Raw genomic sequence first — 57671 nt, 5'->3', positions numbered from 1 at the left:
CCGCCGTCGCCGCCGCTCCAGCGCCCGCGCCGTCACGTACGTCGTGCTCATCCTGGCCGTCGTCGCCACGCTGATCCCGTTCGTGTGGATGTTGCTGGGGTCGGTGAAGACCGAACGGGAACTGCTCCAGCGTCCGCCGACGTGGTGGCCCGAGACGTTCACCTGGGGGAACTTCGACGCGTGGTTCGGGCGCCTGCAGATCCAGACGTTCTTCGTCAACAGCGTGGTCGTCGCGCTCTTCACCGTCCTGGGCACGTTGCTGTTCTGCTCGATGGTCGGCTACGCCCTGGCCAAGTTGGACTTCCCCGGCAAGCGGGTGCTGTTCGTCCTCGTCCTGCTCACCCTCATGGTGCCCGGCGTGGTGACGTTCATCCCGCTGTTCGTCGTGGTGAGCAAGCTGGGGATGGTGAGCACGTACCCCGCGCTGATCCTGCCGTTCCTGGCCGGGCCGCTGGGGGTGTTCCTCATGCGGCAGTTCATCGGCGAGATCCCGGACGCGCTGATCGAGGCGGCGCGGATCGACGGTGCCGGCGAGGTCCGGATCTTCACCCGGATCGTCCTGCCGCTGTGCGGGCCGGCCCTGGCGACGTTGGCGATCCTGACGTTCCTGGGTTCGTGGAACAACTTCCTCTGGCCACTCGTCGTGGCGCAGACCGAGGACATGTACACGCTGCCCGTCGCGCTCTCGCTGTACTCCGTGGGACAGAACTCGACGAACTACGGCGTGCTGCTCGCCGGCTCGGTTCTGGTGATCACCCCGGTGCTCCTTCTGTTCGTGGCGCTCCAGCGCTACTTCATCCAGGGAATCGCGTTGACGGGAGTGAAGTGACGACTGCCGATGTCGGTCTGACCGCCGAGGACAGCGAGGGGAAGCCGGGCCTCGCGGTCCCGGCGAGCGTCCAGCCGGTGATCCCCGGCTTCCACCCGGACCCGTCGATCTGCCGCGTCGGCGGCGACTACTACCTGGCGAACTCGTCGTTCGAGTACAGCCCTGGAGTGCCGATCTGGCACAGCACCGATCTGGTGCGCTGGCGCCTGATCGGGAACATCCTGGACCGGGAGGACCAGTTCGCGCCCGGCCACGCGGCGTCGAGCAAGGGCGTCTATGCCCCGACGCTTCGGCACCACGACGGCCGGTTCTGGCTGATCACGACCGACGTGTCGGGAGCCGGCGGTCACTTGCTGGTGTCCGCCGACGATCCGAGCGGTCCCTGGAGCGCGCCCACGATCATCAGCGGTCTGCAGGGGATCGATCCGGACATCGTCTGGACCCACGACGGTGCCTGCTACGTCACCTACTGCTCGACGCAGCCGGGACTGGAGGGGATCGCCCAGGCGCGCATCGATCCCGCCACCGGCGCGACGCTCGAGCCGTCGCGATCGTTGTGGAGCGGCACCGGGCTGGCCTTCCCCGAGGCGCCGCACCTGTACGAGCGGGACGGCTGGTGGTACCTGGTCATCGCCGAGGGCGGGACCGAGCGTGGCCACAGCGTCTCCGTCGCTCGCGGGGAGAGCCCGGAGGGTCCGTTCGTGCCGGCTCCGCGCAATCCGATCTTCTCCCAGCGCAGCACCAGCCACCCGGTCCAGAACACCGGGCACGCCGACCTGGTGGAGCTGTCCGACGGCACGTGGGCGATGGTCTACCTCGGCGTGCGGCCGCGGGGCATCACCCCGATGTTCCACGTGAACGGGCGGGAGACGTTTCTCGCCGGCGTGCGGTGGACCGACGGCTGGCCGGTCGTCGACGCCGCGGCCTTCGTGGCCGAGGTGGGCGACCACACCTTCAGCGACGACTTCGCCGGCGGCGCGCGTCATCCACGGTGGATCTCGCCCGGCAGCGCGCTCGCCGACTTCACCGAGGCCGCGGCGGCGGGCGGCGTCGTCCTGCGTCCCGACGTCGCGCCCAGTGGCGTGACCAGCATGATGGGGGTGCGCGTCCGCGATCAGCGGTGGCGGTTCGAGTGCACCGTCGACGTCGCCGGCGGCGCGGGTGCTGTCCGGCTGCGGCTGGACGATCTGCACTGGTGCGAGGTCCGCGCGGACGGCGACCGGCTCGAGGCGTGGATGCGGATCGGCCCGCTCGAGGCCCGCTGTGGTGACGTCGCGCCGCTGCGGCGATCCGTCGTCACGCTGGCCGTGGAGGCGGTCGCCGCCTCGCAGGCCGGACCCGACGACATCCGGCTCGCCGCGGTCGTGGGCGGGCGAGAGCACCAGCTCGCCCGGGTCGACGGCCGCTATCTGTCCACCGAGGTCGCCGGTGGCTTCACCGGTCGCGTCGTGGGGGTCCGCGCGATCGCGGGCACGCCGCGGCTCGTCGGCGTCCGTTACGACGGCTTCGACGGCACGGACCCGACCCCTGACGTGGAGTGACTTGTGACGTTTCCCAGCACGTTCCTGTTCGGTTCGGCCACCGCGGCCTACCAGATCGAAGGAGCCGCGCGCGAGGACGGCCGCGGCCCGTCCATCTGGGACACGTTCAGCCGCACCCCGGGACGGGTCCTGAACGGCGACACCGGCGACGTGGCCGACGACCACTACCACCGGCTGGAGGAGGACCTGGACCTCATCGCCGAGCTCGGGCTCGACGCCTACCGGTTCTCGATCGCCTGGCCGCGGATCGTCCCGCAGGGCATCGGCGCGGTGAACCAGAAGGGCATCGACTTCTACTCGCGCCTGGTCGACGGTCTTCTCGCGCGCGGCGTCCAGCCCGTCGCCACGCTGTACCACTGGGACCTCCCGCAGCCGCTGCAGGACGCCGGTGGGTGGTTGTCCCGGACGACCGCGGAGGCGTTCGCCGACTACGCCGCCGTGGTGGCGGATGCCCTGGGAGATCGGGTGCACACCTGGACCACCCTGAACGAGCCGTGGTGCTCGGCGTACCTGGGCTACGGCTCCGGCGCCCATGCCCCCGGCCTGCGCGGGCGCGAGGAGCCACTGGTCGCCGTCCACCATCTCAACCTCGCCCACGGCCTGGGCATCCAGGCGATGCGGCCGCTGGTGACGAACGCCGGGCTGTTCTCGGTGACGCACAACCTGCACGTCTTCCGCCCCGACGGCGACACCGGCGACCTGGCGCGGGCAAAGGTGGAGTCGCTGGCCAACGACGCCTTCCTCGGCCCCATGCTGGACGGGCGCTACACCGACCGCCTGGTCGTCACGACCGCGAGCGTCACCGACTGGGCGTTCGTGCGCGACGGCGACCTGGACCACATCCGCCAGCCGCTGGACGTGCTCGGCGTCAACTACTACAGCACGAGCCGGGTGCGGCTCTGGGACGGCACGGGCGAGAAGGAGGCCGCCGACGGCCACCAGCCGGGATCGGGCTCGGCCTGGCCCGGCGCGGAGGACGTCGAGTTCCTCCGCCAGCCCGGCCCGTACACGGAGATGGGCTGGAACATCGAGCCGGCCGGCCTGGCCGACCTGCTGACAGGCCTCCACCAGGCGTACCCGGAGCTGCCGCTCATGGTGACCGAGAACGGGGCGGCCTTCGCCGACGAGGTGGTCGACGGTGCCGTCCACGACACCGACCGCATCGACTACGTCCACCGGCACCTGCGCGCCGTCCTGGACGCGATCGACGCCGGCGTGGACGTCAGGGGCTACTTCCTCTGGTCCCTGATGGACAACTTCGAGTGGGCCCGGGGATACTCCAAGCGGTTCGGTATCGTCCACGTCGACTACGACACGTTGCGGCGAACCCCCAAGGACAGCGCGAGGTGGTACTCGTCGGTCATCCGCAGCCGGGCACTGCCCGCATGAGCACCACGCGCACGCCGCTGGCCGGCGCTTGGACGGTCGAGGGCGGCGGGCCGCGCGTGCCCGCCGCCGTGCGAGCCGCCGGACCCGTGCCGGCGACCGTTCCCGGCACCGTCCACACCGACCTCCTGGCCGCCGGCCTGATCGACGATCCGTACCTCGACGACAACGAGCACCTGCAGGCCTGGATCGGCGTCACGGACTGGACGTACCGCCGCCGGCTGAGCTGGCACCCCGACGGCTCGGGCCGGCGCGAACTGGTCTTCGACGGGCTCGACACGGTGGCCGCGATCTCACTGAACGGCGCTCACGTCGGCGTGGCCCGCAACATGCACCGACGGCACCGCTTCGACGTGACAGAGCTGTTGCGCGACGGCGACAACGAGCTCGTCGTCGCGTTCTCGTCACCGGTCCGGGAGGCCGACGCTGCCAGCCTGGAGCTGGGCTACCGCCCGCACACGATGCACCATCCGTACAACGCGATCCGGAAGATGGCCTGCGGCTTCGGGTGGGACTGGGGCATCGACACGTCGACATCGGGGATCTGGCGGCCCGCGTACCTGGAGAGCTGGTCCGGCGCTCGCATCGACGCGACCCGGGTCGTCGCCACGGTCGACGGCGGGGTCCCGGCTGTCACCGTCGACGTGGCCGTCGCCCGCACGACACCGGCGCCGCTGAACGCCTGGGTGCGCGTCGGCGGGAGGGAGGTCAGCGCTGTCATCCCCGCCGGCGCCACCTCGTCCCGGCTGCGGCTCGAGGTCCCGGACGCGGAACTGTGGTGGCCGCGCGGGCACGGCGCGCCCGTCCTGCACGACCTGACAGTGGAGCTGTCAGCGGACGGCGAGCTCCTGGACACGCGGGCGCACCGCGTCGGCTTCCGGACCGTCGAGGTCCGCGCCGAGCCCGACGCCGACGGGGTCGGCTTCGAGCTCCGCGTCAACGGCAGCCCGGTGCTGGTCCGAGGCGCCAACTGGATCCCCGACGACGCCTTCCCGCACCGCGTCACCCGCGAACGGTACGCGCACCGGCTGGCGCAGGCCGAGTTCGCCGGCCTCAACCTCGTCCGGGTGTGGGGCGGCGGGATCTACGAGTCCGACCACTTCTACCAGGAGTGCGACGAGCGCGGGATCCTCGTCTGGCAGGACTTCCTGCTCGCGTGCGCGGCCTACGCGGAGGAGGAGCCGCTGCGGTCGGAGATCGAGGCCGAGGCCCGCGAGGCTGTCACCCGGCTCGGCGCGCATCCGTCCCTGGTCATCCTCAACGGCAACAACGAGAACCTGTGGGGCCGCCAGGACTGGAACTGGGGTCCCCGGCTCGACGGCCGGACCTGGGGCGCCGGCTACTACTACGAGCTGTTCCCCGCCATCGTCGCCGAGCTCGCGCCGCACATCGCCTACGTTCCCGGCAGCCCGTTCTCACCGGACCCCGGCGACCCGCAGAACGACCCGGCGAAGGGGACGACCCACCTCTGGGACCTGTGAACGAGAAGGACTACCCGCGGTACCGCGAGCACCGGCCCCGGTTCGTCGCCGAGTTCGGCTGGCAGGGACCGCCCACCTGGAGCACCCTCACCGGTTCGATCTCCGACGATCCGCTGACGCCCGAGTCGCCCGGCATGATCGTCCATCAGAAGGCGGCCCGGGGTAACGAGAAGCTCACCCTCGGGCTGGTGGCCCATCTGCCGCTGCCGGACGACATGGCCGACTGGCACTGGGCCATGTCGCTGAACCAGGCCGTCGCCGTGCGGACCGGCATCGAGTGGTTCCGTTCGCTGACGCCGCGGTGCACCGGGTCCATCGTCTGGCAGCTCAACGACTGCTGGCCCGTCACGTCCTGGGCGGCGGTGGACGGCAACGGCCGCGCGAAGCCGCTGCTGTTCGCCCTGCGGCACGCCCATGCCGAGCGGCTGCTCACCGTCCAACCCGAGGACGGCGGGCTGGTGCTCGTGGCCGTCAACGACACCGCCGAGCCGTGGGACGCCGACCTGCTCGTCGAGCGGCTGACCTATGCGGGGGAGGGCCGGGCGCGGCAGACCGCGCGCATGACCGTCGCGCCTCGCGACGCCCGCCGCGTCGTTCTCGACGACGCCGTCTCCGCACCGGAGTCGCCTGAGGGTGAGTTGGTCGTCGCGAGGTGCGGGACGGCGGCGGCGCACTGGTTCTTCGCCGAGTACCGCGACTCGCTGCTGGAGCACCCTGCCGTCACCGTGACGGCCGCCCGGTCCGGCGCCGGCTGGACGGTCGATGTCACCGCCGGCACGCTGATCCGAGACCTCACCCTGCTCGTCGACCGCATCGACCCCGACGCCGTCGTCGATGACGCGCTGGTCACATTGCTCCCCGGGCAGACCACGCGGTTCACCGTCACCGGTGCGCTCGACGCCGGCACGGCGGACTTCAGCTCACCGGCCGTTCTGCGGTCGGCCAACGACCTGGTCGCGCCGGCCGGGTCGCCGTGAACGGGCGCCCGGCGCGTCCGAAAGCTTCAAGACGCCCGGGTCGGCGGACGCCGACGATGGCGCCATGGCTATCGAGGGTGTGCGGCCGGGAGAGGGCCGCTACGAGGAACTGCGGGCGGGCTTCAACCTCGCCGTGACGCACCGGCCGGCGGTGATCGTCGAGGCGCGGAGTGTCGACGACGTGGCCGCCGCGGTCGCGGCGGCCGTGCGGGAGCGCCGCCCGGTGGGCGTGATGAACACCGGGCACGGCCCGTCGGTGCCGGCGGACGGTGCGGTGCTGATCCGGACCGGCCGGCTGAGCCGGGTGGACGTCGACCCGTTCCGGCGTACCGCCCGGGTCGAGGCCGGCGTGCGGTGGCGCGACGTCATCGCGGCCGCCGCGCGGCACGGGCTGGCGCCGCTCAACGGATCCAGCCCGGACGTCGGCGCCGTCGGGTACACGCTCGGCGGCGGCGTCGGGCTGCTGGCGCGGCGGTACGGGTTCGCCGCCGATCACGTGCGGTGGCTGGACGTGGTGACCGCCGACGGCCGGGTGCGGCGGGTCGACGGTGAGCACGACCCGGTGCTGTTCTGGGCGCTGCGTGGCGCCGGTGCGAACTTCGGCGTGGTCACCGCGATGGAGTTCGACCTGTTCCCCGTCGCGACGCTGTACGGCGGCGAGCTGTGCTTCGGCCCGGAGGCAGGGGAGGACGTGCTGCACGCCTACGCGGCGTGGGCGCGCACCGTCCCCGAGACCATGGCGTCGTCGGTGCTGTTGCTGCGGTACCCGGACGATCCCGCCGTGCCGCCGCAGCTGCGCGGCCGGCACGTGACCCATCTGCGGCTGGCCGACAGCGGCGCCGATCCCGCGGCCGGACGGGAGCTGGCCGACCGGTTGCGCGCCACCGGGCCGCGCCTGGTGGACACGGTGCGGCGCATGCCGTACGCCGACGTCGGCACCATCCATCACGAGCCGACCGGCACGCCGGTCGCGGCGTTCGACCGGAACGTCCTGCTGCGCGAGTACGACGACGATGCCGCGGCGGTCCTGGGCAAGCTCGCCGGGCCGGACGCGGACGCGCCGTTCCTGACCGAGGTCCGGGCCTGGGGTGGCGCGCTGTCGCGGCCGCCATCGGTGCCGAACGTCGTCGCCAGCCGGGATGCCGCGTTCTCGCTGCTGGCGATCGCCGGCCCCGAGCCGGCGGACCGCGCGGCGCGAGACCAGCTGCTGGAGGCCATGGCGCCGTGGTCGACCGGTGGCAGCTACCCGAACTTCAGCGGGGTCGAGGACGCCACCCCCGACGGCGCCCGCCCTCACTACCGGTCGGACGACCTTGCCCGGCTGCGGCAGCTGAAGGAGCAGTACGACCCGGACCGCACGTTCCGGGTCACCTTCCCACTCACCGGAGGAGGCCTGACATGAGAATCGGCATCGGACTGCCCGCGGCCGTGCCGGGTGTGGACGCGCGCGTCATCGGCCCGTGGGCGGCGGCGGCCGAGCAGGCGGGGTTCGCCTCGGTCGGCGTCATCGACCGGCTCGTCTACGACAACCTCGAACCGCTCACCGCGCTGGCCGCGGCAGCCACCACGACGTCACGGGTCGAGCTGCTCACGACGGTGCTCGACGTCGGGTGGCGAGCCAACCCCGTCCTGCTCGGCAAGCAGCTGGCCTCGGTCGACCTGCTCTCGGGCGGACGGCTCACGGCGGGGCTCGGGCTGGGCGGCTGGCCGGAGGACCACGACGTCAGCGGCGTGCCGCAGCGCGGCGGCGGTGCTCGTCTGGACGATGCGGTGGCGACCATGCGCGCCGTGTGGACCGGCCGGGTGGCCGGCCAGGGCGGGCCCATGCGCCGGCTGCCGGCCGGACGTCCGGCGCTGCTGTTCGGCGGGCTGGTCCCGGCGGCTTTCACCCGCGCCGCGACCCGCGGCGACGGCTGGGTGGCGCCGCTGTTCGGCCACGACACGCTGCTACGCGGCTCCGGCGATGTCCGGGCCGCGTGGGAGCGCGCCGCGCGGCCGGGTGAGCCGCGCATCGTCACCGGCCGCTACGTCAGCCTGGGCAGTGGCGGCGGTGAGGTCGCCGATGACTATCTGCGCCACTACTACGGTGCGGAGTACTGGACGGCGGCCCGTGCCGGCACCGCCACCACCGTCCGCGAGCTGCATGACGAGCTGGCCCGGCTCGACGACGCCGGCGTCACCGACGTGCTCCTGTACCCCTGCCATGCCGACCTCGACCAGGTCGCCCGCATCGCCGACGTCATCAACGATCGCCTGCATCACCAGGAGTCCTGGAGCCTCAACACGATTGCAGGCCTGGTGATGCTCCAGAAAACGTGGTGACGTGCCCCGGATCACGGTGATGGCCGACCCACGGCCGCGGAGCGGTAGGCTCCGAGCATATGGCCAGGTCGTCGACTCGTGCTCCGTCCATCGCGGACGTCGCGAAGCTTGCCGGGGTCTCCGTCCCGACAGTCTCGCGGGTGATCACCGGGTCGGTACCGGTGAGCCCCGAGCGCACCGACCGCGTCCTGGCGGCCGTCCGCGAGCTGGGCTACCGCCCGAACGGCGCCGCCCGCGCGCTGGTCACCGGCCGGCAGTCGGTCATCGCGGTGCTGGCCAGCAACACCACCCGGTACGGATACGCCAGCACGCTGCAGGGCATCGAGGAGGCCGCCCGGCTGGCCGGCTTCATCGTCATGATCACCGTCATCGAGACCGACGAACCCGCGGCGGTCCAGGCCGCCGTCGACCTCGCGCTGAGCCACCCCGTCGCCGGCGTCGTCGTGCTCAAGTTCGACCCTCCCGGCGCGGCCGCGCTGCACCGCCTGCCCGACGGCCTGCCAGTGGTGGCGGCCTCGGGTGGCCGCGGCGACGGTGTGCCGCACGCCGTCCTCGACGACACCGCCGGTGCCATGGCGGCCACCGACTACCTCCTCGGGCTCGGCCATCGGACGGTGCACTATGTCGCGGTCCCGACGTCGGGCCGACGGGCCGGCCGGGCCACCGGCTGGAAGCGGGCGCTGACGCGGGCCGCCGTGGAGGTGCCGCCGGTGCTGGATGCCGGCTGGGAGCCGGAGCGCGCCTACGAGATCGGCCGCGAACTGGCCGGGCGCGACGACGTCACCGCCGTGCTGTGCGGCAACGACGAGCTGGCCATGGGTCTGATGCGTGGCCTGCACGAGGCCGGCCGCCGGGTGCCTGCCGACGTGAGCGTCGTCGGCTTCGACGGCCATCCGATGGGCCGATTCTGGACGCCGGCGCTCACCACCGTCGAGCAGGATTTCGCCGATCTCGGCCGGCGCTCGTTCGCCCTGCTCGGAGGGCTGCTCGGCGCTGGTCACGCCGCCAAGACGTCGTCGGCGGCGCCCCGGCTCGTGGTCCGCGAGAGCAGCGGCCCGCCACCCGCCGCCGGCTGATCCACCGCCCCGCCGATCCGCTCAGGACCTCTTGACTCCCATTTTGAAAACGTTATCATCGGCGGAACGCCTCACCGTGTGAGCGTTAACAGCACCGAGGAAGGCCGATGCCGATGACGTCGCAGCCCGTCCGCGTCGTGTGGGGACACGACGCCCTGACCGTGGTCCTGGCGGCCGATCCCGGTGGGCCGGTCCGGCTCACCCGGATCGAGCCGGCGGGCGACTCCGAACCCGCGGGCAGCGTGGCGCCCACCCAGCCGCTCGTCGAGCTGCTGATCGCGGGCGAGGGCGCGACGTGGTCCGGGCCGCGGCAGATCGAGAGCACGGTCGGCGCGCGGCTGCGCTACGCCGGGCACCGCGAGCACCGGGCGGACGGCTGGACGACGCTCGAGGTCGACCAGGTCGACGAGCGGGCCGGGCTGCTGGTCACCGCGGTGCTGCGCTCGCCGACCGGCGTGGCCGCGATCCAGGGCGCGACGACCGTCCGGGTCACCGGGGCCGAGCCGGTGACGCTGCACGCCGTCAGCTCGCTGGCGACCGGCGCGTTCCGGCCGGGCCGCGACGGCGCCGACGGCATCGACGTCATCTGGGCGGAGAACGACTGGCTGGCCGAGGGACGGTGGCAGCGGCGGCCGCTGCGGGAGCGCCGCCTGCCCGACGTCGACCTCGCCACGCACGGCAAGAGCCCGCGCGGCGCGCTGGTGCTCGCCAGCCACGGTTCGTGGTCGTCGGGCGAGTACCTGCCCGCGGGCGCGCTCGTCGACTCCGCGAGCGGGCGGGCGTGGGCGTTCCAGGTCGAGCACAACGGCGCCTGGCGGTGGGAGGTGGGCGAGCGGCTCGACAGCGTCTACCTCGCCCTTCACGGGCCCGGCGACGCCGACCACCAGTGGCGGCACACGCTGGAGCCGGGCCAGGAGTTCGGCAGCGTGCCGGCCGCGCTGGCCGTCGGCGACGGCGGGCTCGAGGCAGCGGTGGCGGCGCTGACGGCCTACCGGCGGGCGATCGTCCGGCCGCACCCGGACCGCGAGGCGCTGCCGGTGGTCTTCAACGACTACATGAACACCCTCGACGGTGACCCGACCACCGAGCGGCTGCTCCCGCTGGTCGACGCCGCGGCCCGGGCCGGTGCGGAGTACTTCTGCATCGACGCCGGCTGGTACGACGAGGACGGCACCTGGTGGGACAGCGTCGGCGCGTGGGAGCCGTCGACGACCCGGTTCCCGAACGGGCTGGGCGAGGTGGTCGACCGCATCCGCGCCGCCGGGATGCGCCCGGGGCTGTGGCTGGAGCCCGAGGTCGTCGGCGTGCGCAGCCCGCTGGCGGACAGCCTGCCGCCCGACGCGTTCTTCCAGCGCGACGGCCGCCGTCAGGCCGAGAACGGCCGGTACCACCTCGACCTGCGCCACCCCGCCGCGATCGCCCACCTCGACGCCACCGTCGACCGGCTGGTCGAGGAATTCGGCATCGGCTACTTCAAGCTCGACTACAACATCAACCCCGGCGCCGGCACCGACGCCAAGGCCGACGCCCCCGGCGCCGGGCTGCTGGCCCACAACCGCGCCCACCTGCGCTGGCTCGAGGGCGTGCTGGACCGCCACCCCGATCTCGTGCTGGAGAACTGCGGCTCCGGCGGCATGCGCATGGACTACGCGCTGCTCGCCCGGCTGCAGCTGCAGTCGACCAGCGACCAGCAGAACCCGCTGCGCTATCCGCCGATCGCCGCCGCGGCGCCGATGGCGGTGCTGCCCGAGCAGTCCGCCAGCTGGGCGTACCCGCAGCCGGAGATGTCCGACGAGGAGATCGCGTTCACCGTCACGACCGGGCTGCTCGGCCGGCTGTATCTCTCCGGGCACCTGAACCGGATGACCGCGGACCAATTCGCGCTGGTCCGCGACGGTGTCGACGCATACCGGGAACTGCGGACCGGCCTGGCGGCGGCCGTCCCGTTCTGGCCGCTCGGCCTGCCCGGCTGGACCGACGGCTGGATCGCTCTCGGCCTGCGTGCCGGCGGCGACAGCGTCCTGGCCGTGTGGCGGCGGGCCGGAGCGGATGCCGTCGCCGACCTCCCACTGCCGCACCTGCGCGGCGGCACGCCCGAGATCGACGTGCTGTACCCGCGGCGGCTGCCCGCCTGGCCGCACGCCTGGGACGCCGAGGCCGGCGTCCTGCGCCTCGAGAGCGGGCCGGCCCCGGCCGCCCGGGTCTTCCGGCTGCGCGACACCACCTGACCGAAAAGAACCGACCGAGGACGAGGAGAGGCTCGATGAAGAGATCCCTGACCGTCGTGGCGGCGCTGGCCGCCCTCACCCTGACCGCCACCGCCTGCAGCGACCCCGCCTCCGGCCCGTCCGGCGACGGCGGGAACGGCGGCGACGGCGAGACGGCCGGCGGCGACGCCGCGTGGCCGGAGCCGACCGCCGATCTCGACGGCGTCGAGCTGACCATCTGGGCGGCGCAGAACAGCACCACCGTCCCGGAGCAGGTGGTGGCCGCGTTCGAGGAGGAGACCGGGGCCTCGGTCGAGGTCGTCACGATCCCCGACCCCTACGAGCAGGGCATCCAGACCCGCGTCGCGACCGGTGACATGCCGGACCTGGCGTTCTGGCAGCCGACGGCGTCGATGCTCACGGCCATCAACGCGCGCACCAACCTGCAGCCGCTGGACGACGCGCCGTGGATCGAGGAGCTCGAGCCGGAGCTCCAGGACATGACCGGCATCCTCGATGACACCCGGTACGCCGCGCTGATCACCAGCCCGGCCGTCGAGGGCGTCTACTACAACAAGCAGGTCTTCGAGGCCAACGGCATCACCGAACCGCCCTCGGACTTCGCCGGCATGATCGACATCGCGCGGCAGCTCGACGCGGCCGGCGTCACCCCGTTCTTCGAGATGGGCGCCGACCGCTGGGCCACCCAGTGGTGGGTGCAGGTGCAGCTGGCAGACGCCGCCGCCGACGGGTTCTGGGACCGCGTCAACGCCGGCGAGGAGACGTTCGAGAGCCCGGTGGTCCTCGACGCCATCACGACGTATCAGAGCCTGGTCGAGGAGGGCCTGTTCAACGACGACATCGTGACGGCGACCTTCGAGGACCAGGGCGACGCGCTGCTGGCGGGCGAGGCCGCGATGGTCGTGCAGGTCAACTCGTTCTTCGGCCAGCTCCAGGCCAAGGCCGACACCGCGACCCTGGACGAGACCATCGGGTTCTTCCCGATCTCGCCGTCGGGCAACGTCGGCACGTTCATCCCGGACCAGAGCAACGCGCTGGTCGCGTTCCGCACCGGCGACGCCGAGCGCGAGGCCGCGGCCCGCCAGCTGCTGGCGTACTGGATGGGCCCGGGCTACGCGGACTTCGTGGCCGACCGGCAGACGGTCTCGCTGAAGCCGGACGTGCCCAGCCCGGACGGCGTCCCGCAGGCGCTGCTGGACGTGCACGCGTCGCTCGCCGACGCCGTCGGCTCGATGCAGGCGCTCGCCGTCGCCAACCCGGACCTCTACCTCAACCTCGCGGACATGCTGGCCGGCACCATGACCCCGGAGCAGGTGGCCGCGGCGACCCAAGACCAGTTCGAGCAGCTGGCCCAGGCGGCCGGGGTCGGAGGATGACCGTCGATGGCGCACGCCTCCGCTCCCGCGGCTGACCGGCAGCGGGAGCGGACCACCCACCCGGGCTGGTTCCTGCTCCCCGCGCTGGTCGTGCTGGCCGTCTTCTTCGTCGTCCCGACGGTCTTCAACTTCGTCTACGCGTTCACGGACTGGTCCAGCTTCAAGAGCGAGATCAACGCGGTCGGCTTCGACAACTTCACCCAGCTGGCCGGCAACGGCACGCTGTTCTCGTCGCTGCGGATCACGCTCGTCTACGCGGTGCTGGTGGCGATCTTCCAGAACGTGTTCGGACTGGCGCTGGCGGTGCTGCTGGAGCGGGACACCGCGCTGAACCGGTTCGCCCGGGCGGCGTTCTTCATCCCGGTGCTGATGTCGGCGCTTGCGGTCGGGTACATCTTCCAGGCGCTGCTGAAGCCGGACGGCGCGCTCAACGACGTGCTCGGGTTCTTCGCCGGCCGCGACGTCACGACGCCGTGGCTGGGCGACACCACCTGGACGATCGTCGTCGTCGCATTGATCCACGCCTGGAAGTGGATGGGGCTGTCGATGCTCATCTACCTGGCCGGGCTGAAGACGATGCCCGAGGACATCCTCGAGGCCGCCCGCATGGACGGCGCGCCTGCGTGGAAGGCGTTCTGGACCATCCGCTTCCCGCTGCTGGCGCCGGCGGTGACGTTCAGCGTCGCGACGGCGCTGCTCGGCTCGATGAACGGCTTCGACATCGTCCAGGCGACGACGGAGGGCGGCCCGGCGCGGACCACCGAGATCCTCAACATCTTCATCTACCGCACGTTCGGCCAGGGCCTGTTCGCCCAGGCCACGACCATGAGCCTGGTGCTTTTCCTGATGGTCGCGCTGCTCGCGTTCCCGGTCATCAGGATGCTGCGCCGGCGGGAGGAGATCCTGTGAGCGGGGCGACCCTGCGCCGGCGGCCGCTGCGGGAGCGCTCGGCCTGGTCACGGCTGCAGCCGGTGGTCACCGTCGTCCTGGTCGCCGTGTTCGTCGGCATACCGATGTGGCTGGTCGTCATGACGGCGGGGAAGTCGCAGGGCGACGCGCTCAGCCCCAACCTCGCGCCGCCGACGGACTGGCAGCTGTGGGAGAACCTGCGCGAGGTGTGGGACCGCGGCCGCATCCCGTCGGCGTTCGCCGGCAGCCTGCTGGTCATGGTGCCGGCCGTCGTCGGCGTGTTGATCCTCGGGTCGATGGCGGCCTGGGTGCTGGCCCGGCGCACCGGCCGCGCGTACGCCGTCCTGTACGCGGCCGCCATCAGCGGCATCGTGCTGCCGCCGGCGGTCGTGACGATCGTGCTGCTGCTGCGGCAGCTCGGCCTGGCCGGGACCGCGACCGGCATGATCGGCGTCTACGCCGGCATCTACCTCTCGACGGTGATCTTCTTCGTCACCGGCTTCGTCCGCACCATCCCGCTGGAGCTGGAGGAGGCGGCACGGGTGGACGGCGCCGGTCCCGTGACGGTGTTCGTGCGAGTCATCCTGCCGCTGCTCCGGCCGGTGCTGGCGACGGCGACGATCCTCATCTGCCTCTACGTGTGGAACGACGTGTTCTACGCGTTCTTCGTGCTCGGCGGGCGGCTGGACACACTGCCGCTCAACCTGTTCCAGGTGGCCAGCGCCGGGCTCTACCTCAACAACTGGCACCTGATCTTCATGTACGTGGTCCTGATGAGCCTGCCGCTGCTCATCGTGTTCGTCGTGGCCCAACGGAAGATCATCTCCGGCATCACCAGCGGCGCGGTCAAGTAACGCCTCACTCCACCGATGACGACGGAAAGAGGTACACCATGCGAAGGTGGATCGCTCCGATCGCCGCGCTGAGCGTCGTGCTCACCGCGACGGTCGCGACGAGCGCGCTTCCCGCCGAGCCGGCCCGCGCCGACGACGTCGGCCAGCTCCACGTCGACCTCGCCGAGCGCACCGGGCCGTTCCTCGGCACCGGCAGCGGCACGCTGTACGGGCTCAGCGACGACGGCGTGCCCAGCGACAACGCGCTGGAGCCGCTGCGGCTGCACAGCATCGCGCAGAAGCCGCCGGCCGGCGCCCAGCACCCGAACGGCGACGCACTGGTCGTCGCCGAGCCGTTCGTCCGCACCGGCGGCGAGTACATCCAGATCTACGTCCAGGACATGTACGCCGAGTGGGAGTACGAGAACCCTGGCGGCGTCGTGCCCTGCAACGACGTCTGCTTCGCCGACTACATGGAGAAGCTGGCCTGGGTGGTCGACCAGGCGGCGAACAGCCCGCACGCCGACCGGTTCGTCTACGTGCTGTTCAACGAGCCCGACAACATCTGGTACGACCTGGGCACCGGCAACGCGGCGAACTACCGCACCCGGATGGACGCCTTCCTGCGGCACTGGAAGCAGGCCGTCGAGTACGTCCGCGCCCACCACCCCGGCGCGCGCGTCGCCGGCATGAACGACGCCACGTTCCGCCAGCGCAACTACGGCGACTTCCTCAGCTTCGCCCGCGACAACGACGTGCTGCCGGACCTCACCACCTGGCATCAGCTGCCCTCGAACAGCCTCGACCCGAACAGCGGCAACTACTTCCGCCGGACGTACGCGGCTTACCGCGCGCTGGAGCGCGAGCGCGGCATCGACCCCATCCCGATCGACATCAACGAGTACGGCGGCAACCGCGACCTCACCGTGCCCGGACAGCTGATCAAGTGGACGGCGATGTTCGAGGAGGCCAAGGTCGCCGCCGGCGGCAAGGCCTACTGGACGGCGGCCGGCGGGCTGGCCGGCGACGTCGTGCAGACGAACCAGCCCGGCGGCGGCTGGTGGTTCTACAAGATGTACGCCGACCTGCACGGCGGTGACACCGTCGCCGTCACTCGTCCGGACCCCACGACGGTCGACGCCCTGGACGCCATCGCCGTCGTCGACGACGAGCGCCGGCAGGCCCGCATCGTCACCGGCGGCACCGCCGACCCCGTCGACGTCGTCGTGTCCGGTGTCGACGACGAGCTGTTCGGCGACACCGTTCACGTCGAGGTCCGGGCCACGACGTGGAGCGGGCAGAACTCCGCCGCGCCGCCGCCGGAGGTGTTGCATCGCGCCGACGTGACGCCGTCGGACGGGACGGTGACCGTGCCGATCCGCGGGCTGGGCGGGATCGGCGACGGCGGCCCGAACGTCGACCGGATGGCCGCCTACGAGATCGTCCTGTCGCCGGGCGGCAGCGGCAGCCGGGAGTCGGTCGAGCGGCCGTGGCGGGCGACGTACGAGGCGGAGAACGCGGCGATCACCGCCGGCACCGTCTACACGCAAGGCACGCTGCAGAACTGGAACGCGGCCGCGACGTCGGGCAACCGCGACGTCGGCTCGCTCAACCGGCCGGAGAGCGCCGTCGCGTTCACCGTCGACGTCCCGGCCGCCGGCGACTACCGCCTCGGCATCATGTACGGCAACCAGACCGGCCAGCCGTCGCAGCAGGTCCTCACCGTCAACGGCGGGTCGCCGCGTTTCGTCGAGTATGAGGCGACGATGAACTGGACCTGGCGCACCCGCGCCGACGTCGTCGTCTCGCTGCAGGCGGGGCGCAACGAGATCAGGCTGGCCGCGTCGCATCCCTCGCTGGGGCGGGCGATCGGCGAGGCGACGCTCGACCGCATCGACCTCGAGCAGCTGAGCGGTGACGCCGCTCCGGTCTCGCGCACTTACGAGGCCGAGCTGGCGCAGACCAGCGGCTCCGCCGGATACGCGTACGACCAGCCGGAGCAGTCCGGCGCCGGCCACCTGGTGCTGCGCCGCGGCGCCGAGGCGCTGTTCACCGTGTACGCCGAGGACGACGGGTACTACGACGTGGAGTTCCGGCACAGCAGTCCCGGAGTCCCGGGAGCGGCGGCGGCGAGCATCGGGCTGGACCGGCGGCCGGTCGACGGCGGCGTGCTGCGCGCCGCGCCCGGTGCGGCGTTCTGGGACACCGACACCCATCGGCTGTTCCTGTCCGCCGGCGTCAACCGCGTGACCGTGACGCCCGCCGGGCCGACGCCGGTGCGGCTGGACGCGGTGACCGCGACCCGGGCGGAGGACGCCGTGACCGTCGTCGAGGCCGAGGACGCCGAGCTGGCCGGGTCCGCTGTCGTCCGGACCCACCGGGCCGCCTCCGGCGGGTCGTTCGTCGGCGGCGTCGGCAACGGCCCCGCGAACTCGGTGACCGTGACCGTCGACGCCGCGCAGGCGGGTGAGCACCTCCTAGTCGTCCACTACGCCAACGACGAGCGCGACACCGGCCACCCGTACAACGCCGACATCATCTCCCGCCCGATCGACGTGTCCGTCAACGGCGGTGAGCCGTCGCGGCACTGGTTCAAGAACACGTGGTCGTGGGGGAACTGGTGGGCCCGTGGCGTTCCGGTGACCTTAGCGGCCGGGCGCAACGAGATCACGCTGTTCAACGACCCCGCCAGGGGCGCGACGGCGAGCGAGTGCCCGCAGCCGTGCCGGCCGGCGCTGGACAGCCCATGGGCGCCCGACCTCGACCGGTTCGAGATCGCGCCGATCCGGGTCGGCTGAGCTCGGCCGCCACCCGAGCATGCCGGGCCGGCTCGCCTGCCGGGGCGGGCCGGCCCGGCGCCGTAGGTCACGCCACGCCGTCCCCTGCCGACCGCTGGCCTTGGAGATGATCACGTTCACCACGAAATCCCGTGCTTCACCAGGCCTGTAATCGTGGTGACGCTCGGGAAGTCCTCGTGATGGCCCCGCCTACGACGGCAAGGGCGCGGCTCACCCGGGCGGCGGCCTCGGACGGTGCTACGGCCGCATCGGTCGGGCTGAGCGTCACGGCTGGAGGAGCACCTTGATGGCGGTGCGCTGGTCCATGGCGCGGTAGCCCTCGGCGGCGTCCTCGAGCGGGAGGGTGAGGTCGAAGACCTTGCCGGGGTCGATCGCCCGGCGCCAGATGAGGTCGATCAGCTCGGGCAGGAACCGCCGCACCGGTGCGGGGCCGCCATGCAGGTGGACGCCGGAGAAGAAGAGCTCCTTGCCGGGGAGGCTGACGTCGTGGGCGACGCCGACGTAGCCGACGTGGCCGCCGGGGCGGGTGGAACGAATCGCCTGCATCATCGACTCCTGGGTGCCGACGGCCTCGATCACCGAGTGCGCGCCGAGCCCGTGCGTCAGCTCCTTGATCTTCGCCACGCCGGCGTTGCCGCGCTCTTCGACGATGTCGGTGGCACCGAACTCGAGGGCGAGCTTCTGCCGGTCGGCGTGCCGGGACATGGCGATGATCCGCTCTGCGCCGAGCTGGTGCGCGGCCAGCACGCCGAGCAGGCCGACGGCGCCGTCCCCCACGACGGCGACGGTCTTGCCCGGGCCGGTCTCGGCGGCCACGGCGGCGAACCAGCCGGTGCCGAGCACGTCGGAGGCGGCCAGCAGCGACGGGACCAGGTTCGCGTCCGGCTGCCCGGGCGTGGCGACCAGGGTGCCGTCGGCCAGCGGCACGCGCAGCAGCTCGGACTGCGCGCCGTTGGCGCCCACGGGCTGGCGGTTGACGCAGTGGGTCTGGTAGCCGGCCCGGCAGATCTCGCAGGTGTTGTCCGAGGCGAAGAACGACCCGACGACGAAGTCGCCGGCCTTGATGGTCGTCACCTCGGAGCCGACCTGCTCGACGACGCCGACGTACTCGTGCCCCATGGGCGTCGCCCCGTTCAGCTGCTCGATCCCGCGGTACGGCCACAGGTCCGAGCCGCAGATGCAGGCCGCGGCGACGCGGATGACCGCGTCGGTCGGCTCGACGATCACCGGCACGTCGCGGTCTTCGACGCGGACGTCGCCAGGGGCGTACATCACCGCTCCACGCATGGTGGGGTCTCTCCTTGTTTCGGTGGAATCTGGTGTGGCGACGGCCGGGCTGCCGCGTCCACGACATCCAGCAGACCACCGCGTACGGGGTGGGTGGGAGTCACTGTCGTGACGTGTACTGGCAGAGCACCCCACGGCCAGCGGGCGCGGCCTAACCTCGAGGTGTGGACAACCGTCACGAGGTCCGTGAGTTCCTGCTCTCGCGGCGTGCGAGGATCACGCCGGAACAGGCCGGCCTGCCCGCCGGCACGAACCGGCGCGTGCCCGGATTGCGCCGCAGCGAGGTGGCTGCTCTGGCCGGCGTCAGCGTGGAGTACTACGCCAAACTGGAGCGGGGCGCGCTGGCCGGCGTCTCGACGAGTGTGCTGGACGCGATCGCGCGCACCCTGCGGCTCGATGACGCCGAGCGGGCCCACCTGTTCGACCTGGCCCAGGCCGCCGATGGCACGAGCGCGCTAGTGCGGCCGCGCCGCCGCGTCGGCAGACAGTGGATGACCCGTCCGAGCCTGCAGTGGGCTCTGGACGCCGTCACCGCGGGGCCGGCGTTCGTCCGCAACGGCCGGATGGACCTGCTCGCGGCCAATCAGCTGGCGCGCGCCTTCTATGACGAGGTCTACGCGAGCGCGGCCGCGAACGGGCAGCACCCGGCGAACCTGGCACGGTTCACCTTCCTCGACGCCGCCGCGCGCCGGTTCTACACGGAGTGGGAGGCAGCCGCGGACATCGTCGTGGCGATGCTGCGCACCGAGGCCGGCCGCGACCCGCGGGACAAGGACCTGCACGACCTGGTCGGCGAGTTGTCCACTCGTAGCGACGACTTCCGCACCCGGTGGGGCGCGCACAACGTGCGCCTCCACGGGACCGGTACGAAGCAGTACCACCACCACGTCGTCGGTGACCTCACCCTCGCCTACGAGGGCCTGGAGATGGCGGCCGAGCCCGGCCTCACCCTCACGATCTACACCGCCGAGCCCGGATCGCCCTCCGCGGAACGGCTGCAGCTGCTGGCCTCCTGGGCGGCATCACTCGAGGCGGACGCCCTGGCCGACACGACCCGGAAGACGGAGGCAGACGCGTGAACATCGAGCCCAAGACGGCCACCGCGAAGGGTCCGGCGGACTGGTTCACCGGCGACGTCTGGATCGACACCATCGCCTCCCGCAAGCCCGAGCCGTCGCGCATGGTCGCCGTCCGGGTCCGGTTCGCGCCCGCGGCCCGCACCGCCTGGCATTCGCATGCGCACGGGCAGACTCTCCACGTCACCGCCGGCGTCGCCCTGATGGGCACCCGGGATGGCACGATCCTCGAGGTGCATCCCGGCCAGACGGTCTACACCCCGCCCGGTGAGGAGCACTGGCACGGCGCCACGCCCGACGACTTCATGGAGCACCTCGCGCTCCTGGAAGGCACCTCCGACGGCGACGGCGCGACGTGGCTGGAACACGTCGGCGACGAGGACTATCACCGGCACTGACCAGTGGGGCGACCTCCGCCGGAAGGATGTCATGGCACGTGTCCTCGTCACCGGGTCCGCTGACGGACTCGGCCGGGCGGCCGCGCAGACTCTGCTCGAAGCCGGGCATCGCGTCGTCGTCCACACCCGCAACGGCGATCGGGTTACGGCTGTGCGAGAACTGCTGGGTCGTGGGGCCGAAGCCGTCGTCGGCGACCTGGCCGATCCGATGCAGACCCGCGCCGTCGCCGACCAGATAAACGGCTCGACGGCCCTCGCGGCCCAGCTGGGCGAGCTCGGCATCGACGCCGCCGGGTTCAGAGCCGACATCATGGATCGCCGGTCCCTCGTGGCGGCGTTCGCCCGGATCGAGGACCGGTACGGCGACGTCGACGTGCTGGAGTACTCGCCGGCACCACACCAGCCGGTGCCCGGGATCACCATGGCCGGACCGCTGGACGTGACCGTGGATAACCTCCAGCCGCAGGTCGGCTACTACCTCTACGGCGCGCTCACCGCCGCCCAGCAGGTGCTGCCGGACATGATCGACCGGGGGACCGGCACGCTGCTGTTCACCACCGGCGCCTCGTCGGTCGACCCGCGGCCGGCGCCGCCCGAGTTCGCCAACGTCGCCATCGCCTCGGCGGCGCTGCGTTCCTGGGTACTGACGCTTCATCAGGCGCTGGCCGGCAAGGGCGTGTACGCCGCGCACGTCCCGCTCGCCGTGTGGATCGGCAGCGGCGGCCCGGGCACACAGGCCGACACCGTCGCCCAGCACTACTGCAACATCCGCACCCGTCGCGACGGGGCCGAACACCCCTACGTGGCCGCCTGACCTCGAACCGGGGCCGCTCGACGTTCAGCACCCCGGAGTCGACGTCGCCGAAGACGACCGTCTCGTAGGGCGAGTAGCCGCCGGGGGCACTCGTCGGTGCCCGGGTCGTAGACCACCACACTGTCGTACGGCTGCAGCATCACCGGACCGCGGAGCCCGTACGACAGCGTGTCGGTCGACGAGCGCTGAGCTGTGATCGTCATCTTCGTCGTACACGTGCCAGCCGCCGGGCCTCTCGAAGCGGCGTCGGCGTCCGCCAGCGGGCGCTGCCGAGGACGATCTGGACTGCGGTTTCGGCGTCGACCCGCCAGCCGGCATGGACCGCGACCGGCCGCGTGCCCGTGCGGGTGCGCAGCCAGTAGCCGACGACGGCGCCATTCACTGTCAGCGGGCTCGTGGCACCACGTTGATCGGCCGGCGGCGCACCCACTGCGGTCAGTGGACGATGTGTGACGCCGATCGTCGGCACGCCGACCGATGCGCCGAGCTGCATGGCGAGGCCCGCCCGGCGCGGATGGTCACGCCCGGTGGCGTCGACGATCAGGACGTCCACAGCCACCGTCAAGGCGGTGACGGCGGCGGCGAGCGATGGCCCCACGCGCAGCGCGAGCAGTCCCGGCGTGTACGGGCCGCGGGCGACGCCTGAGACGCTTGCTCGACTGACGCACTGCTCGCCGCTGTAGGCGGCTGCCGCTGCCCACACCGGATCGCCCGCCTGGCCCCGGCCGACGAGCCCGTGGGGGCCGCACGCGTAGCAACCACCGATGACGTGATGCCGGCCAGGGTGCCACGGCTCCGGGCGGGCGACGGCCAGATCCTGCTGAACGGCGACCAACTCCGCCGCGGTGCTCGGCCACTGCGTTGGCCAGGAGGTCACCGCACCATCGTGTGGCACCGGCGCGGGAGAGACCAGTCGTCACCTCAGGCGCGCGCGATGGGCCCCGGTTCGTCGATCCTCGCCCGGGTGCGGTGGAGTTGGTCAGCGGCTCGGTGGGCGAGTGGTGATCGCGCGGATCGCCGGCGCCCACCCGTCCTGCGTGATGCTCGAGGTCGGGTTCGACGTGTTCGAGCTGCACGGTGAGGCCGGACTGCAGATCGTCACCTACAGCGTCGCGCCCGGCACCGACTCCGCCGACAAGTTCGCGCTGCTTGCGACCTGGGCGGCAACCCGGGAGTCCAAGCCGCCGCGCGCCGGCCGGCGCACCCGAGCAGCGTCGTGACCACGAGCACTGACGACTGCCCGCCCGTCAGCCCGCCATCCGCTGGTCGAGCTGGTCGAGCACCAGCGGCCACGCGTCGCGGTGCTGGTCCCGCGAGGCCTCGTCGAGGAAGCCGGCGTGGGTGAGCCGTAGCCGCGTCCCGCTGCCGCCGGGCGTGAAAACTCGGCCGTGACCACTGACTCCACGCCCTTGGTTCCGGCCGCGCCGGTGAGCCAGGTCAGCTCGACCAGTCGCCCCGGCTCGAGTCGGAGGAACCGGCCGTAGTGGGGGTGCAACTCTCCGGCGTACCGGGTGGCGAAGAAGTACGGGGCATTGACCTCGGCGCGCATCACGACCGTGCCGGACTCGGCGAACCAGCGGTCGAACCGCTGGGTCCAGGCATCGAACAACACGTCTGGCGGGGCGGTCATGGTGCGCTCGACCGTGAGTGCATGCGGCCGGGCGGCGAGGTCGGGCGGGCAGATGGGGCGGGCGTGGTCATGGACATCTCCTTGGTCCGCCAGCCCGTGACCGCCGGAGGTCTCGGCCCGATCACGTGGGGACTGGCCGGTAGCGAAGGTGTGCCGCGAGCGTGGGTTCGTCGCCGTCACGTGCCAAGCGGATGATCTCGCCTCCGGGCGCGTCGTAGAGCCGGACTCCGTCGCCGAGCAGGACCGGCGCGACGTGGATGTCGATCTCGTCGACCAGTCCCAGTTGCAGCAGCTGCCGGCCGATCGTCGGGGAGAACACCTGCAGGTTCTTGCCCCGTGCCGCGTCCAGGCCGATACGAACCGCCTCCGCCACCGAGCAGCTGATGACCGTGATGCCCTCGGCGGCGCGGGCGTCGTCGGGGTGGTGGGTGAGGACGAAGATCGGACCTCTCCATGCGCCGCCGTAGGGCCGCGAGTCGCCGATGGCGCTGTCATATCCATCGCGTCCGGCCAGGATCGCGCCGGTGCTCTCGATGTACTCCTGATGGAGACCTTCGCGAACCGTGGTTCCCTCCATGAAGTCCATGCTGTGGCCGGGACCGGCGACGAAGCCGTCCAGCGACATCACGAACGCGAGGTGCACCTTCCCGGCAGCGGTCTGCGGTCGGGGATCATGCACGGCTGCCTCCCGACACGGTGCGCCGGGCGAGGTCTCTCTCGGGTACGGGATCGGACCGACGCAGGCCAGGGCTGAGCGCGGCGGTGACGGCGAGCGACAGGGCCGCCATCGTGGCCATCGCCACCCCGATCGGAAGGACCTGTGCGACCAGGCCGGCCAGGGTCGCGCCGGCCGCCTGCATCGCCTTCATGCCCGACGCGTGCAGCCCCAGCGCCTGACCGCGCACGTCCTCGCCGGTCAGCGCGATCAGCCGTTCCTGCAGCAGCAGCGTCGACATGAAGCCCACGGACGCCACGGCGGCCGCGACGGCGGCGACTGGCAGGTTCAGCGGGAGCACGAACAGCAGGTACGGCGCCGCCAGCAGGTAGCGCAGCGGCGTGACGTACCGCTGCCGTGTCGCCGGCGGCAGGAACCGCCCGGCGGCCAGGTCGCCGAGCAGCATGCCCAGAGCCGCCGCGACGAACAGGACGGCGGCGGCGTGCGGCGCATAGGGGACGAACAGCGCTTCGCAGCCCACCACCAGGCCGTTAGGCACCCACATCGCGAGATAGACGGCCCGGCGTGCCGGTGAGGAGAGCAGCTCCCGGTTGATCCGCCAGGTGATCGCCAGGGACGGACGACCCGACGCCCGCGCCGGCCGGGCGCTCAGTCCCAGACGGACGACCAGCAGCGATGCGGCGGCCAGGGCCGCGCCGACGACCAGTGCCGTCCGTGGCGACACCACCGCGAGCAGGACGCCGCCGAGCGCGAACCCCGTCACCTGCATCGCGCCGACCGACATGTTGAGCACCGAGCGGCCCAGGACGTACCCGTCGGGCGGCAGGATCTCGCCGAGCAGTCCGTACTGCACCCCCGACCCGATCGACGCCGTCAGGCCGAGCGCGAAGATCACCGCGAACATCGCCGGCAGCGGCATCCCCGGTGCCGCCAGTGCGAGGCAGCCCACGGCAGTGGCGAGGGCGACCAGGGTCATCGCCGGCCGCGGCGGCACGCGGTCGGCCACCGAGAGCAGCGTGGTGGCGCCGATCACCGCGGCGAAGGACGGGCCGAACATGCTCAGCGCCGACAGCAGCGGAGACTCCGTGCGGGCGTACACCAGCGTGGCGAGCGCGAGCCCCGTCAGCGTCGTCGCGGCGACCTGCGCGCACGACGCCACGAACAGTGCGGTGAATCCCGGTGTGCGGAACAGTTCCCGGTAGGTACGCATGGCAGGCAGTCTGGGCAGCGCCGTCGTCCGACCGGTACAGTTTCGGGTGGAGGCGAAACGTGGGCATCTGGCTGATCGACGCCGACGTCCTCGCCGGCAGCCGGTTCCGGGTGTCGGCGCTGGCCGAGACCATCGCGGCCATCAGGGTCCTGACGGGCGAGCGGCCCAACCGCCCCGGTCAGCTGGCCCGCCCGGCCCAGGCGCGGGCCGCGTTCCGGGATCGGATGGCCGGCGATCCGGTGGGCCGGGCGTTCCTGAAGGGCGCTCTGCTCCCCACCTGGCTGGCTGACTTCCTCTGCGCGCCACCACTCGACGATGAGCCGACGTTCGACGACGAGCTGCACCGCATCCGCACCACGCCGGCCGCCGCGCTGCGTGCCGACCTGGCTGGCGATGACCCCGCGCTCGACGTTCCGGACCTGCCCGATCGGATCACCGCCGTGCTCGAATGGGTGTGGACCGAGGCGATCGAACCGGATTGGCAGCGCCGAGCGCGAGCCTTCGAGGCGGACGTCATCGCCCGGACCCGGCGGCTGAGCACCAGCGGCTGGGCGTCCGCCCTGGACGACATGCGGCCGGGGATGCGCTGGCTCGGTGAGGGACGCCTGCGGATCAACGCCTACGACTATCCGCCACACGACCTGAATCACGGGCAGCTGCTGTTCATCCCCGTCACCGGCGCCCGCGGCTGGGTCGGCTGGCGCCGCCCGGACCGCTACTCGATCGTCTATCCGTGCGCAGGAGTGCTCGCGGAGGGACGCCGCGCGGCGCCGGGCGCTCTGAGCCGGCTGATCGGCCCGGCGCGCGCGACAGTGCTGAGCCTGCTCGACAACCCGATGAGCACGACCCAGCTCGTCGCGGTGACGGGGTTCGCCCTCGGCTCCATCGGCGACCACCTCAAGGTGCTGCTCGAGGCCCAGCTGGTGCGCCGCCGTCGCGCCGGCCGCTCAGTCCTCTACTACCGCACGTCCGACGGCGACCGCCTGGTCCGAGCCGCCACGACTGACGACACCTGAAGCGGCCCCAGGTTGATGCCGCATCCCTTTGGGCGACGCCTGATGCTAAGGTCGGTCCTAATGAGTTTGATTCTCGTTAGGAAGAGTTGCGGATGCGCACCACACCCGTGGTCCTGGTGACCGGTGTCAGCCCGGACGCGATGGCGTCGGCCACCATCACGTTGCAGTGGGACCTGCCCGATGCCGTCGTGGTGCACCATCGCATCGACGTCGCACGGAGCCGGCTGCTCAGAACCGTGAGCGAGGTGACCGGGGTGGTCGAGTCGGAGGAGATCGATCTCGAGCATGCGTGCGTCAGCTGCGCGGTGCGTGAGGACGTGGTGCCGACGCTGGCCCGGCTGGCGCAGGCCGGGCGGTGGGGTGTCATCGTGGCGCAGCTGCCGGCGGGTGCGGAGGCGCAGCAGGTGTGTCGGGTCGTCGCCGGTGACGCGCGGCTGCGGCACGTGCGCGTCGCCGGTGTGCTGTGTGCCGTCGACGGCGAGCGGCTGGTGGACGATCTGCTGGGCGACGAGCTGCTGTGCGAGCGCGGCACGCATACCGCCGCGGACGACCGCCGCGGGGTGGCCGAGGTGGGTGCGGCGCAGGTGGAGTACGCCGACGCCGTCACCGTCGTCGGTGCCGCCGGTGAGGCGGAGCTGGAGTTGGTCCGCGCGCTCGCCCGGCCGGGTGTGGCGGTGCTCGGCGACGGCGAGGCGCTGGCGCCGGTGCGGCTGCTGGCCGGGATCCACGGCCACGCGGCCGCCGAGGAGTGGACCGCGCAGGTGCGCCGGGAGCCGCTACCTGCGCTCGACGGCGAGCACGTGTGGCGGCTGGATCTGCGGTCGGACCGGCCGTTCCACCCGGACCGGCTGTACGGGGACATCGTGGCCGTCGGTGGCGGTCCGCGGCGTTCGCGGGGCTGCTTCTGGCTGCCGACGCGGGCGACGGTCGCGTGTGCCTGGGACGGCGCGGGCGGCCAGTTGAGCATCGGCGTGGCCGAGCCGTGGGGGCACCGGCGGCCGTTCACCCGCATCGTCGTCACCGGCATGGACGACGGCCGCGACGACATCGCCGCGGCGTTCGAGCACTGCTTGCTCACCGACGACGAGATCCGGAGCCGCGGCAGGTACTGGGAGGCCGCCGGCGACGGCTTCGATGCCTGGCTCGGCGACATCCACAGCCCGCTCTGAGGAACCCACGGAAGGCAGGGGACCCGACCATGTCCGCACGATGCCAGGTGACCGGTGCCCAGCCGGGCTTCGGCCACGCCATCTCACACTCACACCGGCGCACCAAACGCCGGTTCGACCCGAACATCCAGCGCAAGCGCTACTGGGTGCCGTCGCTGGGCCGCAACGTCACGCTCACGGTGAGCGCGCGCGGCATCAAGACCATCGACAAGCGCGGCATCGAGGCGGTCGTCGCCGAGATCCTGGCGCGCGGGGAGCGGCTCTGATGGCGAAGAAGAGCAAGATCGTGAAGAACGCGCGCCGGCAGCAGATCGTCGCCCGGTACGCCGAGCGCCGGGCCGAGCTCAAGCGCGTCATCGCCGACCCCGCCAGCACCGAGGACGAGCGCGTGACGGCGCGGCGGGCGCTGGCCCGGCAGCCCCGCGACGCCAGCGCCACCCGGCTACGCAACCGCGACCAGGTCGACGGCCGGCCGCGCGCGGTCTACCGGAAGTTCGGCCTGTCGCGCATCCGGCTGCGCGACATGGCGCACCGCGGTGAGCTGCCCGGCGTCACCAAGTCCAGCTGGTAGCGCCGCGCATGTCCGCCACGCAGACGGCCTACGAGCGACTCGCCGAGTTCCACGACCTGTTCATGACCGAGCCGTGGGAACGGCTGCGCCCGCACGTGCGGGCCGCGTTCGCCGACCTCGACGAGCACGCCGTCGTCGTCGAGATCGGGGCCGGGACCGGCATGGGCACCCGCGTCGTCGCCGCCGAGAGCCGGGCCCGGATCGTCGCGCTCGAGCCCGCGCTGGTGATGCGCTCGATCCTGACCGCGCGGGTGGCCGACGACCCGGACTTGGCAGAGCGGGTGACCGTCGTCGCCGGCGCCGCGCCGGCCGACCTGGGCCTGCTGCCGGACCGCGTCGACGGGTTCGTCTGCGCGCACATGCTGGGCCACCTCGCCCAAGACGACCGGCGTGACCTGTTCGGCTGGCTCGGGGCCCACCTGTCCGGCGACGGGGTGGCCGTCGTCACGACCCAGCGTCCGCCCGACACAGCAGACGGTGGCGAGGCGGGCGGGGAGATCGTCGAGTCCCGTCGGCTCGGCGACTACGAATATCGCGCTCACCACATGCTGGGCGACGGCCCGCAGGAGTACTCCAGTCGTTACGAGGTCTGGCAGGGCGGCACTCTGATCCGGTCCCATCGCTTCGCCGGTGATTGGCGGATCGTCACCGCCCATGACGTCGCCGCCGATCTGCCGTCCACGCTCGTGCTCGAGCCGATCGACAGTTCCGTCGCCCTGATACGGACATCCAGCAGGTAACACCCCCGGCGCCGCGAGCAGCCCGGACAGCAATCCCGGTCTTCCGCCGGTCCGGTAACCCTACGAACGATAACGATTACCATCATGCACGCTACAGCACAGATCGTGCAGAGCTGGCGAAAGTGAAAATCGTTATCTATAGTCTGAACGTCTCGCCAGTCCCTGACAGGAGCCGATCTCGTCATGCACCGTTCTCTGGTCCGGAAGATCGTGGGTGTGGCCGGCAGCGCCGGGTTGCTCGCGGCGGTTCCAGCCGCGGTGCCGCCGGCGGCCGCGGAGTCGGACGCCCCGCCGCCCGCCGAGGAGCGGAGGGTGCTCACGACGGAGCACGTCGACGCCATCAACGTCGGCTTCGACGGCGAGCGGCTGACAGTCGATTCCAAGATCGGCCCGCCGGTCGAGCACGTCGATGTGGACGACCTGGTGTACCAGCTCTCCGACCTCGGGCGCGTCGAAGGACTGCCCGAGCAGTATGCGGAGTTCATCGGCGCCGACACGGCCTGGGTGATCATGCAGACCCAGAACCCGGACGTCCTTTGGGCGGGGTGGAGCACCGAGGAGATCGCCGCCGGGGTCGTCGACGGCGACGCCGTGGACATCACGCTGACGGACGTGCGCGGGCCGGGCGAGGTCGAGGTGTTCCAGACCGGCTCGTTCGGAGAGCCGATCCGGATCTTCAGCTCTGACGAGGACTACACGACCCTGCGGCAGGGCGTGAACGCGCACGTCCACGCGAACTGGGCGTTCACCCAGCCAGGCGTCTACACGCTGACCTTCACGGTCGCGGCGACGGTCGGCGGCGCGCCGGTCACGTCGGGCCCGGTCGACTACACCTGGGTCGTCGGCGGCGAGAACGGCGCGCTGCCGGCGGCCGCGCCGTCCGCCACGACCCTGCAGGCTCCGCCGACCGCCGTCGTGGGCGAGGAGGTCGTGCTCGAGGCCGGCGTGACGACCGATCCCGGCTCCGGCGCGCCGCCGGCGCCGGGCGGGTACGTCCAGTTCCACGACGGCGACACCGCGCTGGGCTGGGCGCCGCTCACCGACGGCCGTGCCACGCTGCCGGTGACGTTCGCCGAGCCGGGCGAGCACGCCGTCACCGCCACGTACACGTCGCAGGAGCCGCAGTTCTACGCGCCGTCGACCAGCGCGACGGTCACCGTCACGGTCGAGGAGGGCAACGTCGAGCCGCCGGCGACGACGCTGACGGTCGCCGGGCCCGGCGGCGCCGTCCCCGCGGGCGAGCCGGTGACGCTGACGGTGACGCAGGACCCGCCGACCGGCCTCACGGCCTACCAGTGGTCCACCCGCGCGCCGGGCGCGCTGACGTTCGACCCCGTCGACGGCGCCACGACGGAGACGCTGACCGTCACGCCGTCCGCCGCCGACGACGGCCGGCAGTACCGCGCGGCCCTCTACACCGACGACGGCGTGCACGTGGCGCACTCCGCTCCGTTCACGCTGAGCGTCGACGAGGGGCCGGGCACGTGTGAGAACGACCCGCGGGTCGTACTCGATGACGAGCACGTCGACCTGGTCTCGCCGCGTCTCACCGGCGACGAGCTGGTGCTCGAGGCGAAGGTGGGCTCGGCGAACGACCACGTCTTCTACACACCGGACGAGGTGCTCGTGCAGGTCAACGACCCTGAGGCGGCGGTCGTCCTGCCCGACGACGAGCAGCTCGCGTTCATCGCTGAGCTGGGCTCGACGGTGTGGGTGATCCCGCAGCACCAGCTCGAGGACGTCGTATGGGCCGGCTGGTCGACGGAGGAGCTTCCGCTGGGCGCGTTCCGCGACGACATCGTCCACATCACGATGGTGGACGTCGAAGGGCCCGGCGACGTGGAGGTCTTCCAGTATTTCGCGGGCGCGGCACCGGTGCGCAACTTCAGCTCCGACGAGTCGTTGGAGCCGTTGGTCCAGGACGTCCCGGTGCACTCGCACGCGAGCTGGGCGTTCACCGCGCTCGGCGAGTACACGGTGACGTTCGAGGTGAGCGGCACGCTGGCCGACGGCACCGAGGTGTCGAGCGGTCCGGTCGACTACGCCTTCGTCGTCGGCGACATCGAATGCGACCCTGATCCGGGTGACGAGAACGGCACCGAGTCGGGGGAGAACGGCACAGACACCGGTGGCGACGAGAGCGGCGCCGACGAGAGCGGCGCTGACGAGAGCGGTACGGACGAGAGCGGCGCGGACGACGGCACGGAGTCGGGCGCCGACGGCACCGAGACCGGCGGGACCGAGGACGGCGCCGACGACGGCGGAGACGCCGCAGGCGCTGACGGCGGCGCGAGCGGGGGAGACGACGACGGGACGAGCCCGAAGCCGACGACCAAGCCGACGAACGAGGTGTGCGACCCGCGGCCCACGCCGAGCTCGACGCCCAGCACGCCGAGCGGTGACCCGTCGGCACCGGGCGGCACGTCCGGCGATCCGGTGGTGCTGACGAACGAGCACGTCGACCTGCTGTCGCCGCGCCTGGACGGGTCCAGCCTCGAGCTGCAGGCGAAGGTGGGTTCGGCGACGGACCACACGTTCTACGATCCGGGTGACGTGCTGGTCCACGTCGGCCAGGCCGCGGCGAGCACGGTGCCCGACGGCGACACCTACGCGTTCCTCGGTTCGGCCGGCGCGCCGCTGTGGCTGATCCCGGAGACGCAGAACCCGGACCTGGTGTGGGCCGGCTGGTCGACGGAGGAGCTCGCGCCCGGTCAGCTGAGTGGCGACACCGTCGACATGCGGCTGGTCGACGTCGCGGGTCCGGGCACGGTGGAGGTGTTCCAGACGACCGGGTTCGGCGACGTCAGCCGGATCTTCAGCTCGGAGGAGTCGCTGCCGGCGCGGCAGCAGAGCGTCGGTCAGCACGTGCACGCGAACTGGGCGTTCTCCGCTGAGGGCAGCTACACGTTGACGTTCGAGGTGAGCGGGACGCTGGCCGGCGGCGGGGCGGTCACGACCGGCCCGGTGGAGTACTCGTTCGTGGTCGGTGAGCTGTCCGGGACGAGCAACGTGTCGGCGTCACGCGCCGGCGTCGTCGCTCCGGCCGTCCACCGGACCGAGCCGACAATGACGCGGATCGACGCCACGCCCTCGCCCACACCGACGCCGACGAGCACGCCGACCCCGTCGCCGACGACGACCACCCCCGCCGCCGACGACGACTGCGACCTGGCGAGCACCGGCACGTCGGCGACACCGGGGTTGACGGTCCTCGGCGGGTTGCTGGTCATGGCGGGAGCGGTCGCGATGGCGGCGTACTGGCGCGATCGCCGTGCGGGCCGGGCTTAGGACAGCGGCCGGGCTGGCCGCCGCCGGGCTCGTCCTGTCGGCGTGCGCGGCACCGGAGACGCTGAGCGCGAGCGACGACCGGGTGCAGGTGATCACCACCACCGGGCTGCTGGCCGACCTCGTCCGCAACATCGGCGGCGACCGGGTGAACGTCAGCTCGCTCGTGCCCGACCAGGCCGACCCGCACTCGTACGAGCCGAGCCTGCGCGACGTCCGCAATGTCGTCTACGCCGACGTGGCGTTCAGCAACTACCTGCTGCTGGAGCAGCAAGCGATCATCAAGGCGCTGGACGCCAACCTCGACGCGGGAGTCCCGAACATCTCGCTCGCCGAGGGAGCGGTGAAGTACGCGGCGGAGATCATCCCGCTGGTCGAGAACGTCGCCCTCGACACGATCTGGCTGGGCATGCGGGTGCGCGGGACGGGGGAGCAGTACGGCGCGAACCGCGCCTCGGACGTCTACCTCAGCGGCACCGCCGTCGACGGGCCGGGCGACCTGGTCGCGTACCTGACCGAGTCGTTCGGCAACCCGGCGTTCTACGTCGACTCCACCGACGGGTTCGACGCCGCCGACGGGTACCGCGACGACACCGCCACCCTGCCGCCCGACGCGCACACGCATATGAGCTGGGCGTTCACCGAGCCCGGGGTGTACCGGCTGACGATGCGCGCCACGCTGGCGCCCGCGCCGGACGAGCGTCCGGTCGACGTGGGGGAGCAGACGTTCACGTTCGCCGTCGGGGTGGACCCGCATGCGGTGCCCGGCATGGAGGGCGCGGACGTGCTCGGCTCCGGCCACGCCGACGTGACCGTCGACATCGATGCCGGCGAGTTGTACCTCCTGGTCGACCCGCAAGGCGGCGGCGACGATCATGCGCACGCCGAGGTCCTCGACCCGGCGAGCACCGTGATCGAGGTGCCGAACAAGGCGCTGCACGAGATCCCCGCCGACGAGGGCTTCCGGTTCCTCGGCCATCCCGGCGACCCGATCTTCCAGCTGCCGCAGGCGGTGCTGGGCCGGCACGTCCACGGCGAGATCGACCCGCACCTGTGGCACGACGCCGGCAACGCGATCTCCTACGTCGAGCTGATGCGCGACACGCTGATCGGCGTCGACCCCGACGGCGCCCGCGAGTACCGCGACAATGCCAACCGGTACATCGGCGAGCTGGAGGAGCTCGACCAGCACGTGCGCGACACGATCGCGGAGATCCCGGAGTCGCGCCGCCACCTGATCACCACGCATGACGCGTTCGGCTACCTGGGCGCCGCCTACGACGTGCAGATCTCCGGGTTCGTCACCCCCAACCCGGCCACGGAACCCAGCCTGGCCGACCGCCGCAAGCTGGCCGAGACCATCCGCAACCTGCGCATCCCGGCGGTCTTCCTCGAACCGAACCTGGTGACCCGCTCTTCGACGCTCACCGAGGTCGCCGACGACCTCAGCGTCCGCGTCTGCCCGATCTATGGCGACACGTTCGACGACGAGGTCACCAGCTACGTGGAGATGATGCGATTCAACGCCGAGTCGCTGCGCTCCTGCCTGTCCGAACCAGCGGAGAGAGAGCAATGACGCGACGATTCCGGACGGTGTCCCTGCTCGGGGCGAGCCTGCTGACGGTGACCGCGTCGGCCGCCGCCGTGGCCGCCGACGACCCGAGCCTGGACCAGGAGATCGACGCCGACCAGCCCGTCGCCACCGAACAGGCGGTGCTGAGCGACGGTCACGTCGACATCGGCCCGCGCTACGTCGACGGCCGGTGGACGCTGCTGGTCCACGACGGCACCACGGCCACGCCGGTGTGGCGGACGATGCCGACCACCGTGTTCCAGGTCGCCGACGCGTCCCTGACGACGGTGCCGGACACCCCCGACTACGCGTTCCTGCCGGCCGAGGCGGGCACCGACGTGCACGTCGTGCCGCAGGCGGAGCAGCCCGGGGTCGTCTGGGTGGGATGGAACACTCAGGACCCGACCGTCATGGACACCATCGACCGCGGCGCGACCCTGACCCTGCGGGGCGTCGACGGGCCGGGCGACGTGGTGATGTTCCTGCAGAGCGGGACGCTGGGCGAGCCCGAGGTGCTCTGGGACAGCCGCGAGCCCTACCCGCAGGACGTCTGGGTCGAGGTGAACACGCACACGCATGCCAACTGGGTGTTCTCGGAGCCCGGCGTCTACCTGGTGGAGGTGGAGGTCTCGGCCGACCTGGTCTCCGGCGAGGCCGAGTCGGACACGCAGGTCCTCCGCTTCGCCGTCGGCGACGCCACCAGCACCGACGACGCCTTCGCCGCGCAGTACGCCGGCGCGTCTGGTCCGGGTGCCGGGGCGGACGGCACCAGCTCGCCCGCCGCGGCGGTGGACGAGCCCGACGAGGACGGTGGCCCTGCTCCGGTCCTCCTGGGAGTGGCCGGTGCGGCCGCTGTCCTCGTCGTCGCCCTGGTGGTCGTCCTCCTGCGCGGCCGGGGTGCGAAGCGCCGCGCCGCCGCCGGGGCGGCGGCCGCGGAGACCCGGCCGTGAGCGTCCTCGAGGTCCGCGGGGTGACCGTCGGCCTGGGCGGTCGCACGGTCCTGCGCGACATCGACCTGACGCTCGGCCTCGGTGAGCTGACCGGCCTGATCGGTCCGAACGGGGCCGGGAAGACGACGCTGCTGCGCTCGATCCTCGGCCTGGTGCGGGTGGCATCCGGGCGAGTGCTCGTCGACGGCCGGCCGGTCCGGCCGCGCCGCTCACCGGTGGGCTATGTGCCGCAGCGGCACGAGTTCGCCTGGGACTTCCCGATCTCGGTCGAGAACGCGGTCATGACCGGCCGCAGCGGCCGCATCGGCCTCCTGCGCCGGCCCGGGGTGGACGACTGGCGGGCGGTCGCGGCGGCCCTGGAGCGGGTGGGCATGAGCGACCTTGCGCGCCGGCCGGTGGGCGAGCTCTCCGGCGGGCAGCGGCAGCGGGTCCTGGTGGCCCGGGCGCTGGCGCTGCAACCGCGGGTGCTGCTGCTGGACGAACCGTTCACCGGCCTCGATCTGCCCACCCAGGAGCTGCTCACGGGCCTGTTCCAGGAACTGGCCGGCGAAGACAAGGCGGTGTTGATGACGACCCACGACCTGCTCGGCGCGCTGGACACCTGCACGCGCATCGCGCTGCTGAACCGGACGATCGTCGCCGACGCGCCGCCGAGCGAGCTGCTGGATCCCGATCCCTGGATGCGCGCGTTCGGCGTCGGTGAGAACAGCCCGCTGCTGAAGATCCTGAAGGTGATGTGAGCCGTGTCGATCCCCGAGTTCATCGCCGACCTCACCAACCCGGACCTCGCGTTCCTGCCGAAGGCGCTGCTGATCGCGGTGATGTCGAGCGTGGTCTGCGGCGTCGTCGGCTGCTACGTCGTGCTGCGCGGGATGGCGTTCATCGGCGACGCCGTCGCGCACGCCGTCTTCCCGGGACTGGCGGTGGCGTTCGTGCTGCAGGGCAGCCTGGTCGTCGGGGGAGCGGTGGCCGGCGTCGTCACCGCGGTGCTGGTGGCGGTGTTCGCGCAGAACCGCCGGATCAAGGAGGACTCCGTCATCGGCGTCTTCTACGTGGCGTCATTCGCGCTCGGCGTCGTGATCATCTCCCAGGCGCCCGGGTACGCGGGCTCGCTGCAGCAGTTCCTGTTCGGCTCCATCACCGGCGTCCCGGACGAGGACCTCTACACGGCCGCCGTCATCGGTCTGCTGCTTCTTGCCGCGGTGCTGCTGCTGCACCAGCAGTTCGTCACCGTCAGCCTGGACCGCGAACTGGCCCGCGCGGTCGGCCTGCGGGTGTTCTGGCTCGACATCGCGCTCTACGTCCTGGTGACCATCGCGATCGTCATCTCCGTCCGGACCATCGGCAACATCCTCGTGCTCGCACTCCTCGTCACCCCCGCCGCGACGGCCCGGCTGCTCACCGACCGCCTGGGCGTGATGATGCTGCTCGCACCCGCGATCGGCGGGTCCGGCGCCGTCGTCGGGCTGTACCTGTCGTGGAGCTACGACCTGCCCGTCGGCGGCACCATCGTGCTCGTGCTGGCCGGCGTGTTCCTGACGGCCTGGACCTTCGCGCCTCGCCATGGCCTGGTCGCCAAGCGCTGGCGGCGCGGTGGACTCGAGGAGAGCCCGGCGCCGGTCTCGGCCGCCTAGACGGCCCGCGTGCACGCCGTCGCCCCCCGGGCCGGAGCCACCGAGTCAGTACTCGTAGGGCTCCTCGGGAGCCGGCACGACGGTGACGGTGTCGGCCTCGAGGACCGGCACGTCGCCGTCGCCGGGTTCCCAGCGGCCGGTGACCTCGACCCAGGTGTCGGCGGGCCGCTCGCCGTCGCCGACCACGCGGGTGGTGTAGGCGGTCGCGTCGGCGGCGCAGCAGGCGACCGTGAACCGCGACAGCAGGTACCCGTCGCCCGACTCGTCCGGCATGACGAACCCGACGACCCGTACCGGGACGCCGTCGAGGGAGCGCTCCGGGTCCTGGAGGGCGCGGGTGACGAAGTCGCGCAGGCCGAGGTCGACGGCGCCCTCGCGAGCGGCCGGCAGCTCGACGAATCCGGAGTCGGACACGGACGCGACCGGTCCCTGCCGGCCGGCGGCGAACGAGCCGAGCGCCGGCGGCGCGATGAGCAACAGCACCAGCAGCGGGACGGCCAGCAGCCAGGCGACCCCGGGCCCGCCGTGGTCGTCGTGGTCGCCGTGCTCCCCACCGCCAGGCGAACCGGGCCGGGCCGAGTCGCGCAGCAGCCCGTGCCCGCCGAGCAGCACCAGCACCACACCGGCGATCAGCAGGATCGGCTGGAAGCTCGGCTTGAGGTAGGCGAGGGCGGCGTCGGAGAACCCGAACCGGACGCCGACCGCGCCGACCGCGAGCAGCAGCACAGACTCCGTCCGCCGGTCCATGAGCCTCACAACACCCACCACCCGACGACCAGCGCGCTCGACACCGCGACGACGAAGGTCAGCGGTGCGAACCGCAGCGCGAAGCCGCGGCCGAACGTGCCGGCCTGCAGCGCGATCAGCTTGATGTCGACGGCCGGGCCGACCACGAGGAAGACCAGCCGGGCCGTGAGCGAGAACTGCGACAGGCTGGCCGCGACGAACGCGTCCGCCTCGGAACACAGCGCCAGCAGCACGGCGAGCCCGGCCAGCACGAGGACCGCCAGCCACTCGTTCGTGGCGACCGTGGTGACGAGCGAGCGGGGTATGAACACCTGCAAGGCGGCGGCCGCTGCGGCGCCGACGACGAGCCAGCCGCCGGCGTGCAGGAAGTCGTGCCGGGCCGTGCCGGCGAACACGTCCCAGCGGTTCGCGCCCTCGGGCACCGCGCGTCGCGGCAGGCGCAACCACGAGCCGCGGCCGAACCGCGACCACAGCAGTCCGACGACGACGGCGACGGCGAACGAGGCGAGGAACCGGGCGAGCACCATCTCCGGCTGCCCCGGGAACGCGACTGCGGTCGCGGCCATGACGACGGGGTTGATCGCGGGCGCGGCCAGCATGAACGCCAGCGCGGCAGCCGGCGCAGCGCCCAGCGACGTGAGTCGCCCGGCGATCGGCACCGACCCGCACTCGCACCCCGGGAAGACCGCCCCGGCGAGGCTAGCCGACGGCACGGCCACCGCCGGCCGGTCCGGCAGCAGCCGGGCGATGAGCGAGGACGGCACGAACGCCGTCACCGCGCCGCTCACCACGACGCCGAGGACGAGGAAGGGCAGGGCTTGCAGCGTGATCGACACGAACACCGTCGACCACGTCTGCAGGGTCGCGCTGTCGAACCAGCCCGCCACGCGCGGCCGCAGCAGGACCGCCGCTACCAGCACGAGCACGAACAGTTCGGGGACGAACCGGCCGAGGCGGCGGCGCTCGTCAGTGACCTGCAGATCGCTCACGAGCCGGAATCCTCCACGAGCCAGTAATGATAACGGTGCTCAGTGGACCTTACCGTCGCGCGCTGGCGGCGGCACCCTTCAGATGACGGAAGTGCGGCCGGCCGCGTGCTCCGTTCGCTGGACGATCGTCCGCCGGGCGGCTCGCCGACGCCGTCGCCAGACGAGGGCGACGACCATGGTGGCGAGCGCCGCGAGGGCGATCCACGGCACCACCCACAGCCGGGTGGCGAACGTGCCGGGCGGCGGGGCGGGATCGAGGACCTGGGTCCCCGAGGTCTCCGGCCGGATCACGATGTCCACGTCGAGGGGTCCAAGCTGCCACACGCCGCTGACGGTGGCCGACCCGGCGACGGAGTCGCCCGGCAGCAGCTCCGGCAGCACGTCGCCGGTCCAGACGCGCTCGCCGAGCCCGAACGGCCCGGCGACGCGCATGGTGGGCCGGCCGGCGAGCCGCACGTTGCCGTCGTTGCGGACGGTGTACTCCACCCGGACCGTGCCGGGCTGGCCGAGCGGGAGGCCGTCGAAGGCGACGTCGACGTCGTCGACGGTGAGCTGCGGCTGCAGCGTGCCGGTCACGCGGAGATAGATGCGGGCGCCCACCCGGCGGTCGACGGCGACCTGGCCGCCGGCGTTGTCGGTGGCGTGCGTGGTCAGCCCGGCCACGATGCCACCGGCGTGATCGCCGGGCGTCGCGTTCGCCGGGACGGTGATCCGGAAGGGGACATCGACGCGCGAGCGGGCCGGGATGGTGACGACAGGATCGCCGAGATCGACCCACGCGCCGACGTCGATGGGCTCGTCGGCGGCGGGCAGCAGGTCGAAGCCGCCCTGCGTGTTGCGGACGGCGTCGCTGGCGTAGAGGTCGAGCGTGAGCGGCTGCTCGGTGTAGTTGCTGACGGCGACCACGTCGCTGATCACGGCGCCGGGATCGAGGACGTACGCGAAGGCGGCGCGGTCACCGGGGCCGTCGGGGCCGGACGGCACGATGCCCCAGGTCAGCGGTGCCTGCTCGCCGGCGTCGTCGTCGGCACCCGCGGTCGCCGGCAGGGCGATGCCGGCGGTGATCAGGACGAGGGCCGCGAGTCGGCCGATGGGTCGCACGGACGGGCTCCGAGGGTCGAGGCAGGGGTCGGCGCGACCGGCCTGGGCGAGGCCGGTCGCGCCGAGTCTGTGGTGGAAGCGGAGGTCAGATCGCGGTGAAGGTGATCGTCGCCTCGTAGGTGCCGGGAACGAGCGTCGTCGGTCCTTCGATCAGCAGCTCGGCGCCGAGGCGGCTGGTTCCGGTGCCGTCGCCGGTCGGCGCGCTGGCCAGCGGCCGGCTGACGGACAGGCCGTCGCCGGACTCCAGGCCGGGAGCCACGATGTCGCCCGCCGTCACGCCGCCGCCGTCGGGCTCCTCGGCGACCAGCGGGGTCCAGCCCAGGTGTCGGCCGGGCAGCACCTCGTCGCCGGCGGTGAAGTCGCTCACCTGGCCCGAGACCACCCAGCCGGGCGCAGACGCCCGGGTGTCGGTGACCGTGACCGGCCGCAGCTCGCCGGTGGAAATCCATCGGTCGGCGGCGGTGCCGAGCTCGAAGTCGCTCATGGTCACGACGTCGTCGTCGGGGTCGACGCCGACCACCAGGGCGCCCTCGTCCTCGGGCAGTTTGGCGACGATCCGCTGCGACGCCTCGCCCGGCTCGGGCTCGCCGCCGTCATCGTCGACGACCAGGGTGACCGGCGCGGATTCCGCGACCACGGCGTGGTCGGCGTCGTAGAGCCGGACCAGGACCTGGACGCCGTCGTGCTCGGCCGTGGCGGTGAAGCTGTACTCGCCAGTGCCGGCGTCGGGCACGACCACCCACTCGTCGCTGCCCGGCGCCCGGGTGAACCAGTGGTAGTGGTCCAGCCCTGTCGGCGGGTCCTGGAGCGCGGTGAGGGTCACGACGTCACCAGGCTGGTAGCGATCGGCCAGGCCGGAGATGCTGAGGGTGGTCGACGGGACGGGGTCGGCGTCGCCGACCTGGAACGTGTAGGTGGCCGGCGCGCTGGTGACCGTGCCGCCGCTCGCCAGGGTCCCGCTGGCCCGGACCGTCAGCGTGTACCGGCCGGCCTCCGTGAAGGCCCAGTTGGCGTGCGCGTGCACGTTGGCGTTCGGGGAGATCGTGCCAGGGAGCTGGTAGCCGCCGCCCAGGACCGAGATCGACTCGCCGAACGAGCCGCTCTGCCACAGGAACACCTCGCCGGGTCCCTGGACGTCGGTGATCTCGATGCGCAGCGGGTTGGTGAACACGCCGGCGGGAATCTGCTCGGTGCTCCAGCCTGGCCAGATCAGCTCCGGGTCCTGGGTCTGGGGCAGGTAGTACACGGTGTCTCCGGCCTGGCCGAGGAAGGACAGGCTCGGCGGCACCGGGTCGGGCAGCACCAGCGCCGCCTCGGGCTTGACCTGCAGCAGCACGTCCTCGGGCGCATGCTGGACGTGGTGCCCGGTGACGTCCTCCTGCAGCCTGACGGCCAGGGTGTCGTCCTGCCAGGTCAACGTGAACGCGTCGATATGGCCGGAGTCGAGCACCAGCTCGAACTCGCCGGCCGCCGCGGTGGCGGTGACGCCCGCCGCCAGCAGCGCACCCGCGACAACGGGGACGGCCACGGACCTGGCGCCCCCCGAGAGCAGGGTCCTCATCGTGATCCTTTCCAGTCGGAACGCTGTGCTCGTAGAGTAATGAGAACCGTTACTATTAACAATAGCCATTGATAACGAGTTTCATGAAACCGCTGACGATCATCCGGTTCAGCTCGTCGCCCGCGAGCCTGGCCGAACGCGGTAACCGTTCGGCGACCAGTCTGGTCACGGTCGACTTCCCGGCCCCGGCATCCCGGTCACGACCGGAATGTGTGAGCACGACGGGCAGGTGCGTGTACCGGCCGCCTGCGGGTATCTCCTCTGCACGGGTCGCGGCGGCTGATGGGGCACTGCCTATGACGCCGCCGCGGCCCGGCCAGCGTGGTCCAGCGCGTCATCGGTAAGGAGTGATCGATATGGCACAGGACGCCAGCAGGACGGGCATGACGGCGACGCAGGTGCAGACCGCGGCCACCGTCGTGGGGGTCATCTTCCTGGCCGTCGGGGTGGCGGGCTTCATTCCCGGCATCACCACGGATTTCGACACGATCGAGTTCGCCGGGCACGAGTCCGAGGCGATGCTCCTGGGCGTCTTCCAGGTCTCGATCCTGCACAACATCGTGCACCTCTTGTTCGGCGTGGCCGGGCTGGCGCTGGCACGGACGGCGGCCGGCGCGCGGAACTTCCTCATCTGGGGCGGCATCGTCTACGCGGTGCTGTGGCTGTACGGACTGTTCATCGACCGCGAGAGCTCGGCGAACTTCGTCCCGGTCAACACCGCCGACAACTGGCTGCATTTCGTCCTGGCCGCCGGGATGGTGCTGCTCGGGCTCCTGCTCGGCCGGCGGCCGGCCAGGCGCCCATGAGAGGTGGGCCAAAACCCTTGTTGATCATGGAGAAACGCCCCTTTCCGGGCGCTGGAGAAGGGCGTTTCTCCATGATCAACGTGACGGTGTGAGTTCGGCCGCCGCAGTCCGCCATACCTCCGGACGCGGGGATATTCGCTTGCGTGCCGGCTCACCGGTGCGCATCGTGAGCGGGATGAGCGACGTACCCGCGCGGTGGACCGAGGCCAGCGTCTATCCGGACATGTGGGTCGACCCGGCCGACGATCCGCGCAACACCGACGGCGTCAGCCCGGACGGTGAGCTGCCGACGCTGCAGGACTACGTGGCGTCCTACCGGCTGACGCTGCGGATGAAGTGCGAGGGGCTCGACCCGGAACAGCTGGCCCGCCGGTCGGTACCGCCGTCGACCATGTCGTTGCTGGGGCTGGTCCGCCACCTCGCCGAGGTCGAGCGCGACTGGCGCAACTGGATCGTGCCGGACGACCCGGCGCCGAAACTGTACGGGTCGCGCGATGCGGACTTCGATGGCGCCGTCGGGGAGCAGGCGGTGGTCGACGCCGCCTTCGCCGATCTCGCCCGCGAGCAGGCGGCGACCGACGCGGTCATGGCCGAGTACCCGGACCTGGGTACGCGGGTGGGTCGCGACGGCATCGCCCTGCGGGAGCTGTGGGTGCACCGGGTCGAGGAATACGCCCGCCACTGCGGCCACGCCGATCTGCTGCGCGAGTGCATCGACGGCCGGGTAGGGCAGTAGCCGCCTGGCCTCGCCCGCGGCATGGGCGGCACCCGCAAATTGGTAGAAGTTTCTTATGAATCCTTGCCGAAGGTGGAGAATATCTCTAGCCTGGCGGGCATGACGGGTGCCGGCTGGGAGCTCTGGTTGCACTCGATGGCCACGCCGGAGACCGATGCCGTGGGCTGTCTGCGCGTGGCCCAGCGCCTGGGGCTGGACGGCGTGGAACTCATCGTGGACGAGGAGTACCCGGCGGCGTTGCCCCTCGATGCGGGCTCGGCGGTCATGAACGCCGTCGGGGTCGTGGCGGCCGACCTCGGCCTGCGCGTCGGAGCCCTGTGCTCGTACGTGCGCGACATCGACGCGGACTCCGAGCACCGGCGACGCGCCGCGGTGGACGAGCTGCGGCGCACGGTCGATCTCGCCACGGCGGTGGGTGCCGCACACGTGCGTGTTCTCGCTGGCCACGACCACGACGGCGATGTGCGGCCGGCGGCCGTGCGCCGCGCCGCACGGTCGCTCGCGGAGGCGTCCGAGCACGCCGGCGAGGCCGGCGTCAGCCTGAACGTCGAGAACCACATGGACACGCTGGCCACCAGCGCCCGCGCCACACGCCAGCTGGTCGAGGCCGCCGCGGCGCCGGCCGTGGGCATTCTCTACGACCAGGCGAACCTGGCGATCATGGCCGCCGAGGGCGCCGCGACGGCGGTGCGTCTCCAGGCCTCGTACATCCGGCACGTCCACCTGAAGAACTTCCTCCCCGGCGTGCCGGAGCGGCGCCCCGCCGGCCTGGCCGCGGGCGTCGTCGACTGGCGGACGGTCCTGCCGCTGCTGGGCTTCCACTGCGGCGCCGTGACCTTCGAGTACGAACGCCGCTGGTTCCCGGACCAGCTGCCGCCCGCTGAGCTCGGCCTGCCCCCCGACATCGCCTGGTTGCGCGGCATCCGAGCGTCCAGCTGACTGTCAACGATCCCGTGAGATGAGGTCCCGCATGCGCATCGTGAGTTTCCGCCGCCCGGCCGGTTCGGCGACCACAGTCGGCTGGGGGGTCGTCGTGGTACCGGACGGCCGAGCAGTGGACGACGGCGACCCGCCGGGCGACGCGATCGTCTGCGACGCGACGAGGTCCGGCCTGCGGGTGCCGCCCGACGTGACGGCCCTGCTGGAGCTGCCGGCCCACTCCCGGGACGCCGTCCTCGCCGAGGTGCACGCGGTGGCGTCCGCCGGGCAGGGGCCCGACGAGGTTTTCGCCGCCCTCGACGAGCTCGAGCTGCTCGGGCCGATCACCCGGCCGCGCCGGAACGTCTTCGCCGTGGGTGCGAACTACCGCGGGCATGTCGAGGAGTCGGCGCATTCGGCCGCGGCGCCCGCGCGGCCGATCTTCTTCACCAAGGCGTCGACGACGGTCACCGGCCCCGGTCCGGTGCCGGTCGACCCGGCGCTGACGGAGCGGGTCGACTGGGAGGTCGAGCTCGCCGTCGTGCTCGGGGACGGTGGCCGGTACCTGTCGCGAGCGGCGGCCGAGGCCGCCGTCTTCGGGTACACGGTGGCCAACGACCTCTCCGCCCGCGACCAGCAGCACGGTCGTCCGGAGGGCCAGTGGTTCCTCGGCAAGAGCCTGGACGGCTTCTGCCCGCTCGGTCCCTGGATCGTCACCCGCGACCAGATCGACGACCCGCACCGGCTGGGGTTGTCCTTGACGGTGAACGGCGTCGCGAAGCAGAACTCGACCACCGCGGACATGGTCTTCGACATCCCCGGCCTCCTGGTCGAGCTGTCCCGCTTCGTCACCTTGCTGCCGGGGGACGTGCTGCTGACCGGCACTCCGGAGGGGGTCGGTGACGCGCGGACGCCGCCGGAGTACCTCGCGCCCGGCGACACCGTCGAAGCACACGTGGAAGGCATCGGCACACTGGTGACGACGATCGTCGCGGGCGGCGCGGCGTGACGACGGGGATCGTCGCCGTCGCGATGAGCGACGACCTGCGGCACCGGCTGATCAGCGACCGCGACTGGGACCGGCTGGCGGCCGTCGCCGAGGTGCGCCCGGTGCCCGACGCCGCGGCCGACCCGGGCGCCGTCGACGGCGCCGACGTCTGCATCACCGGCTGGGACACGCCGTCGCTGCCGTTCTCGTGGCTCGTCGGCGGCGACCGGCCCGTTCTGGTGGCACACACCGGGGGATCGGTGCGGCACCTCGTGCCGGCGGCCGCACTGGACCACGGTGTCCGGATCACCCAGGTGGCGGCCGTGCTGGCCGAGGCGGTGGCCGAATTCGCGGTGATGTCGATCATCGCCGGGCTGCGCGACGCGGTGTCCTTCGCCACGGCCATGCGCGCCGGCGAGTCCTGGGCCGCGCTGGCCGCCCGACCACCAGGCCGGCTGCTGCGCGACCAGGTGGTCGGCATCGTCGGCGCCAGCCGCACCGGCCGGGCGACGCTGCGACGGCTGCGCCCGTTCGGCTGCCACTGCCTGGTGTACGACCCGTTCATCGACGACGTCGAGGCGGCCGGCCTCGGCGCGCAGCGGATCGACCTGCCCGCGCTCCTGCGCGCCGCCGACGTCGTGTCGCTCCACGCGCCGGTGCTGCCGGAGACGCGAGGCATGATCGGCGCCGCCGAGATCGACGCGCTTCGCCCGGGCGCGCTCGTGGTCAACACGGCGCGGTCCGCGCTCGTCGACAGCGATGCCCTGCTGACCGCGGCGCGGGCCGGGCGCGTGCGGGTCATGACCGACGTCTTCGACACCGAGCCGCTCCCGCCCGACGACCCGTGGCGGCACTGCGACGGCGTGGTGGCGACGCCGCACATCGCGGCGCTCACCGCCGAGACACTGCGCGACCAGGGGGCCGTGACGGTCGACGAGGTGCTCAGGTTCCTGGCCGGGAAGCCGTTGGAGCACGAGATGTCCAGAGCCGCGTACGACACGTACGCGTGAGGGCGGATCCGCTTCGGCGGACCCGCCCTCACGGGCGTTCAGCGGCAGACGGTCACAGGTCGTCGAGCGGGAGGTGCAGCCGGGCGGAGCCGGACGGCACCGTGTTCTGCTGCATCAACGTGCCGACCTGCGTCGCCGTCAGAGCCTGGTTCAGCAGCCACACCTCGTCGACGGCGCCGCTGAGCGGGCTCTGCCCGTCCGGCCGCTGGCCGACATGGATGCCGTAGGACGCGCCGAAGGACAGCGACCCGGTCACGGGGCCGGCGGCGTCTGCCAGCACGCCGTCGACGTACAGCGACGTCCCGCCGGTGTCCCGAGTCAACGCGACGTGGTGCCATTCGCCGTCGGCATACGCGCCGGGCGCCTCCAGCGACGCCGTCGTCGTCCCGTCGTTGAGATTGGCCCGGATGCGGCTCTGGCCGGGCTCCAGCCGGACCCACCACTGCGGGTGGCTGGCGCCGTAGTCGTGTGCCCACAGGATGGCCTGGTCGGAGGCCTCCGTGCTGCGGAACCAGGCCGACGCGGTGAACGGCTGGCTGGCCACCCGGATGCTCGAGTGGTCGGCCACCTCCACGTGGTCGGCGTGGGACAGCTCGGCCGCGTCGGCGAACGGGCCGTCGACCGGCGCCGCGCAGCCCACGACTGTGACGGTGTTGCCCTGACCGGAGGTGTCGGGCGTCGCCTGGGGGCCGCTTGCGCACTCGACGGTGTCCAGCGGCAGGTGCGCCACCGTCGCCGTCGCCGGCCCGGTGTTCGACGTCATCAGCGTGCTGACCTGCGCCGCGGTGAGGGCCTGGTCGAACAGCCACACCTCGTCGGCCGCGCCGCGCAGCGGGTTGTTGACGCCGTCGACGCGTGCGCCGACCCGGATGCCCGTGCGCGGATCGCCGGAGATCGAGCCGGAGATCGCCGGCACGGCCGGGGCCGCCACGCCGTCGACGTACAGCGTCACGCCGCTGCTGGAGCGGGTGAGTGCGACGTGGTGCCACTGGCCGTCGGCGTAGGCGCCGTCCACGCGGATCGTCCGGGCGTCCCCGGCGGTCTCGAGCTGCGCCACGACGTCCCCCGACTGGAGCCGTATCCACCACGTCGGCTCGCCCTCGATGCGCGAATAGGCCCAGAACAGGGCCTGGGAGAACGTCGAGTCGGTGCTGCGGAACCAGGTGGCCGCCGTGAACTCCCCGCTGCCGAACTCCAGGTCGGCGTCGGCCGGGAGCTCGACGTAGTCGCCGGCCATCGCCATGCCGGTGCCGAACCGGGCACCGACGAGCTGCGGGTCCCCGCTCACGAGGCCGTCGTGTCCGTTGCCTGAGGTGTCCGGCGTCACCGGCTCGGGATCCGGCGTGCCGTCCAGGAGCGCGAGCGGCACGACGGCGAAGCTGATGCGGTGGCTGTAGAACAGCTCGACCTCGTCGTACAGCCGCTCGCCGTTCTCGAACAGCACGCCGATGCTCTGGCCGCCGAGGTCGATCAGATCCGAGTAGCCGGACGGGCCGTCGTACAGCCGCAGGCTCTCCTGCCAGGTGGTGCCGTCGTCGAAGCTGGACGACAGCGTCAGGTTCTCCCGCGCGGTGGGGTGGCCCGGCGCGGAGAAGACCAGCCGGCTGCCGTGGGCCGGGTCCGCGACGTTGATCACCGAGCCGCCGATCTCGGTCGTGACGACCCCGTCCATCGGGCCGAACGTCGCGTCGAACGTCTCGCCGCCGTCGCTGCTGGTGGTGTCGACGCGCAGGCCGGCACTGTCACCGCGCTGGTCGCGGGCGTTGAAGTAGAGCGTTCCGTCGTCGAGCTCCACCGCAGTCGACTCGTGCGGGTGGTAGCCGGTGGTCTGCGGCTGGTCCACCGCGCCGAGCTGCCAGGTCGCGCCGTCGTCGTCGCTGTACAGCGCGTGCGCGCCGAGCAGGCTCGGATCCAGGCAGTCGATGCCCGAGCCCGGAGGCGGGAAGATCGAGTGGTTGCCGGGAATGACCAGCCGGCTCGGGTGGTCCGGATCCGTCATGGTGACGCCGTGGCCGGGACCGCCGACGAAATGGCCCCAGTTGGCCGGCTTGACGGCGGCGGTCACCTCGGTGAGGTCGATCCAGGTCTCGCCGTCGTCGGTGCTGTGGATCATGAATGAGCGGCGGGTCTCCTCCGCGGTGGCGTTGCCGCAGCGGACGTCCTCGCCGGTGACGTTTCCGCCGGTGCGGGTCATGTTGAGGACGAGGTCGCCCTCGTCGGTGACCATCGGCACCGGGTTGCCCCACTTGTTCGGGCCGGCATCGGCGACGACCGTGAAGTCGGTCCAGGTGAGGCCGCCGTCCACGGATCGCTTCATGACCATGTCGATGTCGCCGTTGTCGTCGGCGTCGCCGACCCGGGCCTCGGCGAAGGCCAGCAGGTCGCCGTCGGGCGTCTCGATGATCGCGGGGATGCGGAACGAGTGGTAGCCGTTCTCGCCGCGCTCGAAGACGGTGCTGGCGGTGACGCCGTCGGCGAACGGGGTCGCGGCGGCTGTGGATGGGGAGGTGGACAGTGCCGCCGCGCACAGGAGCACGGCGGCGGCCGGTGCGGCCGCGCGGTAGCAGCGGCGCCGGCGGGTGCGTTCGGACATGGCTCTCCTTCGATTCGCTGTGATCGGGGTACACGCGCAGGGAGATCACCGGGACGCGCGGTGGCGTCCACGGCATGGTCCGGACGTCGGGCGGCGCGGTGGCCCCCGGGCGCGGGCCGCGACGGGTGCGGACATGACGGGGCGGCGCTCAGCGACCGGCGCCGGGCGACAGCCCGGCGGACGTCCCTGCGGACGTCTCGGCGGAGAGGTAGATGTGGTCGATGAGGCGCATGGCTCGCCAGCAGTCCGCGATCGACGCGATGGGCGGCCGGCCGGTGCGCAGCCGGTCGAGCGTGTCGACCACGAACCGTACGTAGCGCTCGCTGATCGACAGGCCGCGGCGGACCCGCTCGCCGGACGACGTCGCCACGACCACGTCGGAGCGGCGTTCGACGATGTAGGCGCCCGGGCCGGCAACCCGGAACTCCTGGTCGCTGGCGTCGATGTGGCCGTGGGTGTATCCGGCTTCGAGTCCGAAGATGCCGCCGTCGACCCCTCTGACCAGCGCAGCGGCATAGTCCTCGACCTCGCCGCGGTACAGGCCGGAGGACGTGGCGGCGGCCAGCACCACCGGATCGCCGCCGGTGAGTTCGCAGATGGCGTCCGCGCCGTGGCTGCCGAGGTTCCGCAGCGCGCCGCCGCCGGAGACCTCGGCCTGCAACATCCACGGCACGCCCTCGTGGACGTACCGGACCGGTGCGCCGTTGATGACGCGGAAGTGGCCGTGGACGACGGTCGAGAGATGGCCCGCCGTGCGCAGCGCTCGCAGTTCTTCCCAGAACGGGCCGTAGCGGTTGATGAACGCGACGGCCCCGAAGGCACCGGCGCGTTCGACCAGTGACACCAGCGGCTCGATCTGCACGCTGTCGAGCCCCGAGGGCTTCTCGATCGCGAACGGGATGCCGGCCTCGACGAGCCGCTCGGCGAGCGCCGCGGCCTCCGCGTGCCGGGGCATCGCCCACACGACGTCGAAGCCGCCGGCCTCGAGCAGGTCATCGACAGTGGGGTAGACCGGGCAGTCGAGTTCGCGAGCCCAGCGTTCCGCGGCCGCTCGGTCATGCGGCTCGCATACGGCCGTCACCAGGGCCGATGCCGCCGCGAACCCGCGGACGTGCATGCCCGTGTGCCAGTGGCCGGCACCGGCGAGCGCCACCCGGAACCTCGTCATCTCTGTGCCTCCATGGGCGGCACCCTAGCGAGTGGTGGAAACTTTTGCTAGGTATCAGTTTTCTCCATTGACAACGGATCGGGCCCGCGAATACGGTGCTCGGAACGTGCAGGGCCAAGGAGGGTTGTGCAACACCGACGGGCGACGGGGGGCCGAAGGTCCCCCAGAGTCCTCGGTCCAGGGCGAATGTCGATTGGAGAGAGTTCGCGATCGTTGCGCAACCCGACTTCTGAATGAGACTGCAGAAGGGAAGGCGCGATGACGCGCGGACCGTGGTTGGGATCCAGGTACACGAGGCGCCGTGTGCTCCAGCTGGGCGGCGCCGCCGCCCTGCTCACCGTGACGGGCTCGGCCTGCTCCGGCGGCGATGACGGTGACGGCGGCGACCCCGCCGGTGGGGGAGCGGAGAAGGGGCTCGAGGCGCCGTCGCTGGCCGAGCGCGTGGCCGCCGGTGAGCTGCCGCCCGTCGCGGAGCGGCTGCCTGCCACACCGCTGGTCGTCGAGCCGGTCGACGCCATCGGGCGGTACGGCGGCGACTGGAGGACGGCGCTGCTCGGGCCCGGCGACGTGGCCTGGCTCGCCCGCACGGCCGGATACGAGTTGCTGATGCACTGGAGCATCGACTTCGCCGAGCCGGTGCTCAACATCGCCGAGTCGGTCGAGCAGGAGGACGGCGGCCGGGCCTACACCATCGCCCTGCGCCAGGGTATGAAGTGGTCCGACGGCGCCCCGTTCACCGCCGACGACATCGTCTTCGCCTATACCGACGTCATCGCCAACGACCAGCTCCTGGGCGTGCCGCGCTGGCTGACGACGGTGAGCGGCCAGCCCGCGGCCATCGAGAAGATCGACGACGTCACCGTCCGGTTCACCTTCGCCGAGCCGCAGGGCCTGTTCATGCACAACCTCTGCATGCCCGACGAGGGCGGCCTGCTCACCAGCTATCCGCGCCACTACCTCGAGCAGTTCCACGCCACGTACAACCCGGACGTGGCCGCCGTCGCCGCCGCCGAGGGCGCCGCGGACTGGGTCGAGCTGTTCACCTCGAAGGTCGGCTTCTCGATCCTGCTCGACTCCGGCTTCTGGCAGAACCCCGAGCTGCCCCGTCTCAACGCCTGGGTGGTCACGACGCCGCTGGGGGCGAGTGAGCAGGTGGTGCTGGAGCGCAACCCGTACTACTTCAAGACCGACCCAGACGGCTCCCAGCTGCCATACCTCGACCGCGTCGTGTACACCGTGGTCAGCGACGAGGAGCTGATGCTGCTGCAGGCCACCAACGGTGAGCTCGACATGCACATGCGGCACATCAACTCGCTCACCAACAAGCCGGTCCTCGCCAACAGCCGTGAGGACGGCGACTACGACTTCTTCGACATCGTCGACGGCAAGATGAACCAGGCCGTCATGGCGCTCAATCTCGTGCACCCTGACCCGGTGCTGCGCGAGGTCTTCCAGAACCGGGACTTCCGCATCGGGCTGTCCCACGCCATCGACCGCCAGGAGCTGATCGACGCGGTCTTCCAGCAGCAGGGCGAGCCGTGGCAGGCCGCGCCGCGCGAGGAGTCGGACTTCTACGACGAGGAGTTCGCCAAGCAGTACACCGAGTACGACGTCGACCTCGCGAACGAGCACCTCGACCGCGCCGGCTACGTCGAGCGCGACGGCGACGGCTTCCGGCTGCGCCCCGACGGCGCCCGCATCTCCTTCGCGCTCGACGTCGCCACCCCCAGTCTCTTCCCGTTCCACCCCGACGTCGCCGAACTCGTGGCCGGGTACTGGCGCGAGGTCGGCATCGACGCGCGCATGAACCCGATGGACCGGTCGCTGTTCATCGAGCGTCGCGAGGCGAACCTGCACGACGCCGCCGTCTGGGTGGGTGACGGCGGTCTCCTGGACGGACTGCTCGACCCGCGTTACTACTTCCCGTCGCACACCGGTTCCAACTGGGGCGTCCCCTGGGCCAACTGGTACAACAGCGCCGGCGACCCGCGCGAGGAGCCGCTGCCCCGCATCCGGGAGCAGATGGCGTTGTACGACCAGCTGCGGGCGACCCCTGACGACGAGGCGCGCAAGGAGGTCTTCCGGCAGATCCTGGCGATCTCGAAGGAGGAGTTCTGGCTCATCGGGACGGTGCTGCCCATGGGCGGCTACGGCATCGTCAAGAACTCCTTCCGCAACGTCTACGAGCCGATGCCGGTCTCCGCGGTCTATCCCGAGCCCGGCCCGAGCCGTCCCGAGCAGTACTTCCATGCCTCCTGAGGACGACGACATGACCGAGGTGCGCAGGTCGCGGCCCAACGTGCTGGTGATATTGACCGACCAGCAGTTCGCCGGCGCGATGAGCTGCGCCGGCAACCCGGACCTGAGCACGCCCGCGATGGACGCACTCGCTTCCGCCGGGGTGCGGTTCCAAAATGCCTACTGCGCCCAGCCGCTGTGCAGCCCGTCCCGGGCGAGCATGATGACCGGCCTCATGCCGCACCAGACCGGCGTCACCGGCAACGCGGCGGCGATGGACGACACGCTGCGCAAGAGGCAGCTCGGCTACCTGTTCGCCGACGCCGGCTACGACTGCGCCTACGGCGGCAAGTGGCACCTGCCGGACTACGACATGGTCGGCGACTACGGGTTCGGGCGGGTGTTCGGCTTCGGCGACGACCACCTCGCGGACGACTGCGTTGCCTTCATCCGGGAGGCGCGCGACCGCCCGTTCTTCCTCGTGGCCGCCTTCGACAACCCGCACAACATCTGCGAGTGGGCCAGGAACGAGCCGCTGCCGTGGGGCGACGTCCCCGACGCCGCCACCGACGAGTGCCCGACCCTGCCGGCGAACTTCCCGATCGCGCCGTACGAGCCCGAGCTGATCCGCATCGCGCAGGCCCAGTTCCCGCGGTGGTACCCGGTCGCCGGCTGGTCCGACGACCACTGGCGGCACTACCGGCACACCTACTACCGGCTGTGCGAGAAGGTCGACGCCGAGATCGGCCGGCTGCTCGACGCCGTCCGCACGGCCGGGCTGGAGGAGGACACGCTGATCCTGTTCTCCAGCGACCACGGCGACGGCATGGGCGCGCACCGCTGGAACCAGAAGTGGACGCTCTACGAGGAGTCGGTCCGCGTCCCGTTCATCGTCTCCTGGAAGGGCGTCACCACGCCCGGGGCGGTGTCGGGCGACCTCGTGTCGGCCGGCGCCGACGTCCTGCCCACGCTGTGCGACCTCGCCGGCATCGACGCGCCGGACGGTCTGGCCGGCGCCAGCCTGCGTGACGTCTGCGAGGGACGGGGCAGCGGCGCGCGGCCGGACCAGGTGGTGGTCGAGACCCGGTGGGACTCGCCGGTGCTGCCGCACGCCTACGGCCGCATGCTGCGCACGCGCCGGTACAAATACGCGGTCTACGCGTGGGGCCGCAATCGGGAGCAGCTGTTCGATCTCGAGACCGACCCGGGGGAGATGGTGAACCTCGCCCAGGACGCCCGGCACGGGATGGTGCTCGACGAACACCGCTCCCGGCTGGCCGGCTGGTGCGACCGCACCGGCGACGATTTCCTCCGCGTCCGCCTGCGCGGCTGACGACCAAGACGGCCGCTGTGCGGCTACCGTGTGATCGGAATTGGAGCATGACATGACCTCCGAGCCCTTGCCTGGGAAGCCCGAGGCGGCGGATGCGCCGTCCTGCCTGGAGCGGCTGCGCCGCGCCCGCCCGAACCTCAGCGGCGCGCGGGCGCAAGTGGCCGACACGATCCTGGCCGACCCGTGGAAGGCGCGTGGCGTCGCGATCCAGGTCTTGGCGCAGGCCGCGGGCGTCTCGGAGAACGCCGTCAGCCGGCTCACCCACGCGCTCGGCTACTCCGGCTACCGCGAGTTCGCGCAGGCGCTGTCGCTCGACCTGGGCAAGACGCTGGGCTTCGCCCACTCCCACCCGGTCGACCTCGCGCTGGAGGCCAGGGCCGGCACCGGCGGCGTCAGCGACCTCATCCAGCGGGTGATGGCGCTGGAGGTCGAGTGCATGCAGGACACGCTGGCCAACCTCTCCGAGCCGGCCCTGCGGCACGTCGTGAACCGCCTCGCGACGGCGCCGTCGGTGCTGCTCGTGGGCACCGGGACGGCCGCTCCGCTGTGCCAGATGCTGTCGTACCGCCTGGCGAGCATCGGCGTCGCCGTGGCGTGGACGTCGGATCCGATGGTGATGCTGGCGCAGGTGTCGCGGTTGCGTCCCGGGGACCTCGTGCTCGGCATCTCCTACTCCGGCCGGTCCCGCGACACCGTCCAGGCGCTGCACTACGCCAGGAGCCACGGGGTCGAGACCGCCGCGTTGACGGCGAACCCGCAGTCACCGCTGGGCGACGTCGTCGAGACCTCGCTGACCATCTTCAGCGCCGCCGTGTCGCGCGGGGCGGCCCAGTTCAGTGCCCGGGTGGCCGGCCTGGCGCTGCTCGAGGCCATCGCGACGGCCGTGGCCGAGGCCAAGGGCGGCACGTCGCTGGCGGCGCTGGACGAGCTCGGCGCCAGTCAGGAGCGGCTCAACGACCTGCCACCGGAGTGGCGCGGCGACTGATTCTCTTTCCCTTGTGCGACTCGCCGCCGCCTGTGACCTCGCGGTCGGCCCCCGGGCCGCCCGGGCGCTCCCTGGTGCCCTTTCCCGTCTTTCGACGTGTGCCGATCACCCGACCTCCTGGGGGTGTCGTTTCTCCATGGCCGCATTCCTGGCGCGCCGGCTGCTGTACATGGTGCCGACGGTGTTCCTGATCTCGCTGGTGGCGTTCGTCATCATCCAGTTGCCGCCCGGCGACTATTTGACGACCCTCGTGGCGCAGTACGCCGCACAGGGAGAGTCGTTGGACCAGGCCCAGCTGGACGCTCTGAACCAGCGCTACGGCCTGGACGATCCGTTCTACGTCCAGTACTGGAAGTGGATCTCGGGGATCCTCTTCCACCTCGACTTCGGGCAGTCGTTCGAGTGGAGCCGGTCGGTGTCCAGCCTGCTGGCCGACCGGCTGCCGTTGACCATGGCACTCGCGGGGCTGACCTTGCTGCTGACCTGGATCGTGGCGGTACCGCTCGGCGCGTACTCCGCCGTGCGGCAGTACTCGATCGGCGACTACCTCGCCACGACGATCGGGTTCCTCGGCCTCGCGACCCCCAACTTCCTGCTCGCGCTGGTGATGCTGTGGGTCGCCTTCAGCACGTTCGGGCTGTCGGTGGGCGAGGCCAACCCGGTGACGTTCGCCATCGCGATCCTGGTGCTCGGCACCGCCGGTACTGCCGGGCTGATCCGCATCCTGCGCGCCAACCTGCTCGACGAGCTGCGAAAACCGTACGTGGTGGCGGCCCGCGCTCAGGGCCTGCCCGAGGGCAGGCTGCTGGTGCGCTATCCGCTGCGGGTGGCGATGAACCCGTTCTTCTCGACGATCGGCTGGTTGCTGCCGAGCCTCGTCGGCGGCGAGGTGATCGTGGCCACGGTGATGAACCTCAACACCGTCGGTCCGCTGCTCCTGGGCGCGCTGCGCAGCCAGGACATGTACCTCGCCGGATCGATCATCCTCATCCTCGGCGTCCTGACCGTCGTCGGGACCCTCATCTCCGACATCGCCCTGGCCTGGCTCGATCCGCGGGTCCGGCTGCGCTACCGGTAGGGAGAGCGACATGACGCAGCAGTTGCCCCCAGCTGGGGCCGACCAGGCCACCGGCGGCGTGGCCGGGACCACGGTCGAGGACGTCGAGCCCGCGACGGTGTCGGTGGCGTCGCAGTGGCGGCTCATGTGGTGGCGGTTCCGCAAGCACAAGCTGGCGCTGGGCGGGCTCGTGGTGACGGCCCTGCTCTACTTCGTCGCCGTCTTCGCCGACTTCCTGGCGCCCTACGACTCCGGGCGGCTGGACCCCGAGTACACCTACGCGCCGCCGCAGTCGCTGCACGTGGTGGACACCAGCGAGGGATGGGACTGGGGGCTCTACGTCCACGGGTACACCGCCGAGCAGGACCCTGAGACGCTGGAGATCCGGTTCGCGGTCGACGAGAGCACCAAGGTGCCGGTCGAGCTGTTCACCCGCGGCCCGTCCTACCGGCTGTTCGGGCTGTTCGAGACGAACATCCACCTGATCGGCCCGGCCGACCCGGACGGCCCGCCGATGTACCTCCTCGGCGCCGACCGGCTCGGCCGCGACCAGCTGTCGCGCATCATCCACGGCACCCGGGTCTCCATGTCGGTGGGCCTGGTGGGCGTCGCGATCGCGTTCGTGCTCGGCATCACGCTGGGCGGAGTGTCGGGCTACCTCGGCGGCCGGGTCGACACCGTCATCCAGCGCATGGTCGAGTTCTTCATGTCGCTGCCGACCCTGCCGCTGTGGCTGGGACTGGCCGCCGCGGTACCCACCGACTGGGGTCCGCTGACGCGCTACTTCATGATCACGGTCGTGCTCTCGTTCGTCGCGTGGACGAGCCTGGCTCGTGAGGTGCGCGGCCGCTTCCTGTCGCTGCGCGAGGAGGACTTCGTCATGGCCGCCAGGCTCGACGGGGCGGGCCGCCGGGCGATCATCTTCGGTCACATGCTGCCGTCGTTCACGTCGCATCTCATCGCGACGCTGACGCTGGCGATCCCCGCCATGATCCTGGCCGAGACGGCGCTGTCCTTCCTGGGCCTGGGCCTTCAGCCACCGGTCGTGTCGTGGGGGGTGCTGCTGCAGGAGGCACAGCAGATCAGGGTGATCTCGACGGCGCCGTGGCTGCTGCTGCCAGGCCTGGCGGTCGTGATCGCCGTGCTGTCCCTCAACTTCCTGGGCGACGGGCTGCGCGACGCCGCCGATCCGTATCGACGATGAGCAGACGAGGACGGGACCCGCAATGACTCCGCACAGCGACGACAGCAACCGCCGCGCCGCCGCCGTGGCCGAGAAGGACGTCGCCGCGCCGGCCGATCCGACTGCCGTCGGGCGCGAGCTGGCCGCGACCGGGACGATCCTGCGGATCGACGGGCTGCGCACCTACTTCCACGGCGACGAGTCGGTGGTGAAGGCCGTCGACGGCGTCAGCCTCGACGTGCCGCGCGGCCGCACCATGTGCGTCGTCGGCGAGTCCGGCTGCGGGAAGTCGATCACCGCACGGTCGGTGCTCGGGCTCATCGATCCGCCCGGGCGGATCGAGGGCGGTCACCTCTGGTGGCACCCGGACCCCGAGGCGCCGGCCGTCGACCTCGCCGGGCTCGACCCACGGGGCGACGCGATCCGGCAGGTCCGCGGCGGGCAGATCGGCATGGTGTTCCAGGAGCCGATGGCGTCGCTGTCGCCGATGTACACGATCGGCGACCAGCTGGTCCAGGCCATCCGGCTGCATCGCGCGGTGACCCCGGCCGAGGCCCGGGAGCTGGCGATCGCGCAGCTGCGCCGCGTCGGGATCCCGCAGCCGGAGCGCCGGTTCGACGCCTACTCGTTCCAGCTGTCCGGCGGCATGTGCCAGCGGGTGATGATCGCCATCGCGCTGTCCTGCGACCCGGCGCTGCTCATCGCCGACGAGCCCACCACCGCGCTCGACGTGACCACCCAGGCCCGCATCCTCGACCTGATCGCCCAGCTCCAGGAGGAGACCGGGATGTCGGTGATGTTCATCACCCACGACCTCGGCGTGGTGGCCGAGATCGCCGACGACGTGACCGTGATGTACCTGGGCACCGCGGCCGAGCAGGGCTCGGTCACGGACATCTTCGACCGGCCGCGGCACCCCTACACGCAGGCGCTGCTGGCGTCGGTGCCCACACTCGGGCAGGCCAGGAAGGAGCGGCTGGCCGCGATCGCCGGCATGGTCCCGTCGCCGGAGAACCGGCCCGTCGGGTGCCCGTTCCACACGCGGTGCCCGTCGGTCATGCCTGGGCTGTGCGACGTGACGGCGCCGGCGGTACGGCCGCTCGGCGACCGGCACGCGGCGGCCTGCCACCTGCTCGACCCCGGCCTCCAACGGCCTCCGGTCACGGCGCCGCCGGCGGCACCGGCCACCGCGCCGGTCGCGGCCGCGCCGCCGGCGGCCGCGGGTGCGGTGCCGCCGGCGACGGAGCCCCTGCTGTCCGTACGAGGCCTGCGGATGACGTTCCCGGTCAAGAAGGGGTTCTTCGGCCGCACGGTGGGCCATGTCCAGGCCGTCGACGACGTCGACCTCGACGTCTTCCCCGGCGAGACGCTGGGCCTGGTGGGTGAGTCCGGCTGTGGCAAGACGACCCTGGGCCGCTGCATCGTGCGGGCGCTGGATCCAACGGCGGGCACCGTGCTCTACCGCGATCCGGACACCGGGGCGGCGGTCGACCTGGCCCGGCTCGGGCCCAAGGAGCTCCGGCCGTACCGCGAGCAGGTCCGGGTGATCTTCCAGGACCCGTTCGGGTCGCTGAACCCGCGCAAGACGCTGCTGCAGCTGATCTCCGAGCCGCTGCGCCGCATCCACTCCGCGAAGCTGGACAGCACCGTCGAGGACCAGGTGGCGGCGATGCTGCGACGCGTCGGCCTGCGGCCGGAGTACCTGCGGCGCTACCCGCACGCCTTCTCCGGCGGGCAGCGGCAGCGCATCAACATCGCCCGGGCCCTCATCACGCGGCCGCGGCTGGTCATCGCCGACGAGGCCGTCTCCGCACTCGACGTGTCGATCCGCGCGCAGATCCTCAACCTGCTCCGCGACCTACAGGACGAGTACCGGCTGACGTACCTGTTCATCTCGCACGACCTGTCCGTGGTGGAGCACGCCTGCGACCGCGTCGCCGTCATGTACCTGGGCCGGATCGTCGAGCAGGCCAGGACCGTGGACCTGTTCCGCGGGCCGCGGCATCCCTACACCGAGGCGCTGCTGTCGGCCGTGCCGGTGCCGGACCCGCACCTGCGCGGCGCCGGCCGCCGGATCAGGCTCGCCGACGAGCTCCCCGACCCGAGCGCGCCGCCCCCCGGCTGCCGGTTCCACACCCGGTGCCCGCACCGCCAGGAGACGCGCTGCGACACCGAATCGCCGGCGCTGGCACGGGCCGGCGCCGGGGACGGCCCGGCGCACTTGGCCGCCTGCCACTTCAGCACGACGTTGGCCCTCCGCGGCGTCGCCGGCCCCACCGGCGACGAGGAAGGAACACGTCCTTGATCATCGACAGGGCTGAGGTCGTCGTCACGAGTCCGGACCGCAACTTCGTGACCCTCAAGCTGACCACCGACGACGGCTTGACCGGGCTCGGCGACGCGACGCTGAACGGCCGCGAGCTGGCGGTGGTGTCCTACCTGCGCGACCACGTGGTGCCGCTGCTGATCGGCC

General features: G+C 71.9%; 48 protein-coding genes and 2 pseudogenes (1 of these 50 running past the window's edge). 39 read left to right on the top strand and 11 right to left on the bottom strand.

What is annotated here, in order from left to right; all coding sequences use genetic code 11:
* From E1262_RS21965 to E1262_RS21910, 13 genes are all read left to right on the top strand, one after another.
* Positions 1 to 829 carry part of the coding region annotated (locus E1262_RS21965; protein ID WP_132105570.1) for a carbohydrate ABC transporter permease on the top strand (this coding region is incomplete at its 5' end). 14 nt of the annotated region lie to the left of the window's left edge, so 829 of the 843 annotated nt are shown.
* Complete coding sequence (locus E1262_RS21960) at positions 826 to 2370, top strand: glycoside hydrolase family 43 protein (RefSeq protein WP_203454184.1); 1545 nt, start codon at positions 826 to 828, stop codon at positions 2368 to 2370. The genes E1262_RS21965 and E1262_RS21960, both read left to right, overlap by 4 nt.
* 3 nt (positions 2371 to 2373) lie before the next feature.
* The gene (locus E1262_RS21955) at positions 2374 to 3759 is read left to right on the top strand and encodes a GH1 family beta-glucosidase (RefSeq protein ID WP_132105568.1); all 1386 of its coding nucleotides are present in this window, start codon (positions 2374 to 2376) and stop codon (positions 3757 to 3759) included.
* Positions 3756 to 5237: a glycoside hydrolase family 2 protein gene (locus tag E1262_RS31010; protein ID WP_203454183.1), complete on the top strand. Its 1482-nt coding sequence runs from the start codon at positions 3756 to 3758 to the stop codon at positions 5235 to 5237. The genes E1262_RS21955 and E1262_RS31010 overlap by 4 nt, the downstream gene beginning before the upstream one ends.
* On the top strand, positions 5234 to 6214 hold the full coding sequence (locus E1262_RS31005; RefSeq protein ID WP_203454182.1) for a hypothetical protein: 981 nt from the start codon (positions 5234 to 5236) through the stop codon (positions 6212 to 6214). Before E1262_RS31010 ends, E1262_RS31005 begins: the two co-directional genes overlap by 4 nt.
* Before the next feature lie 64 nt (positions 6215 to 6278).
* On the top strand, positions 6279 to 7616 hold the full coding sequence (locus E1262_RS21945) for an FAD-binding oxidoreductase (RefSeq protein ID WP_132105565.1): 1338 nt from the start codon (positions 6279 to 6281) through the stop codon (positions 7614 to 7616).
* Entirely contained in the window at positions 7613 to 8536 is a 924-nt protein-coding gene (locus tag E1262_RS21940; protein ID WP_132105562.1) for an LLM class flavin-dependent oxidoreductase, read from the top strand. The genes E1262_RS21945 and E1262_RS21940 overlap by 4 nt, the downstream gene beginning before the upstream one ends.
* A gap of 59 nt (positions 8537 to 8595) precedes the next feature.
* Positions 8596 to 9612, top strand: coding sequence for a LacI family DNA-binding transcriptional regulator (locus E1262_RS21935; protein ID WP_132105560.1), 1017 nt, complete (start codon positions 8596 to 8598; stop codon positions 9610 to 9612).
* A 113-nt stretch (positions 9613 to 9725) separates the two neighbouring features.
* Positions 9726 to 11840, top strand: a complete 2115-nt coding sequence (locus tag E1262_RS21930; protein WP_132105557.1) for a glycoside hydrolase family 36 protein — start codon at positions 9726 to 9728, stop codon at positions 11838 to 11840.
* A gap of 35 nt (positions 11841 to 11875) precedes the next feature.
* Positions 11876 to 13216 carry an ABC transporter substrate-binding protein gene (locus tag E1262_RS21925; protein ID WP_132105554.1) on the top strand — a complete coding sequence of 447 codons (1341 nt, stop codon included), beginning with the start codon at positions 11876 to 11878 and terminating at the stop codon, positions 13214 to 13216.
* A gap of 6 nt (positions 13217 to 13222) precedes the next feature.
* On the top strand, positions 13223 to 14125 hold the full coding sequence (locus E1262_RS21920; protein ID WP_132105550.1) for a carbohydrate ABC transporter permease: 903 nt from the start codon (positions 13223 to 13225) through the stop codon (positions 14123 to 14125).
* Complete coding sequence (locus E1262_RS21915) at positions 14122 to 14979, top strand: carbohydrate ABC transporter permease (protein ID WP_203454181.1); 858 nt, start codon at positions 14122 to 14124, stop codon at positions 14977 to 14979. The genes E1262_RS21920 and E1262_RS21915 overlap by 4 nt, the downstream gene beginning before the upstream one ends.
* A gap of 38 nt (positions 14980 to 15017) precedes the next feature.
* Entirely contained in the window at positions 15018 to 17756 is a 2739-nt protein-coding gene (locus E1262_RS21910) for a CBM35 domain-containing protein (RefSeq protein ID WP_132105547.1), read from the top strand.
* A gap of 264 nt (positions 17757 to 18020) precedes the next feature.
* On the opposite strand, the gene E1262_RS21905 is transcribed toward E1262_RS21910, so the two are convergent.
* Positions 18021 to 19043 carry a zinc-dependent alcohol dehydrogenase family protein gene (locus E1262_RS21905; protein WP_132105544.1) on the bottom strand — a complete coding sequence of 341 codons (1023 nt, stop codon included), beginning with the start codon at positions 19041 to 19043 and terminating at the stop codon, positions 18021 to 18023.
* Positions 19044 to 19207: 164 nt separating this feature from the next.
* On the opposite strand from E1262_RS21905, the gene E1262_RS21900 reads away from it, so the two are divergent.
* The 3 genes from E1262_RS21900 to E1262_RS21890 are packed head-to-tail and all read left to right on the top strand — an operon-like array spanning position 19208 to position 21331.
* Positions 19208 to 20122, top strand: coding sequence for a helix-turn-helix transcriptional regulator (locus E1262_RS21900; RefSeq protein ID WP_132105541.1), 915 nt, complete (start codon positions 19208 to 19210; stop codon positions 20120 to 20122).
* A complete protein-coding gene (locus E1262_RS21895) occupies positions 20119 to 20517 on the top strand; it encodes a (R)-mandelonitrile lyase (protein ID WP_132105539.1) in 399 nt (132 codons plus the stop codon). The genes E1262_RS21900 and E1262_RS21895 overlap by 4 nt, the downstream gene beginning before the upstream one ends.
* A 31-nt stretch (positions 20518 to 20548) precedes the next feature.
* Positions 20549 to 21331, top strand: a complete 783-nt coding sequence (locus E1262_RS21890; RefSeq protein WP_132105537.1) for an SDR family NAD(P)-dependent oxidoreductase — start codon at positions 20549 to 20551, stop codon at positions 21329 to 21331.
* Between the two features lie 199 nt (positions 21332 to 21530).
* Here E1262_RS21890 and E1262_RS21885 read toward each other — a convergent pair whose 3' ends face one another.
* Positions 21531 to 22166, bottom strand: coding sequence for an endonuclease V (locus E1262_RS21885; protein WP_203454180.1), 636 nt, complete (start codon positions 22164 to 22166; stop codon positions 21531 to 21533).
* Positions 22167 to 22329: 163 nt separating this feature from the next.
* Here E1262_RS21885 and E1262_RS31440 point away from each other — a divergent pair, with 163 nt between their 5' ends.
* Positions 22330 to 22551, top strand: a complete 222-nt coding sequence (locus E1262_RS31440; protein WP_238993013.1) for a hypothetical protein — start codon at positions 22330 to 22332, stop codon at positions 22549 to 22551.
* Positions 22552 to 22578: 27 nt separating this feature from the next.
* Here the strand turns inward: E1262_RS31440 and E1262_RS32175 are convergent.
* The 3 genes and pseudogenes from E1262_RS32175 to E1262_RS21865 form a co-directional block, all read right to left on the bottom strand.
* Positions 22579 to 22961, bottom strand: a pseudogene (locus E1262_RS32175) (SRPBCC family protein).
* Between the two features lie 121 nt (positions 22962 to 23082).
* Positions 23083 to 23640, bottom strand: coding sequence for a dihydrofolate reductase family protein (locus tag E1262_RS21870; RefSeq protein WP_132105533.1), 558 nt, complete (start codon positions 23638 to 23640; stop codon positions 23083 to 23085).
* Entirely contained in the window at positions 23633 to 24847 is a 1215-nt protein-coding gene (locus tag E1262_RS21865; protein WP_132105531.1) for an MFS transporter, read from the bottom strand. Before E1262_RS21865 ends, E1262_RS21870 begins: the two co-directional genes overlap by 8 nt.
* Before the next feature lie 59 nt (positions 24848 to 24906).
* Here E1262_RS21865 and E1262_RS21860 point away from each other — a divergent pair, with 59 nt between their 5' ends.
* The 10 genes from E1262_RS21860 (at position 24907) to E1262_RS21815 (ending at position 35785) form a co-directional block, all read left to right on the top strand.
* A complete protein-coding gene (locus tag E1262_RS21860; RefSeq protein WP_132105529.1) occupies positions 24907 to 25863 on the top strand; it encodes an ArsR/SmtB family transcription factor in 957 nt (318 codons plus the stop codon).
* Between the two features lie 92 nt (positions 25864 to 25955).
* Positions 25956 to 27032 (top strand): CobW family GTP-binding protein, encoded by a 1077-nt coding sequence (locus tag E1262_RS21855; RefSeq protein WP_132105527.1) that lies wholly within the window; start codon positions 25956 to 25958, stop codon positions 27030 to 27032.
* A gap of 29 nt (positions 27033 to 27061) precedes the next feature.
* Positions 27062 to 27298: a 50S ribosomal protein L28 gene (gene rpmB, locus E1262_RS21850; RefSeq protein WP_132105525.1), complete on the top strand. Its 237-nt coding sequence runs from the start codon at positions 27062 to 27064 to the stop codon at positions 27296 to 27298.
* Positions 27298 to 27603, top strand: a complete 306-nt coding sequence (gene rpsN, locus E1262_RS21845; protein WP_132105523.1) for a 30S ribosomal protein S14 — start codon at positions 27298 to 27300, stop codon at positions 27601 to 27603. Before rpmB ends, rpsN begins: the two co-directional genes overlap by 1 nt.
* An 8-nt stretch (positions 27604 to 27611) precedes the next feature.
* The gene (locus E1262_RS21840; protein ID WP_132105521.1) at positions 27612 to 28343 is read left to right on the top strand and encodes a class I SAM-dependent methyltransferase; all 732 of its coding nucleotides are present in this window, start codon (positions 27612 to 27614) and stop codon (positions 28341 to 28343) included.
* Between the two features lie 183 nt (positions 28344 to 28526).
* Positions 28527 to 31631, top strand: coding sequence for a TIGR03773 family transporter-associated surface protein (locus tag E1262_RS21835; protein WP_132105519.1), 3105 nt, complete (start codon positions 28527 to 28529; stop codon positions 31629 to 31631).
* Complete coding sequence (locus E1262_RS21830; protein ID WP_132105517.1) at positions 31609 to 33204, top strand: anchored repeat ABC transporter, substrate-binding protein; 1596 nt, start codon at positions 31609 to 31611, stop codon at positions 33202 to 33204. Before E1262_RS21835 ends, E1262_RS21830 begins: the two co-directional genes overlap by 23 nt.
* Positions 33201 to 34151, top strand: a complete 951-nt coding sequence (locus E1262_RS21825; protein WP_132105515.1) for a choice-of-anchor M domain-containing protein — start codon at positions 33201 to 33203, stop codon at positions 34149 to 34151. Before E1262_RS21830 ends, E1262_RS21825 begins: the two co-directional genes overlap by 4 nt.
* Positions 34148 to 34891 (top strand): anchored repeat-type ABC transporter ATP-binding subunit, encoded by a 744-nt coding sequence (locus E1262_RS21820; protein ID WP_132105513.1) that lies wholly within the window; start codon positions 34148 to 34150, stop codon positions 34889 to 34891. Before E1262_RS21825 ends, E1262_RS21820 begins: the two co-directional genes overlap by 4 nt.
* A gap of 3 nt (positions 34892 to 34894) precedes the next feature.
* Positions 34895 to 35785, top strand: a complete 891-nt coding sequence (locus E1262_RS21815; RefSeq protein WP_132105511.1) for an anchored repeat-type ABC transporter permease subunit — start codon at positions 34895 to 34897, stop codon at positions 35783 to 35785.
* 45 nt (positions 35786 to 35830) lie between these two features.
* Here E1262_RS21815 and E1262_RS21810 read toward each other — a convergent pair whose 3' ends face one another.
* The 4 genes from E1262_RS21810 to E1262_RS21795 form a co-directional block, all read right to left on the bottom strand.
* Positions 35831 to 36532: a TIGR03943 family putative permease subunit gene (locus E1262_RS21810; protein WP_132105509.1), complete on the bottom strand. Its 702-nt coding sequence runs from the start codon at positions 36530 to 36532 to the stop codon at positions 35831 to 35833.
* A gap of 5 nt (positions 36533 to 36537) precedes the next feature.
* Positions 36538 to 37521 carry a permease gene (locus tag E1262_RS21805; RefSeq protein ID WP_132105507.1) on the bottom strand — a complete coding sequence of 328 codons (984 nt, stop codon included), beginning with the start codon at positions 37519 to 37521 and terminating at the stop codon, positions 36538 to 36540.
* A gap of 78 nt (positions 37522 to 37599) precedes the next feature.
* Entirely contained in the window at positions 37600 to 38622 is a 1023-nt protein-coding gene (locus E1262_RS21800) for a WxL protein peptidoglycan domain-containing protein (RefSeq protein WP_203454175.1), read from the bottom strand.
* 85 nt (positions 38623 to 38707) lie between these two features.
* Positions 38708 to 40183: a choice-of-anchor M domain-containing protein gene (locus E1262_RS21795; protein WP_132105505.1), complete on the bottom strand. Its 1476-nt coding sequence runs from the start codon at positions 40181 to 40183 to the stop codon at positions 38708 to 38710.
* A gap of 383 nt (positions 40184 to 40566) precedes the next feature.
* Between E1262_RS21795 and E1262_RS21785 the strand changes: the two genes are divergently transcribed.
* From E1262_RS21785 to E1262_RS21765, 5 genes are all read left to right on the top strand, one after another.
* The gene (locus E1262_RS21785) at positions 40567 to 40989 is read left to right on the top strand and encodes a DUF4383 domain-containing protein (protein ID WP_132105572.1); all 423 of its coding nucleotides are present in this window, start codon (positions 40567 to 40569) and stop codon (positions 40987 to 40989) included.
* 175 nt (positions 40990 to 41164) lie between these two features.
* Positions 41165 to 41725: a DinB family protein gene (locus E1262_RS21780; RefSeq protein ID WP_132105503.1), complete on the top strand. Its 561-nt coding sequence runs from the start codon at positions 41165 to 41167 to the stop codon at positions 41723 to 41725.
* Positions 41726 to 41824: 99 nt separating this feature from the next.
* Positions 41825 to 42664, top strand: coding sequence for a sugar phosphate isomerase/epimerase family protein (locus E1262_RS21775; RefSeq protein ID WP_162606027.1), 840 nt, complete (start codon positions 41825 to 41827; stop codon positions 42662 to 42664).
* Between the two features lie 31 nt (positions 42665 to 42695).
* On the top strand, positions 42696 to 43652 hold the full coding sequence (locus E1262_RS21770; RefSeq protein WP_132105499.1) for a fumarylacetoacetate hydrolase family protein: 957 nt from the start codon (positions 42696 to 42698) through the stop codon (positions 43650 to 43652).
* Positions 43649 to 44641: a hydroxyacid dehydrogenase gene (locus tag E1262_RS21765; protein ID WP_132105497.1), complete on the top strand. Its 993-nt coding sequence runs from the start codon at positions 43649 to 43651 to the stop codon at positions 44639 to 44641. The genes E1262_RS21770 and E1262_RS21765 overlap by 4 nt, the downstream gene beginning before the upstream one ends.
* Positions 44642 to 44693: 52 nt before the next feature.
* Here the strand turns inward: E1262_RS21765 and E1262_RS21760 are convergent, their stop codons facing one another.
* Together E1262_RS21760 and E1262_RS21755 are read right to left on the bottom strand one after the other, a co-directional pair.
* Positions 44694 to 47234: a sialidase family protein gene (locus E1262_RS21760; protein ID WP_162606026.1), complete on the bottom strand. Its 2541-nt coding sequence runs from the start codon at positions 47232 to 47234 to the stop codon at positions 44694 to 44696.
* 148 nt (positions 47235 to 47382) lie between these two features.
* Entirely contained in the window at positions 47383 to 48402 is a 1020-nt protein-coding gene (locus tag E1262_RS21755; protein WP_132105495.1) for a Gfo/Idh/MocA family protein, read from the bottom strand.
* Between the two features lie 303 nt (positions 48403 to 48705).
* Here E1262_RS21755 and E1262_RS21750 point away from each other — a divergent pair, with 303 nt between their 5' ends.
* The 7 genes and pseudogenes from E1262_RS21750 to E1262_RS32170 form a co-directional block, all read left to right on the top strand.
* Positions 48706 to 50661 (top strand): ABC transporter substrate-binding protein, encoded by a 1956-nt coding sequence (locus tag E1262_RS21750; protein ID WP_132105493.1) that lies wholly within the window; start codon positions 48706 to 48708, stop codon positions 50659 to 50661.
* A gap of 10 nt (positions 50662 to 50671) precedes the next feature.
* Complete coding sequence (locus tag E1262_RS21745) at positions 50672 to 51973, top strand: sulfatase family protein (protein ID WP_162606025.1); 1302 nt, start codon at positions 50672 to 50674, stop codon at positions 51971 to 51973.
* 52 nt (positions 51974 to 52025) lie between these two features.
* A complete protein-coding gene (locus tag E1262_RS21740; protein WP_132105489.1) occupies positions 52026 to 52958 on the top strand; it encodes a MurR/RpiR family transcriptional regulator in 933 nt (310 codons plus the stop codon).
* 136 nt (positions 52959 to 53094) lie between these two features.
* Positions 53095 to 54036 (top strand): ABC transporter permease, encoded by a 942-nt coding sequence (locus E1262_RS21735; RefSeq protein ID WP_132105487.1) that lies wholly within the window; start codon positions 53095 to 53097, stop codon positions 54034 to 54036.
* A gap of 10 nt (positions 54037 to 54046) precedes the next feature.
* On the top strand, positions 54047 to 55219 hold the full coding sequence (locus E1262_RS21730) for an ABC transporter permease (protein WP_132105485.1): 1173 nt from the start codon (positions 54047 to 54049) through the stop codon (positions 55217 to 55219).
* Positions 55220 to 55241: 22 nt separating this feature from the next.
* Positions 55242 to 57503, top strand: coding sequence for an ABC transporter ATP-binding protein (locus tag E1262_RS31435; RefSeq protein ID WP_132105483.1), 2262 nt, complete (start codon positions 55242 to 55244; stop codon positions 57501 to 57503).
* Positions 57500 to 57671, top strand: a pseudogene (locus E1262_RS32170) (bifunctional D-altronate/D-mannonate dehydratase); the annotation flags it as partial. The gene E1262_RS31435 and the pseudogene E1262_RS32170, both read left to right, overlap by 4 nt.

The organism is Jiangella aurantiaca (genome assembly GCF_004349105.1).
In the GTDB taxonomy this organism is placed as follows: domain Bacteria; phylum Actinomycetota; class Actinomycetes; order Jiangellales; family Jiangellaceae; genus Jiangella; species Jiangella aurantiaca.
The sequence above is the reverse complement of the archived record's forward strand: the minus strand, read 5'-3'. Positions and strand labels throughout refer to the sequence as shown.

Coding starts and splice junctions, on each gene's coding strand:
- E1262_RS31010 (WP_203454183.1), top strand. CDS start 3,756: ATGAGCACCACGCGCACGCCGCTGGCCGGCGCTTGGACGGTCGAGGGC.
- E1262_RS21945 (WP_132105565.1), top strand. CDS start 6,279: ATGGCTATCGAGGGTGTGCGGCCGGGAGAGGGCCGCTACGAGGAACTG.
- E1262_RS21940 (WP_132105562.1), top strand. CDS start 7,613: ATGAGAATCGGCATCGGACTGCCCGCGGCCGTGCCGGGTGTGGACGCG.
- E1262_RS21935 (WP_132105560.1), top strand. CDS start 8,596: ATGGCCAGGTCGTCGACTCGTGCTCCGTCCATCGCGGACGTCGCGAAG.
- E1262_RS21930 (WP_132105557.1), top strand. CDS start 9,726: ATGACGTCGCAGCCCGTCCGCGTCGTGTGGGGACACGACGCCCTGACC.
- E1262_RS21925 (WP_132105554.1), top strand. CDS start 11,876: ATGAAGAGATCCCTGACCGTCGTGGCGGCGCTGGCCGCCCTCACCCTG.
- E1262_RS21920 (WP_132105550.1), top strand. CDS start 13,223: ATGGCGCACGCCTCCGCTCCCGCGGCTGACCGGCAGCGGGAGCGGACC.
- E1262_RS21910 (WP_132105547.1), top strand. CDS start 15,018: ATGCGAAGGTGGATCGCTCCGATCGCCGCGCTGAGCGTCGTGCTCACC.
- E1262_RS21905 (WP_132105544.1), bottom strand. CDS start 19,043: ATGCGTGGAGCGGTGATGTACGCCCCTGGCGACGTCCGCGTCGAAGAC.
- E1262_RS21890 (WP_132105537.1), top strand. CDS start 20,549: ATGGCACGTGTCCTCGTCACCGGGTCCGCTGACGGACTCGGCCGGGCG.
- E1262_RS21865 (WP_132105531.1), bottom strand. CDS start 24,847: ATGCGTACCTACCGGGAACTGTTCCGCACACCGGGATTCACCGCACTG.
- E1262_RS21855 (WP_132105527.1), top strand. CDS start 25,956: ATGCGCACCACACCCGTGGTCCTGGTGACCGGTGTCAGCCCGGACGCG.
- rpmB (WP_132105525.1), top strand. CDS start 27,062: ATGTCCGCACGATGCCAGGTGACCGGTGCCCAGCCGGGCTTCGGCCAC.
- rpsN (WP_132105523.1), top strand. CDS start 27,298: ATGGCGAAGAAGAGCAAGATCGTGAAGAACGCGCGCCGGCAGCAGATC.
- E1262_RS21840 (WP_132105521.1), top strand. CDS start 27,612: ATGTCCGCCACGCAGACGGCCTACGAGCGACTCGCCGAGTTCCACGAC.
- E1262_RS21835 (WP_132105519.1), top strand. CDS start 28,527: ATGCACCGTTCTCTGGTCCGGAAGATCGTGGGTGTGGCCGGCAGCGCC.
- E1262_RS21825 (WP_132105515.1), top strand. CDS start 33,201: ATGACGCGACGATTCCGGACGGTGTCCCTGCTCGGGGCGAGCCTGCTG.
- E1262_RS21810 (WP_132105509.1), bottom strand. CDS start 36,532: ATGGACCGGCGGACGGAGTCTGTGCTGCTGCTCGCGGTCGGCGCGGTC.
- E1262_RS21795 (WP_132105505.1), bottom strand. CDS start 40,183: ATGAGGACCCTGCTCTCGGGGGGCGCCAGGTCCGTGGCCGTCCCCGTT.
- E1262_RS21785 (WP_132105572.1), top strand. CDS start 40,567: ATGACGGCGACGCAGGTGCAGACCGCGGCCACCGTCGTGGGGGTCATC.
- E1262_RS21780 (WP_132105503.1), top strand. CDS start 41,165: ATGAGCGACGTACCCGCGCGGTGGACCGAGGCCAGCGTCTATCCGGAC.
- E1262_RS21775 (WP_162606027.1), top strand. CDS start 41,825: ATGACGGGTGCCGGCTGGGAGCTCTGGTTGCACTCGATGGCCACGCCG.
- E1262_RS21770 (WP_132105499.1), top strand. CDS start 42,696: ATGCGCATCGTGAGTTTCCGCCGCCCGGCCGGTTCGGCGACCACAGTC.
- E1262_RS21760 (WP_162606026.1), bottom strand. CDS start 47,234: ATGTCCGAACGCACCCGCCGGCGCCGCTGCTACCGCGCGGCCGCACCG.
- E1262_RS21755 (WP_132105495.1), bottom strand. CDS start 48,402: ATGACGAGGTTCCGGGTGGCGCTCGCCGGTGCCGGCCACTGGCACACG.
- E1262_RS21745 (WP_162606025.1), top strand. CDS start 50,672: ATGACCGAGGTGCGCAGGTCGCGGCCCAACGTGCTGGTGATATTGACC.
- E1262_RS21740 (WP_132105489.1), top strand. CDS start 52,026: ATGACCTCCGAGCCCTTGCCTGGGAAGCCCGAGGCGGCGGATGCGCCG.
- E1262_RS21735 (WP_132105487.1), top strand. CDS start 53,095: ATGGCCGCATTCCTGGCGCGCCGGCTGCTGTACATGGTGCCGACGGTG.
- E1262_RS21730 (WP_132105485.1), top strand. CDS start 54,047: ATGACGCAGCAGTTGCCCCCAGCTGGGGCCGACCAGGCCACCGGCGGC.
- E1262_RS31435 (WP_132105483.1), top strand. CDS start 55,242: ATGACTCCGCACAGCGACGACAGCAACCGCCGCGCCGCCGCCGTGGCC.